General features: G+C 62.7%; 39 protein-coding genes and 1 riboswitch (1 of these 40 only partly in view). Of the genes, 11 read left to right on the forward strand and 28 right to left on the reverse strand.

Features of this window, described 5'->3' with window-relative positions:
- The 5 genes in view from C5P05_RS28150 to hemC are tightly spaced (at most 25 nt apart) and all read right to left on the reverse strand, a layout consistent with a single transcriptional unit that may run on beyond the window.
- Positions 1-877, reverse strand: the 5' portion of a protein-coding gene (locus C5P05_RS28150; protein ID WP_114973170.1) for a GGDEF domain-containing protein. Its footprint begins 197 nt before the window's first position; only the first 877 of its 1074 coding nucleotides appear in the window; its start codon is at positions 875-877; its stop codon lies beyond the left edge, outside the window.
- Between the two features lie 25 nt (positions 878-902).
- A complete protein-coding gene (locus C5P05_RS28155) occupies positions 903-2198 on the reverse strand; it encodes a heme biosynthesis HemY N-terminal domain-containing protein (protein ID WP_114973171.1) in 1296 nt (431 codons plus the stop codon).
- Between the two features lie 2 nt (positions 2199-2200).
- On the reverse strand, positions 2201-3292 hold the full coding sequence (locus tag C5P05_RS28160; RefSeq protein ID WP_114973172.1) for a uroporphyrinogen-III C-methyltransferase: 1092 nt from the start codon (positions 3290-3292) through the stop codon (positions 2201-2203).
- Positions 3289-4098: a uroporphyrinogen-III synthase gene (locus tag C5P05_RS28165; RefSeq protein ID WP_114973173.1), complete on the reverse strand. Its 810-nt coding sequence runs from the start codon at positions 4096-4098 to the stop codon at positions 3289-3291. Before C5P05_RS28165 ends, C5P05_RS28160 begins: the two co-directional genes overlap by 4 nt.
- A gap of 3 nt (positions 4099-4101) precedes the next feature.
- Entirely contained in the window at positions 4102-5055 is a 954-nt protein-coding gene (gene hemC, locus C5P05_RS28170; protein WP_114973174.1) for a hydroxymethylbilane synthase, read from the reverse strand.
- Positions 5056-5157: 102 nt separating this feature from the next.
- Between hemC and ppc the strand changes: the two genes are divergently transcribed.
- Positions 5158-8004 carry a phosphoenolpyruvate carboxylase gene (gene ppc / locus C5P05_RS28175; protein ID WP_114973175.1) on the forward strand — a complete coding sequence of 949 codons (2847 nt, stop codon included), beginning with the start codon at positions 5158-5160 and terminating at the stop codon, positions 8002-8004.
- On the opposite strand, the gene C5P05_RS28180 is transcribed toward ppc, so the two are convergent.
- Together C5P05_RS28180 and C5P05_RS28185 are read right to left on the reverse strand one after the other, a co-directional pair.
- Positions 7967-8737 (reverse strand): LytR/AlgR family response regulator transcription factor, encoded by a 771-nt coding sequence (locus C5P05_RS28180; RefSeq protein ID WP_114973176.1) that lies wholly within the window; start codon positions 8735-8737, stop codon positions 7967-7969. The genes ppc and C5P05_RS28180 overlap by 38 nt on opposite strands.
- Before the next feature lie 31 nt (positions 8738-8768).
- Entirely contained in the window at positions 8769-9818 is a 1050-nt protein-coding gene (locus tag C5P05_RS28185) for a sensor histidine kinase (RefSeq protein WP_114973177.1), read from the reverse strand.
- A gap of 112 nt (positions 9819-9930) precedes the next feature.
- On the opposite strand from C5P05_RS28185, the gene argH reads away from it, so the two are divergent.
- The 5 genes from argH to C5P05_RS28210 all read left to right on the forward strand — a co-directional run bounded on the left by argH (position 9931) and on the right by C5P05_RS28210 (position 14568).
- Positions 9931-11382, forward strand: coding sequence for an argininosuccinate lyase (gene argH, locus C5P05_RS28190; RefSeq protein ID WP_114973178.1), 1452 nt, complete (start codon positions 9931-9933; stop codon positions 11380-11382).
- Between the two features lie 142 nt (positions 11383-11524).
- A complete protein-coding gene (locus tag C5P05_RS28195; protein WP_114973179.1) occupies positions 11525-11998 on the forward strand; it encodes a GNAT family N-acetyltransferase in 474 nt (157 codons plus the stop codon).
- A 57-nt stretch (positions 11999-12055) separates the two neighbouring features.
- Positions 12056-12352, forward strand: a complete 297-nt coding sequence (locus tag C5P05_RS28200; protein WP_114973180.1) for a cupin domain-containing protein — start codon at positions 12056-12058, stop codon at positions 12350-12352.
- Complete coding sequence (locus C5P05_RS28205; RefSeq protein ID WP_114973181.1) at positions 12349-12894, forward strand: DUF1697 domain-containing protein; 546 nt, start codon at positions 12349-12351, stop codon at positions 12892-12894. Before C5P05_RS28200 ends, C5P05_RS28205 begins: the two co-directional genes overlap by 4 nt.
- A 21-nt stretch (positions 12895-12915) precedes the next feature.
- A complete protein-coding gene (locus C5P05_RS28210) occupies positions 12916-14568 on the forward strand; it encodes a hypothetical protein (RefSeq protein WP_114973182.1) in 1653 nt (550 codons plus the stop codon).
- Positions 14569-14614: 46 nt separating this feature from the next.
- Here C5P05_RS28210 and C5P05_RS28215 read toward each other — a convergent pair whose 3' ends face one another.
- Positions 14615-15292, reverse strand: coding sequence for a hypothetical protein (locus tag C5P05_RS28215; protein WP_114973221.1), 678 nt, complete (start codon positions 15290-15292; stop codon positions 14615-14617).
- 281 nt (positions 15293-15573) lie between these two features.
- Between C5P05_RS28215 and C5P05_RS28220 the strand changes: the two genes are divergently transcribed.
- Complete coding sequence (locus tag C5P05_RS28220; protein WP_114973183.1) at positions 15574-16119, forward strand: phasin family protein; 546 nt, start codon at positions 15574-15576, stop codon at positions 16117-16119.
- A 59-nt stretch (positions 16120-16178) separates the two neighbouring features.
- Here C5P05_RS28220 and C5P05_RS28225 read toward each other — a convergent pair whose 3' ends face one another.
- From C5P05_RS28225 to C5P05_RS28290, 14 genes are all read right to left on the reverse strand, one after another.
- On the reverse strand, positions 16179-17201 hold the full coding sequence (locus C5P05_RS28225) for an SPOR domain-containing protein (protein ID WP_198674892.1): 1023 nt from the start codon (positions 17199-17201) through the stop codon (positions 16179-16181).
- A 51-nt stretch (positions 17202-17252) separates the two neighbouring features.
- Complete coding sequence (thiC, locus tag C5P05_RS28230) at positions 17253-19130, reverse strand: phosphomethylpyrimidine synthase ThiC (protein WP_114973185.1); 1878 nt, start codon at positions 19128-19130, stop codon at positions 17253-17255.
- A 106-nt stretch (positions 19131-19236) separates the two neighbouring features.
- Positions 19237-19336, reverse strand: a riboswitch (TPP riboswitch).
- 29 nt (positions 19337-19365) lie between these two features.
- Positions 19366-19881: a hydrogenase maturation protease gene (locus tag C5P05_RS28235; protein WP_232834688.1), complete on the reverse strand. Its 516-nt coding sequence runs from the start codon at positions 19879-19881 to the stop codon at positions 19366-19368.
- A complete protein-coding gene (locus C5P05_RS28240; protein WP_114973186.1) occupies positions 19878-21395 on the reverse strand; it encodes a Ni/Fe hydrogenase subunit alpha in 1518 nt (505 codons plus the stop codon). The genes C5P05_RS28235 and C5P05_RS28240 overlap by 4 nt, the downstream gene beginning before the upstream one ends.
- Before the next feature lie 2 nt (positions 21396-21397).
- Positions 21398-21976 (reverse strand): NADP oxidoreductase, encoded by a 579-nt coding sequence (locus C5P05_RS28245; protein WP_232834689.1) that lies wholly within the window; start codon positions 21974-21976, stop codon positions 21398-21400.
- Positions 21973-22707 (reverse strand): 2Fe-2S iron-sulfur cluster-binding protein, encoded by a 735-nt coding sequence (locus tag C5P05_RS28250; protein WP_232834690.1) that lies wholly within the window; start codon positions 22705-22707, stop codon positions 21973-21975. The genes C5P05_RS28245 and C5P05_RS28250 overlap by 4 nt, the downstream gene beginning before the upstream one ends.
- Positions 22704-24494, reverse strand: coding sequence for an NAD(P)H-dependent oxidoreductase subunit E (locus C5P05_RS28255; RefSeq protein ID WP_114973225.1), 1791 nt, complete (start codon positions 24492-24494; stop codon positions 22704-22706). Before C5P05_RS28255 ends, C5P05_RS28250 begins: the two co-directional genes overlap by 4 nt.
- A 70-nt stretch (positions 24495-24564) precedes the next feature.
- Positions 24565-25815, reverse strand: a complete 1251-nt coding sequence (locus tag C5P05_RS28260; protein WP_114973187.1) for a HupE/UreJ family protein — start codon at positions 25813-25815, stop codon at positions 24565-24567.
- Complete coding sequence (locus tag C5P05_RS28265) at positions 25815-27002, reverse strand: hypothetical protein (protein ID WP_114973188.1); 1188 nt, start codon at positions 27000-27002, stop codon at positions 25815-25817. The genes C5P05_RS28260 and C5P05_RS28265 overlap by 1 nt, the downstream gene beginning before the upstream one ends.
- 3 nt (positions 27003-27005) lie before the next feature.
- Complete coding sequence (locus C5P05_RS28270; RefSeq protein ID WP_114973189.1) at positions 27006-27257, reverse strand: hypothetical protein; 252 nt, start codon at positions 27255-27257, stop codon at positions 27006-27008.
- 22 nt (positions 27258-27279) lie between these two features.
- On the reverse strand, positions 27280-28866 hold the full coding sequence (locus tag C5P05_RS28275) for a DUF4331 domain-containing protein (RefSeq protein WP_114973190.1): 1587 nt from the start codon (positions 28864-28866) through the stop codon (positions 27280-27282).
- A gap of 73 nt (positions 28867-28939) precedes the next feature.
- Entirely contained in the window at positions 28940-29488 is a 549-nt protein-coding gene (locus C5P05_RS28280; RefSeq protein ID WP_114973191.1) for a DUF3455 domain-containing protein, read from the reverse strand.
- A gap of 69 nt (positions 29489-29557) precedes the next feature.
- Positions 29558-29953 carry a c-type cytochrome gene (locus C5P05_RS28285; protein WP_157979471.1) on the reverse strand — a complete coding sequence of 132 codons (396 nt, stop codon included), beginning with the start codon at positions 29951-29953 and terminating at the stop codon, positions 29558-29560.
- Positions 29954-29982: 29 nt separating this feature from the next.
- Positions 29983-30579, reverse strand: coding sequence for a ferritin-like domain-containing protein (locus C5P05_RS28290; protein ID WP_114973193.1), 597 nt, complete (start codon positions 30577-30579; stop codon positions 29983-29985).
- A 195-nt stretch (positions 30580-30774) separates the two neighbouring features.
- Here C5P05_RS28290 and C5P05_RS28295 point away from each other — a divergent pair, with 195 nt between their 5' ends.
- Genes C5P05_RS28295 through C5P05_RS28305 form a run of 3 tightly spaced genes read left to right on the forward strand, consistent with a single transcriptional unit; the run spans position 30775 to position 33234 of the window.
- Complete coding sequence (locus C5P05_RS28295; protein WP_114973194.1) at positions 30775-31362, forward strand: RNA polymerase sigma factor; 588 nt, start codon at positions 30775-30777, stop codon at positions 31360-31362.
- A gap of 10 nt (positions 31363-31372) precedes the next feature.
- A complete protein-coding gene (locus tag C5P05_RS28300; RefSeq protein ID WP_114973195.1) occupies positions 31373-32170 on the forward strand; it encodes an anti-sigma factor in 798 nt (265 codons plus the stop codon).
- Positions 32167-33234: a DUF3616 domain-containing protein gene (locus C5P05_RS28305; protein WP_114973196.1), complete on the forward strand. Its 1068-nt coding sequence runs from the start codon at positions 32167-32169 to the stop codon at positions 33232-33234. The genes C5P05_RS28300 and C5P05_RS28305 overlap by 4 nt, the downstream gene beginning before the upstream one ends.
- Positions 33235-33250: 16 nt before the next feature.
- On the opposite strand, the gene C5P05_RS28310 is transcribed toward C5P05_RS28305, so the two are convergent.
- The 6 genes from C5P05_RS28310 to C5P05_RS28335 are packed head-to-tail and all read right to left on the reverse strand — an operon-like array spanning position 33251 to position 39651.
- The gene (locus tag C5P05_RS28310) at positions 33251-34006 is read right to left on the reverse strand and encodes an SDR family NAD(P)-dependent oxidoreductase (protein WP_114973197.1); all 756 of its coding nucleotides are present in this window, start codon (positions 34004-34006) and stop codon (positions 33251-33253) included.
- Between the two features lie 26 nt (positions 34007-34032).
- Positions 34033-34998 carry an SMP-30/gluconolactonase/LRE family protein gene (locus C5P05_RS28315; RefSeq protein ID WP_114973198.1) on the reverse strand — a complete coding sequence of 322 codons (966 nt, stop codon included), beginning with the start codon at positions 34996-34998 and terminating at the stop codon, positions 34033-34035.
- Between the two features lie 28 nt (positions 34999-35026).
- Positions 35027-35956 (reverse strand): ABC transporter permease, encoded by a 930-nt coding sequence (locus C5P05_RS28320; protein ID WP_232834691.1) that lies wholly within the window; start codon positions 35954-35956, stop codon positions 35027-35029.
- A gap of 50 nt (positions 35957-36006) precedes the next feature.
- A complete protein-coding gene (locus C5P05_RS28325; RefSeq protein ID WP_114973226.1) occupies positions 36007-36930 on the reverse strand; it encodes an ABC transporter permease in 924 nt (307 codons plus the stop codon).
- 59 nt (positions 36931-36989) lie between these two features.
- Positions 36990-38531, reverse strand: a complete 1542-nt coding sequence (locus tag C5P05_RS28330; RefSeq protein WP_198674893.1) for a sugar ABC transporter ATP-binding protein — start codon at positions 38529-38531, stop codon at positions 36990-36992.
- Position 38532: 1 nt separating this feature from the next.
- Positions 38533-39651: a sugar ABC transporter substrate-binding protein gene (locus C5P05_RS28335; protein ID WP_114973200.1), complete on the reverse strand. Its 1119-nt coding sequence runs from the start codon at positions 39649-39651 to the stop codon at positions 38533-38535.
- A 283-nt stretch (positions 39652-39934) separates the two neighbouring features.
- Between C5P05_RS28335 and C5P05_RS28340 the strand changes: the two genes are divergently transcribed.
- The gene (locus tag C5P05_RS28340; protein WP_114973228.1) at positions 39935-45961 is read left to right on the forward strand and encodes an alpha-2-macroglobulin family protein; all 6027 of its coding nucleotides are present in this window, start codon (positions 39935-39937) and stop codon (positions 45959-45961) included.
- Positions 45962-46221 lie beyond the last annotated feature (260 nt).

Consider the following 46221-nt stretch of genomic DNA (forward strand, 5'->3'; position numbering starts at 1 on the left):
CCTGCGGGAAATTGAACTTTTCGACATTGGTGCGAAAACGCTCGAACGCTGCCAGCACCAAGGCTTCATCGGGGCAGTGCATCAACACGCCAAAATGCTCCGCGCCGAAACGGTATATGCGGTCATAGGTACGAAAGGTGTTGTTCATCACGCGCGCCACCAGCAACAACACCTCTTCGGCAATCAGATGACCATGTTTGTCATTGATCAACCCAAAGTTGTCAATGGTCGCCGATCCCAGCCAGTAATTGGCCGGCACACGGTGGCGGCGTTCCGGATCCAGCCCTTTGGGTGATCCTGCCGTCTTTGGATCGCCGATGACCCCGTCGAGCTCTTCCAGAACCGCGCTGTAAAACGCGTCATCGAGTGACTTGCGGTTTAGCAAACCAGTCAGTGCGTCGCGGTCGCTGTACTCCAGCAGGGAGTACATATTGCGGTAAATACGGCGCAGCTGTTCTATCGTCAGAATCGCTTCCGGGGTCAGGGTGGCGCCCGAATGCACCTCGATCACGCCTTCGTCGTCCTTGCGCGAATCGGAAAACAAGGGCAGCATGTTGATTCGCGGTCCCTCTTCCCCGGCCCAGGCGATTTCAACTATTTCACGGCGCTGAAGACACTTGAGCCGATCCGGCGCATCGTCCAGGCGCGGCAAGGTCTCAAAATCCACCCGCATGGGATCGACGACCTTGCCACCACCCTTGGCATCCAGACGGGCCACTTCGAGCCATCGCTTTTCACCCTCAAAACTCATGACACGCGCAATGACGATGCGCTGGATGGGAAGCAGATCAATCAGCGCCTTGGACAGCGTGAGTTCCAGTAAATCCCGATCACGATGGTCGGTCAGCTTCAGAATGTGTTCGATCAGGGTAGTCATATATTTTGGATGATAGCCCTGAATTTCACACAAGTCGCGCGGTTGCCGCCTTTGCCGCGTTTTGCCAGGATCGCGTCGAAGCTTCGACATCACCCCGTCGCTCGGCCAATTCAGCCAGCGCGGCCCAGGCATTTCGCTCCAGTTCCGCGTCCTGCAACCTGGGCAATGACTGTTTAAGCAGTTGCTGCGCCTTGCCCCACAGCTGAAGTCGCATGCAGGTGATGCCTGCCAGGTATTGCAGGGCTGAGTCGGCTGGATTGGCCATCTGCGCCTTCTCGATTCGGGTCAACCATTCTGCTTCTGGTGTATCGGAGGCCGTGGCAAAGCTACGTTCCAAAACCTGAATGAGACTGATGCGCTGCGCCTCCGTCAAAGCACCCGGGTGCTCCACCATGCGCTCCCAGATGGGCAGCAACCAGGTGCGGGCCAGATCGACATTGCCTTCCAGTTTCAACATTCTTTGCGCCGCGGCGATGGCAACCTCCGGTGTCAGCCGCTCCGCCCCTTCCAGCTGATTCCAGACGGATTGCAGCTGCTCCGGGTCGTACGCCGTCAAAACCAGCTCCAGGGACAGGCCTCGCAAAATGCCCTGCGCAGCCACCTCGGAAAACGCACGGTGTTTGGCCAACAGGCGTGCAGTTTCCAGCGCCAGCGGCGTCTGACGCGCCATGCGCGCGGCCTTCAGACGTAGGCGCAGGGCAATGGTTCGCCGGGAGGCGCCTTGTGGAAGCTCATCCAGCCATTGCAGAGCGGCTTGGGCGTCCTGGTCTTCCAGCGCCCAGCGCGCTGCACGCAACTGCACTGCCTCGCGGGTGCCCTGCGCATCATGGTGCGATGCCTGGTCCAGCGCCAGACGAAAATGCTCCTCACGCGCAACTTTGTCTTGCAGGGACTGCGCACTTTCGGCGGCCAGCAGATGCGCCAGCGCACGCAGACGCCCCGAATAGACCAGTGTTTCGCCGCCGCGCGTCATGGCAGTCTCGCGCGCCAGCACCATCTCCGCGGCTTTCCTGGCCCGAATAAACCGACCGGCCAACATATGCGACAGCGCGTCCAGCAAAGCGACATGCATGCCACGCTCCTGATGCTGAATGCGCCAGGAACGCGCGTGGCCTGGCATGGCAAACAAGGCGGCCAGCGCGCGCGAGGCCACATGCAGGGTGAAGAACAGCAGCGCCAGCAACAGCACCACCAGATTAAGCGACAAGTCCACCCGGTACGGCGGCCAGAATACGGTGATCGTGCCCTGGTTATTGCCAGCAAAAAGCGCGATGGCAACCGCCATGCCAAACAACGCCAAAAACCATAAGGCGGCCCGCATGTTTACCTTCCAGCGGCCGCGGTCGCGAGGGCGGCAAGTGTTTCATCGACGCGCGGCAATTGCAGTGTTTTCATCTGGGCTTGCACCTGCTGCAGCAAGGTCGCGGCATTCTGGGTTTTTCGCGACGTCGCATCAAAGTACTTGTTGAGCGACATGGAGGCGGCCGCCAGATCTGCGCGCGACGACTCCAGTTGCCGGGCCAACAGGCCCAGGCGGGCGTTGAGCAGCTTGAGTTTGAAGTTCTCGCGCAGGAAAAAGGACTGCTCCGGCGACAGCAGGGCAGCTTCGGGCTGCTCGATGCGGCTGACCCGTACCAGACTGCGCGCCTCGTCAAACACCAGTTGCAAACTGCGTTGCCACCAAATGGGCAGGCTCTCAAGACTCTGGCGCTTGACCAAACCGCCTCCCGTCGCCGGGGCCACCGCATTGGCCAGCACCAGCTCATCCGCCAGATGCACCAGTTCATCGAGTTTCACCAGCAGGCCGGGCGTATCGCTGACGGCGGCCGATTTGATGCGGTCAATGTCCCGCGCAATCGCCCGTTGCAAAGGCGTCAGCCGGGGCTGCGCCGCGCGTACCACGCGTTGATCCGCACTTTTCAAAGCCGCCAACAGGGGTTCAACGCTGCCGGTGAGTTGCGCCTGCTGCTGCGCCAGACGCAGGGCCGATTCAATATCGACCACCAGGTTTTCGTCACGCGAACGCGACAGGCTTTGCATCAGTTCTTCCAGCTGTGTTCGTTGCAGGGTGGCCTCGCTCAAACGCGCATCAAAAACAGCCACCCGTGCCGCCGTCTCGCGCGCCAACTCTTGCGCCTGCTTGGCCGTGGCACGCGCCTCCACCGACTGGACGCCGGTATCGGCACTCTGGCGTGCCAGCAATTCCTGAATCGACGAGAGCTTTTGCCACAAAAGCCCACTGACCAGCAAGGCGGCCACCGCCACAGCGCCGAGGCTCAAGATGAGCCCGCGCGACACACTCTTTGGCGCGGCAGGTACGGCCTGGACGGACGCGGCCGCAGACAATGCGGGTTCCGCCAGAGGCGCATCCCCACCCGAGTGCTCAGGGGTTTCGGCGTTGAGATCGGCGTTCATGGTTGGATTCTAAAGTGTTGGGACAGAGAGGCCACCACATCCGGCAACGTGGGGCGTGACTCACAAACAACACCAAAACCGGCCTTGAGGGCGGCGGCCGCGATACGCGGATGGGTTGCCAGTGCGCGCGCCAAAGCCCAGCTTTGGGCCGGCAGCCAGGCCCTCAGATTGGCGACCGCCTCCGAACTGCTGAACAGCCACACCGCCCCATCGGTGGCCGCCTGACACGCCAGCTCACGTTCATGCGCGCTGAAATCCGGCGCGCGGCGTTGATAGACCTCGACAAAATCAGCCCGGCCACCGGCCTGGGCCACGCGCTGGGCGAACCATTCGCGCCCGGTGCCCTGCCTGCCACTCTCACTGCCCGCCGAATCACCGCCGCGCACGATCAGCACCCGACTCCCGGGCTGCACCTGCGCGCCCACCACCTGCCACAAGGCTTCAGAATCAAATTGACCGGCATCCAAGGCGGGCGCATCCAGACACGCCGATGCGACGCCCGCCTGCAGCAAGGCGCGGACCGTGCCGGGACCGGTCGCCCATGCTCTTGTTTTAATAGCTTCATGCGCACTGAATCCGGGGGCTAGGGGCGGTTTTGATGCATAAAAATGCTCAACGGCATTGCCGCTGACAAACATCACGCCCACATAGTCGGCCAGCTGCTGCCACGCCTGCGCCAGATCTGCAGGCTTGTCCACTGGTCCCACCTTGATCAGCGGCAAGGCCACGGCCTCCAGACCCAGCGCTGACAAATCACGCACCCACCGGTGTGCCTCGCGCTCAGGACGGGTAACGATGACCCGCATGACTCAGGATTTGCCCTGGGGTTCGCCTGGTGCCAGAACTGAGCCGCCTTTGGCCAGCACACCGGCGCGCAAATCGGTCGCGACCCGCGTACCCAAGGCCGTGGCGCTGGCCAGGTCGGTGACAGGCGCGCTCATGCGCACACACACCAGCGCCAGCACACCGTCGGGGTCACCCCAGGCCGCATCCAGGGTCAGCGTATCACCGGCCAGCGTGGCAAACGCCGCCAGGGGCATGGAGCAACTCCCGCCCATGGCCCGGCTCACCGCCCGCTCAGCGGCCACCGCCAGCCATGTGGTGTGGTGGGCCAATGGCGCCAGGGCGTCCATCAGATCCTGGCGATCGGTACGAATCTCAATGCCCAACGCGCCTTGCCCGGCGGCCGGCAGCATCACGCCCGGCTCGAAAATCTCACGAATCCGATCGCCCAGGCCCAGGCGCTTGAGACCCGCCGCCGCCAGAACAATGGCGTCGTACAGCCCGTCATCAAGCTTGCGCAATCGTGTATCCAGGTTGCCACGTAAGGGCTCGATTTTGAGATCCGGGCGCAAGGCGCGCAACAAGGCCATGCGGCGCAGGCTGGAGGTACCCACCACGGCCCCCTGCGGCAGGCTGGCCAGATTTGCATAGCGGTTGGAAACAAAGGCATCGCGCGGATCTTCGCGTTCCATCACACACGCCAGACTGAAGCCCTCGGGCAGTTCCATGGGCACGTCTTTGAGCGAATGCACGGCCAGGTCGGCCCGGCCATCTTCCAGCGCCACTTCCAGTTCTTTCACGAACAGGCCCTTGCCGCCGACTTTGCTCAGGGAACGGTCCAGAATCTGGTCGCCCAAGGTGGTCATGCCCAGCAGGCTGACCTGGTGCCCACGCTGCTCCAATAAGGCCTTGACATGCTCGGCCTGCCACAGGGCCAGGCGGCTTTCTCGGGTTGCTATGGTGATCGTCAAATTGCTCATACGCGGGGACTCAAGGCCGTAACCTATTTGTAATCATGGGGTAGCCGGGGATGCTAGCATGGCCGGCGTCGCAGCTGCTCGCAACCCCCTCATAAGAACGCCATGACCCAAGCTCCAAAATCCGCGCCGCCCGGGCGCACCAAAGACAACGAACGCCCGCTGGTGGAGGACATCCGTCTGCTGGGCCGCATTCTGGGCGATGTCATCCGCGAGCAGGAAGGCGTGGCGGCCTTCGAGTTGATCGAGCAAATCCGCAAGCTGTCGGTGGCGTTTCGCCGCGACGCGGACCACGAAGCTGACAAGGCGCTCAAAAAACTGCTCAAGGGCCTGAGCGGCGACCAGACGGTGAGCGTGATTCGCGCCTTCACCTATTTCAGCCACCTGGCCAATCTGGCCGAAGACCGCCATCACATCCGCCGCCGCGCCATCCACGAGCGCGCGGGCGACACCCAGGAAGGCAGCATTGAAGTGGCACTGGCGCGCTTGCGCTGGGCCGGCATTGCCCCCAAGACAATTTCAGACACGCTGGCCACCAGCTTTGTCTCACCCGTGCTCACGGCCCACCCGACCGAGGTGCAGCGCAAAAGCATCCTGGACGCCGAGCGCGACATCGCCCAATTGCTGACGGCCCGCGACGACATCAAGGTCAAGGCCGCCAGCGTGAATGCCAACAAGGACGCCCTGACCCCGCGCGAACTCAGCGCCAACGAAGGACAGATGCGCGCCCGCGTGCTGCAGCTCTGGCAAACCCGGCTCCTGCGCTTCACCAAACTCACGGTGGCCGACGAGGTCGAGAACGCCTTGAGCTATTACGAATCGACCTTTTTGCGCGAAATCCCCAAGCTCTATGCCGACCTGGAGCGCGAGCTGGGCCAGCACCCGGTGCACAGCTTTTTGCGCATGGGCCAGTGGATTGGCGGCGACCGCGACGGCAATCCCAACGTGAACGCGCAAACACTGATGCACGCGCTGCGCCGCCAGGCGGACGTGGCGCTGCGCCACTACCTGACCGAAGTGCACTACTTGGGCGGCGAACTCTCCCTCTCGGCCATGCTGGTGGACTGCCTGCCCGCCATGCAGGCGCTGGCCGACCGCTCGCCCGACACCAACGAGCACCGCAAGGACGAACCCTACCGGCGCGCCCTGATTGGCATCTATGCCCGACTGGCCGCCGTCCTCAAGGAACTGACCGGCGGCGACGCCGCACGCCATGCGGTTGCCCCCCAAAACCCCTACCAAACCGCCGAGGAATTCCTGGCCGATCTGCGCACCATCGAGGCCTCGCTGCTGGCGCAGCATGGTGCGGCGCTGGTGGCGCAACGGCTGCACCCGCTGATTCGGGCGGTCGAGGTGTTTGGCTTTCACCTGGCCACCGTGGACTTGCGCCAGAGTTCGGACAAACACGAAGCGGTCGTCGCCGAGTTGCTGGCCGTGGCGCGCCTGGAACCAGGCTACGCGCAGCTCGATGAACTGGCCAAACGCAGCCTGCTGGTCGGTCTGCTGAACGATGCCCGCCCCTTGCGCGTGATGGGCAATGTGTACTCAGAGCACACCCAGAGTGAACTCGCCATTTTCGAGACCGCCAAGGTCATGCGCGAGCGCTATGGGGCGCAAGCCATCCGCCATTACATCATCAGCCACACCGAGACCGTGAGCGACTTGCTTGAAGTTCTCTTGCTGCAAAAAGAAGTGGGCCTGATGCGCGGCACGCTGGATGCCCAAGCCACTTGCGACCTGATCGTGGTGCCGCTGTTCGAAACCATCGAAGACCTGCGCAACGCGGCGCCCATCATGCGCGAGTTCTACGCCCTGCCCGGCATCACGCAGCTGGTTCGGCGCAGTGGCGCCGAACAGGACATCATGCTGGGCTACTCCGACAGCAACAAGGACGGCGGCATCTTTACCAGCAACTGGGAGCTGTACCGGGCCGAGATTGCCCTGGTGGAGCTGTTTGACCAGCTCGCCCGGGACAGCCAGGGCGCCCGCGCCATTCAACTGCGCATGTTCCACGGCCGCGGCGGCACGGTCGGCCGGGGCGGCGGCCCGAGCTACCAGGCCATCCTGGCGCAACCTCCCGGCACGGTGCGCGGACAGATTCGCCTGACCGAACAGGGCGAAGTCATCGGCTCCAAATACGCCAACCCCGAGATCGGCCGGCGCAACCTGGAAACCCTGGTCGCCGCCACGCTGGAGGCCACGCTGCTGCAACCCACCAAATCGGCGACCAAGCCCTTCTTGCTGGCCGCCGCCGAGCTGTCGCAAAACAGCATGGCCGCCTACCGCAAGCTGGTGTACGAGACCCCCGGCTTCACCGAGTACTTTTTTGATTCAACGCCGATCCGCGAGATCGCCGAACTCAATATCGGCTCGCGTCCGGCCTCGCGCAAGCCATCGCAAAAAATTGAAGACCTGCGCGCCATTCCCTGGGGCTTCAGCTGGGGTCAGTGCCGCCTGACGCTGCCCGGCTGGTACGGCTTTGGTTCGGCGATAGAGCTGTTCCTGAGCCAGGACGGCGCCCCGTCAGCCAAAACTGCGCACAAGGACAAACTGGCCCTGCTGCAACAGATGTACAAGCAATGGCCTTTCTTCAAGACACTGCTCTCCAACATGGACATGGTGATGGCCAAAAGCGATCTGGCGCTGGCCTCGCGTTATTCTGAATTGGTGAGTGACGCCCGCCTGCGCAAAAAGATCTTCACGGCCATCGAGTTGGAGTGGCACCGCACCACCAGCGCCCTCGCCATGATCACCGGCGACAAGCAGCGGCTGGCCAACAACGCGGCCCTGCAACGCTCCATCCGCCACCGTTTTCCCTACATCGATCCCCTGCATCACCTGCAGGTGGAACTGGTGCGGCGCTACCGGGCCGGTCAGACGGATGAGCGCGTGCAGCGCGGCATCCACATCTCGATCAACGGGATTGCGGCAGGGCTACGGAATACGGGTTAGCCACCACCTCGCGCACCGCCGCCAGCTGCCGTCGCGACACGAAAAGCAATTCATCAATGCCATCGAGTCGCACGGCCCAGCCCTCGCCCTCCTCCGCGTCATAGTGCTTCTCCAGCGCGCGCACGGCGCGCCGGGCGATCAGGGCGTTGCGGTGAATGCGCATGAAGCGCGGCCTGAACTTCTCCTCCAGCTCACTCAAGGAGCCCTCCAGGATGTAGCTTTTGGTCTTCGTGCGCACGGTGATGTATTTCAGTTCGGCCTTGAGGTACAGGACTTGGGTCAGCGCCACCCGTTCGGTCCGGCCACGGTCCTGAATAATCAACACTTCTTCAGGCAGATTAACCTCTAGCCCCCGTGTTGATTGCGCTAGCCGCTCCACTTTTTGTAGCGCCGCCTGCAATCGCTCCAGCCGCACCGGTTTGGTCAGGTAATCCACCGCTTCCAATTCGAAGGCATGCACGGCATGTTCGGCATAGGCCGTCACAAACACCACGGCGGGCGGATGGGGCAGTGCGCGCAGGGTCCGGGCCAGGGTCAGGCCGTCCGCGCCGGGCATGTGAATATCGATCAGCGCCACATCCACCGCTTGTCGTTGCAGCCACTCCACGGCCTGCGTGGCATTGGCGGCCTCGGCCTCGACGCTGGCCGCAGGCGCCGTGCAGTCCCCCAGCAGGGTGCGCAGCCGCGCGCGCGCCAAGGCTTCATCGTCGACGATCAATACTTTCAAAGACATGGCGCACCTTCCATGATTATTTTTTCGATGTTCACGCCGGCACCTGGATGCGGACCTGAAAAACCCCGTCCTTGAGGCCACTCTGGAACTGGCCCTGCACATCGTGCAGCAGGTTCAGCCGGTCCCGCACGTTCATCAGCGCCAGCCCATTCCCGCGCTCGCCATGGCCCGCCGGCACGGTGTTGGTGACCTTGATGAGGACAGTCGATCCTCGCCGTTGCGTGGAGATCCTGATTTGCGCACCGTCAGCACTCGGCTCCACCCCATGCCGGACCGCGTTTTCCACCAGCGGCTGCAACAGCAGGGGCGGCAGTCTGGCCACCGCAGCATTCGGGTCCAACGCCCACTCCACCTGGATGCGATCGCCAAACCGCACCGCCTCAATCGCCAGATAGCGCTGCGCCAGGGCAATTTCCTCGGCCAGAGTGACAGACTCGCCCTGCTCCATCAGCGCATGGCGAAACAGATCACTCAAATCTTCCAGCAGCGCCTCGGCCTTGGCGGGCTCGGCGCGCACCAGGGCGATGGCGCTGTTGAGCGTGTTGAACAAAAAATGCGGGCGAATGCGCGCTTGCAGCTCACTCAGACGCGCCGCCGTGGCCGCCGGCGTTTTGCCCTTGGCCCGCAACACCAGCGCGGCGACCAGCGCTGCTGACAACAAGGCGCCACTGAAAGCACTGGCCAGCCAGGGCGACGGCTCCAACAAGCCCACCATGGACAACACGCCGCAGCCATACAGGCCCGCAACGGCGCCCAGGGCCACGCCCGCCGCCTGCTGGGCGACCGAGTTCAGCCGCGCCAACACCTTTTTGAGGCTGCAGGCCGAGATCAGCCACACCAGCGTGGCGGGCAGAGCGCCCCCGGTGAGCAGGGACAGGCGGGTCAACCAGTCAAAGAAGGTGGATGCGCCAAACATGGCACCGACCGCCACCACCAGTTCGACAAACAGCACCGCCCGCAACACCACGCCCACCTGGCAGGCGTCGAACACCAGCACGCGTGCGGGTGGCGCCGACACGGGTGAATCAGGCGGATTGGGCGCCAGTTCCTGGAAGCCCGATAAAATTTGGGAGTCTTTCATTCAACAGTGGGGCTCATATTCGACTTAGGTTCGATTCAGGCCCGATTATTGATGATCCGTTACCCCAACCCCCAACTCTTGGCCCGGCCTTCGTAAGCCGACACCTATTTCCATGCCACACAACCAATTCGACAAAAAATCAGAAGCCTGGTCTGCCCTCTTCTCCGAGCCCATGAGCGATCTGGTCAAGCGCTACACCTCCAGCGTGTTTTTTGACAAGCGGCTGTGGCAGGCCGACATCGCAGGCTCCCTGGCCCATGCCGAAATGCTGGCGGCGCAGAGAATCATCACGGGCGAGGACCACAGCGCAATACAGACCGGCATGGCCACGATTGCCGCCGAGATCGAATCCGGCGCCTTCGAGTGGAAGCTTGATCTGGAAGACGTGCACCTCAACATCGAAGCCCGCCTGACGCAGCTGGTCGGCATTGCCGGCAAACGCCTGCACACCGGCCGCTCGCGCAACGACCAGGTCGCCACCGACGTACGCCTGTGGCTGCGCGGCGAGATTGACCTGATCAGCGGTCTGCTGACCGACCTGCAAAAAGCACTGATCGAAGTGGCCGAGAAAAATGTCGAAGTCATCCTGCCCGGCTTTACCCATCTGCAGGTGGCGCAACCCATCAGCTTTGGCCACCACATGCTGGCCTATGTCGAAATGTTCAGCCGCGACGCCGAGCGCATGGGCGAGGTGCGCCGCCGCACCAACCGCCTGCCGCTGGGCGCCGCCGCGCTGGCAGGCACCAGCTACCCGCTGGACCGCGAACGGGTCGCCAAAACGCTGGGCATGGTCGATGACAAAGGCCATCCCCAGGTCTGCCAGAACTCGCTGGACGCGGTGAGCGACCGCGACTTCGCCATCGAATTCACCGCCGCCGCCTCGTTGTGCATGGTGCACATCAGCCGCTTCAGCGAAGAACTGATTTTGTGGATGAGCCAGAACTTCGGCTTCATCCAGATCGCCGACCGTTTCACCACCGGCAGTTCCATCATGCCGCAGAAGAAAAACCCCGACGTGCCCGAGCTGGCGCGCGGCAAGACCGGCCGCGTGGTCGGCCATCTGATGGGCCTGATCACCCTGATGAAGGGCCAGCCGCTGGCCTACAACAAGGACAACCAGGAAGACAAGGAGCCGCTGTTCGACACGGTGGACACGCTCAAGGACACCTTGCGCATCTTCGCCGAGATGGTCGGCGGCCAGCTCAACCCGGCCACCGGCGTCAAGGAAGGCGGCATCAACGTCAAACCCGAAGCCATGGAACGCGCCGCCCTCAAAGGCTACGCCACCGCCACCGATCTGGCGGACTACCTGGTGAAGAAAGGCCTGCCCTTCCGTGACGCGCACGAGACGGTGGCGCACGCCGTGAAAGCCGCCATCTCGCATCAGGTCGATCTGTCGGAATTGCCGCTGGCCGTGTTGCAGCAGTTCAACCCGAACATTGAAAAAGACGTGTACGAGGTGCTGTCCTTGCGCGGCTCGCTCAATGCACGCGACATCCTGGGCGGTACGGCGCCAAATCAGGTGCGCACGCAGATTGCGCGACATTTGAAGCGGCTGGGCTGAGGCGCTTGGCTGGAGCCATTGGAGAACACTTTAACTACTATTAATTAAATAGCTACTTGCGCAGAGAGCACGAGGGCTGGAGGCCAAAATAGCTTATAAACAGCCCTAACCCAGCCCGGATCGACATGACTTGAGCCGCCACATGACTACCCGTATCCGCATTGCCACGCCCGAAGACGCCGACGCCGCATGTGAGGTGGTTCACCGCTCCATCTCCGAATGTTGCGCCGCCGATCACCACAACGATCCGGCTTTGGTGCAAGCATGGCTCCACAACAAGACACCCGCGAATGTTCGAGCATGGCTCAACCAGCAAGACGCGTTTTCAGTGGTAGCTGAGGCCGAAGGCGTCGTTGTGGGGTTCGCAATGTCGTTACGTGACGAAGTCATGCTCTGCTACCTTATTCCTGAAGTTCGTTTCACGGGCGCCGGCAAGTCAATGCTTCACGCCATGGAGGCCCACGCAACACAGGCAGGTTTCACCAGCTTGCGGTTGGAAAGTACTCGCACCGCCCAAGCGTTCTATGGTCGCAATGGTTTTTCGTTGTCAGCACCCGCCATCGTCGCGTTCGGTATGGAAGGCCAACCCATGGCGAAAACGATAGCGGCTCACTGATGCCATAGCGCGAATGCAAAAATCAGCATAAAAACACATCCACTAAGTCGATAACCCATGAAAAGAACAAATCTTGGAGAACTGGCTGATCGACTTCCAGCGGCCTGGCAATCATCCATCGTCGGGAAGGCTGCGGGCGCAAACATCAAAGTGCTGCGCATGGATGGCGCGGTCTATCCAAACGAAGTCCATGAGTTCGACGAAGCGCTTCTTGTCATTGATGGACTGATGAACCTCGACTTTGCCGGTCAAGTCGTCAGCGTCAATGCCGGTGAACTCTTCCTTGTGCCGGCAGGCCAAGCCCATGCCGTCGCGAGTGGCAGCCACGGCACACTGGTCATCATTGATCAATGACCACCTACGTCGCACTCCTGCGCGGCATCAATGTCTCGGGGAAGAACCCCATCCGCATGCCAGCGTTGCGTGACAGCGTTTCACGCCTGGGCTTTCGGGACGTTCAAGCTTATTTGCAAAGCGGAAATCTCGTTTTCCGCACCGACCAGAGCGATGTGGCCACGCTGGCCGCCAAAATCAAAACAAACATCACGCAGGATTTCGGGCATGAGGTTCCGGTTCTTCTGCTCTCGGCCCAAGACCTGGTGCTCATCGCCCACTCGAATCCCTTGTGGCCGAAATCGGGCGGTGAAGAGACGCTGTTTCACTGCACCTTTCTGTTTGAGCCAGTTTCACCGGCTGCCTTCAAGGCGCTCAAGCTGCCCGCGGTCGAGGGTGAGCGTGCGGTCCTCGTTGAGAGTGCCATCCTGCTGCACTGTCCGCACGGGTACGGCAGGACAAAATTGAACAACAGCTTTTTCGAGCGCGCGCTCGGCGTCCCTGCCACCACCAGAAACTGGCGCACGGTGCTCGCGCTGCAAGCGCTTTGCACGGTACCGTGATCCAGATGAAAGGCCGCCCCAATGTCAGCTGAATCCAATTCCGCCAGCGTGCGGGAGTTTCGCCAGGTCTTGCTATGGCCCTTGCGCCTGATGCCGGTGCGGGGTTCCGAGGGCCAGCACGCCAAACCCTGGCAGCTGCTGGCGGACATGGGTGAGGCCTCACCCTGGCGCGAAGTGGTGGACGAATTCACCGGCGACAGCGGTCGTTTTCACGAACGCCACTACAACGAATTTGTGACTTTTTTGCCCTATGTGCAGCGCTTCCTGTACGGCGAAGGACGCAGTCAAAAAGGCGGCACTGCGGCGGGTTCGCCGATGCGGGTGTTCAGGCGCAGTGACGTCAGCGCCGTGCGGGCGGTGCTGCGTCCCGGCGCGCCGCCGATCACGCTCGACATCGTCCATGTGGACCTTTATTTTTTTCTCGATCTGGATCTGGTGCTGCTCAATGTCGAGGTCAGCGCCCGCGACCTGACGCTGGCCCAGGCGCAGGAACTGCTGTACCGCTTTGGCCGCGGCTATCCTGCCGGCTGGGATGCGGATGGCCATGCGCAGCACTGCCTGTACAGCGCCGAGTGGCTGGACGCGACCGGGCAGGTACTGGCCGAATCCGATGCCAACCAGCGTGACGTCTTCATGGCCCATGTCAGCAGCCGCCGCGCCCCGCGCATCGCCGCCCACTGGGCCTGGCTGCTGGAGCCTCTGGTGAGCGACCATTCCGAGCGGAGCGGGACCCTGCGCTATCGCCAGATCGAGTATTACCGCATGCCGCAACTGGCCTTTCTGGCGCTGGACAACCCGCGCGCGCTGAGCCGCAGCGACTTCATCCGCCTCGGTCTGGTGACCGGGGCGGCCGCGTCAAGCGACGAGGCCAGCCTGCCCTATGCCGAAGAGCACCTGGCCGACTTCGAAAAGCGCTATTGCTATGACCGTTTTTGGAGCAACAGTGGTGCCGCGCCCAACACGCGTTATTTGTGCAGCGGCCATTCGCTGCTGGTGCTCGGTGATGCAAACAGCCCGTTTTATGTCTGTCGTGACCGGGGGGTGCTGGCGCAGTTCCGGCACCAGCATTTCCTGCTGTTCCTGATTGCGCATTTCCAGAAAGCGGCACTGCTGATGTTCTCGGACCGGCTGGCCGAAGCCCTGAAAGATCTGGACATTGCCGACGCCGGCAGCGTGCGTCGATTCAAACGCACGATACGCGACAGCTTTGCCGGCTTTCTGCGCTTCACGCACCGCTACTGGTTCCATGAAGTGTCCGAACAGGCCCAGGTGCGCGCCCTGTTTCACATGTGCGCCAACCATCTCGGCCTGGACCCCTTGTACACGGAGGTCAAGGAGCGTATTGCCGAAATGAACCAGTATCTGGACGCTGACAGCCTGCGCCGTCAGGCCAACACCGTCGTGCGATTGACGGTGGTGACCATCTTTGGCCTGATCGGCACGGTGACCACGGGTTTCCTGGGCATGAATCTGCTGGCCGAGGCCGAGGCCCCGATGGGCCGCAAGCTGTGGATCTTCGTCATCGTGTTTGTGCTGACCACCACGCTGACCATTTACACCATGGTCAAGTCAAAACGCTTGTCGGACTTTCTGGACGTGCTCTCGGACGAACGCGCCAACGCCTGGCAGAAATTCAAGGCACTGGGACTGGTCTGGCGGCGCACGGGGGACTGAGGAATGCATGCAGTCCCAGGCAATTGCCTTGTCGCTGCCTTGTCGTTTACTTGTGCCCTCCGCCACCGCTATTTCCGCCGCCGTTTCCACCACCACCGCCACTATTTCCACCAGCACCACCTTTACCGCTGTTGGCGTGGGCCTGGCTGGCCTTTGCTGCGGCGTCAGCCTTGGCGACCCGCTCGGCCTTCGGACCCGCCTTGTCCGTTTTGGAGGCGCTCACCAGCGAACCCAGTTTGACGCCCATAGCGTTTGCGATCTGCCCCCAGCCCAGCCCGGCTTGCCGTTGCGCCAGAACGCCCGACATCGTCACCGGGCCTGTTGCAGTGGTCACCACACCACCGTTCAAAGCCGCAGCAAGTTGCGAGGGCGTGGGATCGGTGATGCCCTGCTTCGCCAAATCGGCCTTGGCCAGGGACAAGGCAATATTGATGTTGCCGTACGCGAGCTTGCCGGTCGCTGGCATGAATGAGGCCGAAGGCGTCGCGGCGCTACCGACCAGCGTGACCTCCGTGCCATCGCGCAGTCCGACGACCAGCGCGTCGGCATTGCTTGTCGACCCGGCCAGTGTGCTGTACTGAGCCGCCAGCTTGGTTGCCGGTGCACTGGATGTGCTGACGGTTGTCGTTGTGCCAATTTCTCCGGTCAGGGAGAAAGCCGGCATCCCGGTCAAAAGCAGCGCGCTGCCCGCAGCCAGAGCGAGAACAGTTTGTTTGAATGACATGAGGGAATACTCCTGCGAATAGGTAGCGAGGTAGCGGACATTCACTACGCTTTCATTCTAGGAACCCGGTGAACATCGGTCTGTCGGACAACAAGCCGCTGGCCCTATGCGTCCGTCTGGCTAGGCCAACACCTCTAATAATTGCTGCAATGCAACAAAAAAGCTTCCCTACCGCCGAGTTGTCCCTATAATTCACTACATGTTGCACTGCAGCATAAATAGCGGGACGCGGCTTTCTCTGAGCAGGCACCCGATTAGCCCCATCAATCAAGGAAACCGAAATGAACAACACCGCCGAACAATTCATCGCAACGAACAAAGCCAACCTGCAAGCCCTGGAAGGTTTCACGACCCAGGCTTTTGCTGGCGTCGAAAAGCTGGTCGAACTGAACATGGCTGCCTCCAAGGCTGCCTTGGGTGAGTCCTTCAGCCATGTCCAAGCCGTTCTGGCTGTCAAAGATGCTAAGGATCTGGTGGCTCTGCAGTCTGGCTTGGTCAAGCCTCTGACCGAAAAATCAGCAGCCTATGCTCAGCATGTCCAGACGATTGTTACCGACAGCAGCGCAGAATTCACCAAAGCCGTCGAAGCCAAGACAGCCGAAGCACAAAAAGCATTTGGCGGCGTGCTGGAAAACCTGACCAAGAACGCACCCGCTGGCAGCGAATCCGCTGTCGCCGCTTTCAAGAACGCATTGACCGCTGGTCAAAATGCATTTGAGTCCGCTCAAACGCAAGCCAAAAAGGCTCTGGAAACAGCGCAATCCAACTTCACCGCAACGGCCACGCAAGCCGCTGACGCAGTCAAGAAAGCTACCAAAGTAGCTTAATTGCCAACTGCCTCCGGGCAGTGACCCACAAACGGCACCTTCGGGTGCCGTTTGTGTTTCTATTGACTGAAAACGACGGCCTCAAGCCTGAGAGCGTGGATTTTCGCAGCCGCTGCATGGGCGTCTGACTTGGCCTCGAATGGGCCGACCCGAACCCGAATGCGCTTGCCTTGGCGGGTCTCCAGTTCTTGTGAGAAAGCGGCCAGACCCGCATCCTGCAATTTGGTGAACGCCTTGCGCGCATTCGATTCCTCAGAAAACAAACCTACGTTGACATAGAAATGTTTCGCCGTTGTGGGCACCGATGCTGAAACGGGTGGAAGCATTAATTGGGGTGTTGATGTCGGCAGCACCGGCGCCGCCAGGGGTGCGGAGGCTACAGGCACAGGCGCGGACGCAGAAACACTAATGGGAATGGACACGGGCACAGCTCCCGGTATCGGAGTGAGATCGGTGGCACGCCCCTGTGCAAAGTTTCGCACCTCGGCCACTGGGGGGCTAACAGGCGATGACTTCCCGCCGTCAAAAAAAGCAAAGTAGACCGCCACGGCAGCAGCCGCCAAAAGCACGTTAACCAGACCCAGCCGGACGAACTGGCGCCGCGAACTGGCCTGACGGTTCAGCATCGCAGCGGCCTGTGCCAGCGTAGGACTGGCGGACAGTGCGCGCGCCATTCTTTTACGGGCCTGTGCGTACAAAAACGCATTCCCGTAAACACCGGGGAGCACAAAGCTCAGGACACCCAACGCCAGCAGCAGGCTCAGCACCACCGTTTCCGACAACCGAAACAGCAAGCTACCCATAACAAACACCAGGATGGCCGTGCCGAGCATGGCGCTGGCATAGATCAGTGCGGCCCCCCACAGTTGTCGAAAAGCCATCCAGTTCAGGGTGTAGAGACTGGCAGCCCAATTCCAGCTCAGACTGGCCCGGTCAGCCGCTTCAAAGCGCGTGAAGACCGGCAGGTAATAGTCCGCGTTCACCGAACCCACAGCCGCGCGGTACAGGACGGTGATCGCACTCTCCTCCGAGCTATCGAGAGAAGTGGCGTCAGGCATTGCGGCAGCGGTGGGAACGGACATGCCTGATTTTGGCATGTGGCGGCGCTTGCTTTACACCGCCACCACCTGTCGTCAGACCGCCTTGTTGATGGGAATGTAGATTTCCCCGCCGGCCTTTTTGAACTCCTCCGACATGCTGTCCATGCCCGACTGAAGCGCCTGCTCGTCGCTCACGCCTTTGATCTTGGCGTACTCGCGCACCTCTTGCGAAATCTTCATCGAACAGAACTTGGGGCCGCACATGGAACAGAAATGCGCCACCTTCGACGAGTCCTTGGGCAGGGTCTCATCGTGGAAGTTGCGCGCCGTGTCCGGGTCAAGCGACAGGTTGAACTGGTCCATCCAGCGGAATTCGAAGCGCGCCTTGGACAAGGCGTCATCGCGCGCCCGCACGCCGGGATGACCCTTGGCCACGTCGGCCACATGGGCCGCGATCTTGTAGGTGATGATGCCGACTTTGACGTCGTCGCGGCCCGGCAAGCCCAGGTGTTCCTTCGGTGTCACGTAACACAGCATGGCGGTACCGAACCAGCCGATCATGGCGGCGCCAATGCCGCTGGTGATGTGGTCGTAGCCCGGCGCGATGTCTGTTGTCAATGGTCCCAGCGTATAGAACGGTGCCTCGTGGCAATGCTTGAGCTGCTCGGTCATGTTGGCCTGCACCATATGCATCGGCACATGGCCGGGGCCCTCGATCATCACCTGCACATCCTGTTGCCAGGCTTGCTGCGTGAGCTCCCCCAGCGTGCGCAGTTCGGCAAACTGCGCTTCGTCGTTGGCGTCGGCACCGGAGCCGGGGCGCAGGCCATCGCCCAGCGAATAACTGACGTCGTAGGCCTTCAGGATTTCGGTCATTTCATCGAAGTGGCTGTAGATGAAATTCTCTTTGTGGTGGGCGATGCACCACTTGGCCATGATCGAGCCGCCGCGCGACACGATGCCGGTCATCCGGTTGGCGGTCAGGTGGATGAAGGCCAGACGCACGCCCGCATGCACGGTGAAATAATCGACGCCCTGCTCGGCTTGCTCGACCAGCGTGTCGCGGAAGATTTCCCAGGTCAGGTCTTCGGCCACGCCGCCGACTTTTTCCAGCGCCTGGTAGATCGGCACGGTGCCAATCGGCACCGGCGAGTTGCGCAGAATCCAGTCGCGCGTGGTGTGGATGTTGCGGCCGGTGGACAGGTCCATCACGGTGTCGGCGCCCCAGCGCATCGACCACACCAGTTTCTCCACCTCTTCTTCAATGCTGGAAGTTACCGCCGAGTTACCAATGTTGGCGTTGATCTTGACCAGAAAGTTGCGGCCAATCGCCATCGGCTCCACTTCGGGGTGGTTGATGTTGGCCGGGATGATGGCGCGGCCACGGGCCACTTCGTCACGCACAAACTCGGGCGTCATGATCTTCGGGATGCTGGCACCAAAACTGTTGCCGGCCAGACGCGCTTCGCGCTCGGCGTTGCCCAGGTACTGCTCCATCCACGCCAGCTTCTGGTTTTCGCGGATCGCCACGTATTCCATCTCGGGGGTGATGATGCCTTTGCGGGCGTAGTGCATTTGCGAGACGTTAGCGCCCGCTTTCGCGCGGCGCGGCGTGCGTTGCAGATCTGCGGCCTGCGCGCGCAGGGAAGCCAGTGTCTCTGTCTCGCCATTTTTCAAGCCATCGTCGAGCGCAAACGGGGTACGGCCGGTGTAAGACTCGGTGTCGCCACGCGCCTCGATCCAGGGGCTGCGCACCGAAGGCAAACCCTGGCGCACATCAATCGTGGCGTTCGGATCGGTGTACGGACCGGAGGTGTCGTACACCACCACGGCCTCGCCGTTGCTCTGCATGATTTCACGCATCGGCACCTGAATGTTGGCTTGCGAGCCGGGCACATAGATCTTGCGCGAGGCCGGCAGGGGCTCGCGCGTGAGGCGCATGAGTTCAACAAATTTATCGGGGGCGTTCATCGCGGGGTCTCCTGAAGGTGTGGCAAGGTGCTCCGGAGAACAGTCAGTCAATCACGCGAACAGGGAGGACGGCACGAAACCCGGGTTGACCCGAAACGGGGCATGGGACTGCAAGTCTGGCTCTTCTTCCGCCGGTATGAACCGGATCAAGTTCGCGGGTTTGGTCGACCATCTCAGCGCATCCATAGCGCACCCCGGGCACGGCAGAGTTTACGCGATTCAGGCTAATCAGGGATTAGCAGGCTCCGGACCCGGCCGCGTTGACTTGGCTCAAAGGGAGAGCTGACGGTTCGTTCAGCCAGGCGTGTGCCCATTGCCGGGCGGCCGCCAGATGGATCAAAGCGCGGGGACTGGGTGGCTCGCCGAGCTCAAAGCGTTCGCCGCGAATTGCCAAGAGCGTGCAAGGCGGCGGCTCCTCGCCTTGCAGTTTGCGAAACACCTGCATCACCGCCTGGGGTGACATGGCATGCGTGGTGAAGCTCTCGTCCTGCCTGGCTTGCAACAGCGTCACCTCGAACGGGGCCTGACACGTCAGGCTGGCATCAATGAACAGCACACGCTGGCGGCCCACCAGGTCAAGCGCATGCTCAATCTGCAACTGGTAGTCCTCCAGGCACTCCACCGCCGCGCTGGATGCCATCGCCGTGCGCAAATACTCAACGCACAAAGGCCCGAGCGCGTCGTCGCCCCGACTCAGGTTGCCCCAGCCAAACACCAACAGGGGCGGCACACAAACGGGGCCTTGCGTCACAAACTTGTTGCCGAAGTCAGGTCGCGTTGCAGGTCACCGCTTTGGGATTTGATCACCCGGTCGATCAACTCGCCGTCCGGCCCGACCAGCGACACGTCCAGCGGCATTTGGCCCAGCGCATGCGTCGCGCAGGACAGGCAGGGATCGTAGGCACGAATCGCCACCTCGATGTGGTTGAGCAGGCCTTCGGTCAACTCGCGCCCATCCAGGTACTCGCGCGCCACCGAGCGCACCGACTCATTCATCGCCTGGTTGTTGTGGGTGGTCGAAACGATGAGATTGCACCGGGTAACCAGGTCATCGTCGCCGACCTCGTAGTGGTGAATCAGCGTGCCGCGCGGGGCTTCAATCACCCCCACACCGGAGTGCCGGCGCGGTCCGCTGGCCATCAGGTCGCCGGACAGAATGTCGGGGTCATCCAGCAAGTCCTTGATCACCTCAACGCTGTGCAGCATCTCGATCATGCGCGCCCAGTGGTAGGCCAGCGTCGCCCGGACCGGCTCGCCCTTACCCCAGGCGATGAACTCACGGCGCTCAGCTTCCGCCAGCGGGCTGGGGATGAAATCGCAGTTTTGCATCCGCGCCAGCGGCCCGACCCGGTACCAGCCCAACTCGGGTCCGAGGCTCTTGAGAAAGGGGAACTTCATGTAGGTCCAGGGCTTGACGGATTCTTCAATCAGGTCAAGGTAACTCTGGTCACTGGCGCCGTCCAGGATGATGTGGCCCGCCCCGTCGCGGGCCCGGATCACACCGTCGTACAAGTCCATCGCCCCGTCGGCGCGCACCAGCGAGAGCATGTTGGAACGAAAGCTGCCGAAGCTGTCGTACAGCGCCGGGTTTTGCGCGTGCAGTTGTTTGACGATGGTGAGGGCGTCTTGCGCCCAGAGCGTCATTTGTGCCACGTCGCGCTGCAGCATGGCGCGGTCTTCCTGACTCACATGCTTGTTGATGCCGCCGGGCACCGAGCCGGTGCCATGCACCCGCTTGCCGGCGGTGACGCGAATCACCTCCTGACCGAACTTGCGCAGCATCACCCCTTTGGTGGCGATCTCGGGGTGCGCCTGCACCACCCCCACGATGTTGCGCCGGTTCACCTCGGAGTCAAAGCCAAACAGCAGGTCGGGCGACGAGAGATGGAAAAAGTGCAAGGCGTGCGACTGCAGTATCTGCCCGTAGTGCATCAGCCGCCGTATCTTGTTGGCCGAGGGCGTCACGGGCGCGGCGCCCACGATCAGGTCCATCGCCTTGGAGGCCGCCAGATGGTGGGATACCGGGCAGATGCCGCACAGGCGCTGCACCATGACCGGCACTTCCCAGTAGGGGCGGCCTTCGATGAATTTCTCGAAGCCCCGGAACTCGACGATGTGCAGCCGGACCTGTTGCACGCGCCGCTGTGCGTCCAGCAGAATCGTGACCTTGCCATGGCCTTCAACCCGCGATACGGGGTCGATGACGACGCGGCGCAGGCCTTTGGCGACGGCGTCGGGGGCGGCGGTTTCAAGGGGTGTGTTCATGGCTAGTCGTACCGCATCAAGCCATGGCCGAGCTGCGGTGTGCGCCCGGCCATGAGGTCGTTCAGAAAGTGCCAGAAGGCGTCCGCCGAGGGGGGGCAGCCGGGCAGGAAATAGTCCACATGCACCACCTCGTGAATCGGGTGAACCTTGTTCAGAATCAGGGGCAGCTCGGGGTCGTTGGGGATGGCGCTTCCCGCGCTCATGCCGGGCCGGCTGCCGTACACACTGGCCAGCACCAGCCCGAGGTCGAGGTTGTTGCGCTGGGCCGGCAGACCGCCCGTGATGGCGCAGGCGCCCACCGCCACCAGCGTCTTGCAGTGGGCGCGAAACTCGCGCAGCACCTGCACGTTCTCAGTGTTGCACAGGCCGCCTTCGATCAGGCCGATATCGCAGCGGCCCACGGTCTTGATGTCGGTCAGCGGCGAGCGGTCAAATTCGACCAGCTCCAGCAGTTGCAGCAGGCGCTCGTCAATGTCCAGAAAGGACATGTGGCATCCAAAACAGCCGGCCAGCGAAACCGTGGCCAGCTTGAGCTTGCGCGGGCTGTGCCGGGGCGCCACGCCATTGTTGTTCGTCATCATGGCGCGCCTTCCTCCTCAAGCTGCTGCGACACCGGCTTGATGTCAAAGCGGCGCTGCCCGATGGGCGTGGCAAAGCCGACCCGCTTGTGCAATATGGCGCCTACCGGGCAGATATTGGCCGCGCGATCATGGGCCTGCAGGGTGCTGTCAGCCAGTTGGCCGCTCGGGCTGTTGACCACCAGATGGGTGTCAATGCCATGCCCGTTGACGGCAAAGACGTGTTTGCCGTCAACCTCATCGCTGGCGCGCACGCACAAGCTGCACAGAATGCAGCGATTGAGGTCGAGCAGCAGATCAGGGTGGCTGGCATCGACCCGCCGCGCGGGATAAAACTCTTCAAAGTACGGCCCTTCCATGCCCATCTCGTAGGCGGTGGCCTGGAGCAGGCAGTTGCCGCTTTTTTCGCACGAGGGGCAGAAGTGGTTGCCCTCGATGAACAGCATTTGCAGCAAGGTCTTGCGCTGGGCGTTGAGCTCGCTGGTGTTGCTTTCGACGTTCTGCCCCGCACTGGCCTGCACGGTGCACGCGGCACCGCTGCGCCCGTTGACCTTGACCGTGCACAGCCGGCACGACCCGTTGGCGGAAAAATCCGGATGCCAGCACAGGTGCGGAATATAGTGCCCGGCGCTGGTGGCGGCCTGCAGGATGGTGTCGCCGGGACCAAACTCGACCTCCTGGCCGTCGAGCGAAAAAGTGCCCGGGCTCAGGGCATCAATACGGTCAATACTCACGGCAGATTCTCCAGATGGGCGTGGACATCGTCGCGTCCGGTCGCCAGGCGTGCCTGCGAGACCTCCTCATCCAGGTCAAAACCGGGGACGAAATGCAGGGACGTCAAATGCCGCTCGTAGGCGGGGCGAAACTTGGCGATGGTGTCGCGCAACGGGTTGCAGGCGGCGGCGCCCAGGCCGCAGTGGGTGGTGCCGTGCATCAGCTTGTCCAGCTCAAACAGCACCTGCACGTCGTCGCTGGAGCCGTGGCCCCGATTGAGTTTGTCGAGACGGCGCACCACCAGCTCGGTGCCCACCCGGCACGGCGTGCAAAAACCGCAGCTCTCGTGGGCAAAAAAATGGGCAAAGTTGCGCGCCACCTCGAACATGTCACGCGACCGGTCAAACACCATGAAAGCGCCTGCGGTAGGCACGTCCTCGAAGCCGATGCGCCGACCAAACTCCGAGGCCGACAGGCACACCCCGGACGGCCCGCCCACCTGCACCGCCTGCGTGTCACGCGCGCCGCAGTCTTCCAGAATGCGCCCGATGCGGGTGCCAAACGGGTACTCATACAGGCCGGGGCGTTCGCAATCGCCCGAGACCGAGTGGATTTTGGTGCCGGTTGACTGGGCGGTGCCGATGCCGGCCCACCAAGCGGCCCCATGGACGGCAATGTGGGTGACGGCGCAAAAGGTTTCGACGTTGTTGACGGTCGTGGGCTGTCCCAGATAGCCGCTCTCCACTGGAAAAGGCGGGCGGATGCGTGGCGTGCCGCGTTTGCCCTCCAATGATTCGATCAGCGCCGACTCTTCGCCACACACGTAGGCACCGGCGCCGACATGAATCTCGACGTCAAAGTCAAAGCCCGGCTGACCCAGAATCGACGTGCCCAGCAGCCCCTGCTGGCGCCGCCGCTGCAGTACCGCTTGCAGGTGCCCCAGCAGGTAGCTGTATTCACCGCGCAGGTACATCAGCCCGCGCCGGGCGCCCACCACATAGGCGGCGATGGTCATGCCCTCCAGCACGGTGTCGGCATAGCTGCTGAGCAGCACGCGGTCCTTGAAGGTGCCGGGTTCGCCTTCGTCGGCATTGCAGACAACATAGTGTGTGTCACCGGTGGCGTTGCGGCACAGCTGCCATTTGGTGCCGGTGGCGTAACCTGCCCCGCCGCGGCCGCGCAATCTGGAATGCTTGATGTCGTCAAGCATGGCCAGCGGCCCGCGTGCCAGCGCCGCCGCCAACCCCTGGCCGGGCGCGGGCTGCGCCCCGAGCTTGACATCGGCCAGTCGAACAGAGTCATCCACGCGCGACCACTCGGCGGGCCATTGGGCTGGCGGCACCTGCTGTTCGATCAGCGCCGCCAGCTGTTCGATCCGCTCCGGCGTCAAACGGGTCACCACCTGCTGATGGTTGATGAGGGCGGCCGGACCCTGTTCACACAGCCCGGTGCAGGAGGTGGTTGAGACACTGACGCGACCGTCCGCACGCATCTGATGGGGCGTCACATGAAGCCGGTGGCACAGGTCTTGTAACAGCGCCTCGCTACCGCGCATGCGGTCGGTGATGTTGTCGCTGAACAGCACGCGGTAGCTGCCGACTGGTTGGGTGTGAAAAAAACGGTAGAAGCCGGCAACGCCTTCCACATGGGCCAGGGTCAGGTGCAGCTCATCGGCGATCACGCCCAACAGCTCACGGGGTAACCAGCCCTTCAGATTTTGCACCTCGCGCAGAATCTGCACCAGGCTATGCGGATCGCGACCGTAGCGGGAAAGTACGCTGTCCAAGGGATCTGGCTGGATCTTCATGTTCACCTTTTCGGTTAACAAAACACCTGCTTTGGAGGCCCATTATGAAACCAATATAAATTCGCGAGCATCACCCCACACGCTGCCAGAACCACCACACCGCCAGCAAGACCAGCAATACCGAGCCGCCGCGTACCACCACGCCGGGATACCAGCGTCGGCCGACCAGCGCTTGCGAAAGCAGCACCCAGCCACTGACGGCCAGCAGTTGCCCGGCTTCCACGCCCACATTAAATCCGGCCAGCGCCCAGGGCAGCAGGCCGGTGGGCGCGGCGGCCTCCAGCAGCAGGCCGGCAAAGCCGTAGCCATGTACCAGGCCAAACAACAGGGCCAGCACATCGGTGCGTAGCCACGGCAGCGGGCGCAAATTCAGCAGCGCGGTAACGGCAATCGACAAGGCGATCGCTGGCTCCACCCAGCGCGGTGACGCCTGCGTCCAGCCGAAAGTGGCCAGCATCAAGGTAATGGAGTGGCCGATCGTGAAGGCCGTCACCGTGCGCAGCAAAACCCACCAGACGCTGGCCGCCTGGCCGCGGGCAACAGCAGCGACAGCGGGCAAGGCGCGTGGTGCTGCAGCGAACAGGCCCAGGCGCAAGGGCAGCACCAGCGCCAGCAGAAACGCGAGGTGGTCATAACCCTCCAGCAAATGGTGCACACCCAGGCTGAAGTAGTCGCGCGACACGAACCAGCGACTGGAAGACGACGCCAGCGGCCGCGCCGCCGGGTCCGGCCCGCGATAAGCGCCCGGGCTCAGGAGCAATGGTGTGGCTTGTTGCGGCGAGGTGGTGGTCAGCAGATCCTGGCCGGCAATACGGCCGGCCACCAGCAGGCGATGGCTGGCATCCTGATTCCTGAACAGGCGGTAGTGAAAAGCCAGCGTTTGCGCGACCGGGCAGCGCGCGCTCGCCACCATGCGCAGATAAACGCCGTCACTGCGCCGGTCCACGCCGTCGAGTTGCCAGGTCAGGCGACACCCGGACGCGCCGTCCGGGTCAGCGGTTCGCAAGCCCGCAGGCAGTTCGGTATTCGCGGCCTCGTTGAGCAGCTCCTCCACCAAGGGCCGGGCAGCTTTTGTTTCGCCCCAGGTCACCTTGCCATCGGCATTGGCATCGATAGGCAACAGCAAGTCGAGGTCCTTGATCGCCACCGCCAGCAAAAACCGATAGTCGCGCAACGCGGCGCCGCCGCTCCCCACAGCCGGTCCCGCCGGGTTGACCTGCTGGACATCGAGATAAGCATCGCTGCCTTTGTGCGCCAGCGCCGATCCACTGCCCAGCGCCAGCAGGCAGGAAATAAACAGCAGGAATTTTCTCGCGCCCATCACTTGGCCCTCCTGGCGACGGGCGGCGAGCTCGCTGGCCGGGCTGGGGAGAGGCGAACATCCTGCAATCCAGCGGCGCGGATAGCGTGCTCGAACTCGGCCAGGGCCGCAAGGTCTTGGGCGCGGCGCGCGCTTTGCAGCGCCACCCACCAGTCCAGCGGCTCGCGCTGCAACAGCAGATTGTCCCGTGCCAGGGTCAGCGCGCGCGGCGCGTCATCGTCCAGCCACAGGGCGGCCAGGGCCAACTCACGGCCATGCAGGGCCGGGTCGTCGCCCCGACGTTCAAGCTCGGCAACGCGCGCCTGCAGCAGGGTACGCGCGCCGTTCCAGCGCGCGTCGCCCAGTCGGCGCCAGGCAGCAGCCCGGCGCAAGACCACGGCATCCGTCTCCGGCAAGGTCGCCAAAACCTGCAGGGCGTCGGACGCTTGGCCGCCGCGCAGCAGCAGATCGCTGTAGGCGATAGCGGTGTAGAGGTCGGCCTCCAGCGCGAGGCTGCGTAGGTACGTGTCTGCGGCGACACGGTCACGGCCCGCACGTTCCTGGCTTTCGGCCAGCAAGGACAACAACCAGCTGCGTCGGCTGGTGTCCGCGGTTTGCGCGATCAGCGCCTGCAGGCCCTGCACCGCAAGCCGGTGCTGCCCTTGCAATGACTGTGTTTCCAGCCGGCATGCTGCGGCATACAAGGCCTGCCCGGCGCGTGCCACAGCGTCGCAGGCCGCCAGGGCCTCGGCGTAACGCGCCGAGAGCCGCTCCAGCGCCGCCAGATTGAGCCAGCCTTGGGCGTGGCCGGGGGCACGCGCCAAGGCGGTGACAAGGACTTTGCGCGAGGCCTCAAATTCATGCCGCCCCTGCTGCACCGTGGCTTGCAGGACCGCCAAATCCACCGGCGCGTCCGGGCTATCCCACCAGCGCGCCAGCACCGCCTGTGCGCGCCCCCAATAACGCGTGTCGCCGGTCTGCCTGGCCACGGCGATGTCCTCGCGCGCCTGCCGCGCCAGCGTCGCAGGGTCTGCCCGCTGGGGGGCCGCCGCCGCCCGTGGCGGACGACTGCGCGTGACAGCCGGCAGCACCTCCAGCACCTCGTCATCCTGCATAGGCTGCAGCGCCGTCACCGCCAGCACGCTCGAATGCGCGAGGAGCGCCAGGACGGGGACCAGCCATTGGCAGAAGCGGGACACGCTTGACATGGTTCAAAGCGCCACGGGATCCGCCGTGTCATCGACCGCCAGTGTGATGGCGTCAAGGTCATGCGGGTCGCTGTTTTCGCTCTCGCTGGCAATCATGTTTTTGATGAAGTCGATCGACTGCAGGGTGCTGGGCCCGCTTGGCGCCGGCGGGTCAGCGGCCACGACGTCTGCCCCGTCTCCGCCGCCACCACAACCGGCGACGAATACGGCAGCCGCCACGGCGCTCAGCAGCAGTCTTGAATTGAGTTGTCTCATGATGTCTCCTTCGTTATGACGTTCAGTCGGAGCCGGAATTCGGCGTATTCAGGTACGGGAATGCAGGCAGGAAAGGAACTGTGGCCTGGTCCACGCCGTCGTGGATATTGGCCGCGCTCGCGCCCAGCGGCACGCTGGAGGGCTTGCAGGCCGAGGTGAGGCTCGGAACGCCTGGCACGCTGTTGAGCTTCAGCGCGTCGGTGTCGCCATTGATCACGCACAAGCCGCCAAGCATGGCCACCAGCGCGATATCCACGACGTCATCCTTGGGCCGGCGCCCGTTCGGAAAGCCGGCATTGTCGGTGCCGCCCGCCAGCGCGTTGCCGGCCACACCGAGCCGGTTCTGGCTGGCGAATGGCACGGGCGCAATCGCCGTGTTCAAACGCAGCATCTCGGACGGCTTGGGGTTTGTCGCCGGCTTGTTGACCCCGGTGATGCCCGTCAGGAAGACGGTCGCCAGATCGGTACGGGGCAGATTGGTGGGGGCCACGGTAGCGCCCAGCACCAGGCCCAGCAGGGCCGGCAGAGTCGGGTTGGTGACATAACTCAAAAACTGCGCGTCGTCCTTCGGGCTGGAGGCGTTGAATTTGTCTTTGTCGGGCAGACCTATCACCACCTCGTTGACCAACGGGTTGCCCAGGCGCGAGACTTGCACCCAGGCTCCACCGACTTTTTCAGCCTTGTCGTTGCCGGAGCCCGGTTTGCCATCAAGCAAACGCCCCTGGCGCAAACTGCCGGTGGTCCAGCCACCGATGACCGGCTCAGCACCGGCAGTCAGGCAGTCTTTGTGCACTTCCAGCGCCAGCGTGGTGACGTTGGTTTTTTGCACCTCGTGCTGGCCGCCCCGGCCGACCGCATCTTTGTTGGCCGGGTCGAGCAGGAAGGCTGCGGGCGCGTTGACCAGGTCAAAAATAGTGCCCAGGTTGACGGCAAAACCTTCCTGGCGCTGCCCCACAAACACCCGGCCCTGGTCTTTGCCGGCCGGACAGCCGGGTATCGTGACCGTGTGAATATGCTTGGCGGCATAACTGGGGTAGTCCGCAATCGTCTTCGATCCGATGTTGTCAACCGGCTTTTCAAAGGTCGCGCCGCCACCGGTCTTCATGACCGCACCTGAAGAGCCTCGGCGCCGGTCACTGCGCATGACGTTGACGGTATAGGTTTCGTTGACATTCAGGTTGGCATCATTGAGGGTGCTGACCGCGCCGGCCTGGATCAGCGGAATCGGAACACTGGCCGAACCAATGCCCAGGGGGATGGACTTGAGCGCATTCTTGAAGCGGAACTGGAAGCTGATGTCTTCCTTGGCGTCGCCGTTGTTGTCGATATGGATTTCGTACAAGGCGTTGGGGTCCAGCGAGAAATAATTGGGCCCGCCATAAGCGTTCTGCAGCGGCTGGTAGTTGGCCAGCAAGGTGACGTAGTCGGCGCGCCCGCCAGTGCCGTTGGCCGCGATGCCTTCATAACTTCGGAACATGTAGAAATCCGTGCCATCGACCTTGGGGCTGGTGGTGATGAACGGTGCTTCGCGGTGGCTGGACGCCATGGCGCTGCCCGCCGCGACGACCAAGAGGCAAGCCTTGGTCATGTGAGTCAGTTTCATTGTCATGATGATTCTCCAGGTTAGGTTGCAGCGCTTGCTGCTTGCGTAATACGCGGTCGGTTTTGAAATGGATTCAAAATCACAACGCACGCCAGAAGATGTAGTCGGCCGTGTATTTCACGGTCTGTTTCTGATCCAGCGTGGCGACGTCGCAAGGTGATGCGGGGGCCACGCCGCCTTGTGTATTGACGCGCTGGATGTAGCTCACGCCTTGCATCGCGCCCATGCCCATGGCCGGATTGGCCTTGACCAGTTGCAGGGGAATGCGGCCCGCGCCTGCGGGTGCCACCGCCACTTGCGCGCCGCTAACCCGGGAGCCGTCCAGGCTCTCCCAGGTGGCGGGTGGTCCGTAATATTTGCCCACGCGTTTGCCACGGCGGTCATTCAGGCCGGCGTCAGGCCCGACAAACACCCATTCAAACTGGCCGGCCATGTCTTTTTTGACCCGGCACTGGTAGGTGATGTCACCGCTGGCCATGGTCTGCATGGCCACGTTGTGGCCCGCCGGAACCTGGACGGCATCCGGCAGACCGGCTTGTGAAAACGGCGCCATGCTTGAGCCGCCTTGTGTCGCGCAAGCCGACAGGCCGGCAACGGCGATCAGCGCCAAAATGCTGCGATTTTTCATGATCAGTAACTCCTTGATAAACAGTAAAAATTCAAATCAGACTTGCACTGTGAAGAGGCCCGAGCCCGCTCATTTCGCGGCCTCTTTCTTTGCCCGGGCGCCCAGATAAGCAACCACATCCAGCCGGTCATCGAGCGTCTCGACGCGGTAGCCCATGGCCTGGCCGGGCACAAGCGATTCCGGGTTCTCAAGCCAGGCCAGCAACTTGTCGCGGTCCCATACATGCGAGGCCGCGCCCAGCGCTTTTGAATAACTGAAGTCCGCTGCCTTGCCCGCCACCCGGCCCAACACGCTGCCCAGGGCCGGGCCCACACGGTTGGCGTCCAGGCTGTGGCAGGCGGCGCAGCGCGATTCAAAAATCACCTGGCCCTTGGCCACCGATCCGCTCTGCGCGTGCGCCGGCATCAGCAACACGAGTGACAGTCCCCAGGCCGCTGCCAGGGCCTGGCGCGGGAGCCGCCCCATATACCCGGTCCGGTGTGGGCGCCCGTTCATCAGGCACCAAAAGTCAATGCGCCAGCGGGCAAGGGGCGCCCCAGCGCGCTGGTCAACACGGTGAAGTGCATGGTCTCGTCGGCGGCCAGGCGCGCCGCCACTTTGCTCAAGTCCTTGCTGCCAAAAGCCGGAATCACGCCCAGATAGGCATTGGTGGCGCCCAGCTCCAGGCGGGCGGCCAGGTCCAGCACATCGGCCTGGTTGCGCAGCATGTCGGCCTTCAAGGCCATGGCGTAGTCGTCCAGCTTTTTCTCGGCCACCGGCATGCCCCCCATTTTCTGGATGGTGGCGATCAAGGCGTCGCGATGGCCTTTGTGGTGGCCCTGGAACTGCAGGGCAATGTCGAGCACCGGTTTTTGCAGCAGGCCGCTGCCGGCGCCGAGCTGGTAGGCATTGATGGCTTCATGCTCCAGGCCGAGCGCCACATTGAGAATGCCGACGTCCTTGGAGATGTCGCCACCCATGCCTTGCGCCAGCACATCTTTACCCGCCAGCAAGGCCACGGCCACGGCAGACAGCGTGCCGGTGCGGCCCATGAAGACACGGCGTGATGAAACGATGCTGGGAGCGCAGAGAGTTTGAACAACAGATTTCATGGTGATTTCCTTCGAGTTGGGTTAAGGGCGGGTTGCCGCTATCGGAAGAAATACTCATCCGACGCGCTGAATACGCAGGCCGGGTGCGAACTGGATTCAAACTATCCATAAAAATTAATTGGGTATTCGCAAGGTTGAATCCGATTGACCCTGAAGACCGTATTCACCGCATAACGAATCTCCGACAATCACGCCATGACCCCTGCAACTCCCGATGCCGCTCCCGATGCCGAGCTGATCAGACTCCTTGACCGTGTGGCCGAGCACGACCCGGCGGCGCTCAAGGCTTTGTATGAGCGCTGCTCGTCGAAACTTTTCGGCCTGGCCATTCGCGTGGTCAGCAACCGGGAGTGGGCCGAAGACGTGTTGCAGGAATCGTTTCTCAACATCTGGCGCTCCGCCGGTGACTACCGGGCCTCCCTGAGTCCGCCGATGGCCTGGCTGGGTCTGATCGTGCGCAGCCGCGGGCTGGATTTTTTGCGCCGCCGCGCCGCCGAGCGCAGTCACCTGACCCAAGAACTTGACGAGGTCATGGCGGACACCCTGGCCGGGGATTCACCCTGCCCCATGGACACCGCCCAGGCCAGCGAGCAGGCCTGGGCCTTGCACCGGTGTTTGGAGCAGCTTGAGAACCGCCAGCGCGAAGTGCTCAGCCTGGCCTATGTGCGCGACCTCAGCCACGGTGAACTGGCCCGGCAACTTAAGCTGCCGCTGGGCACCGTCAAGACCTGGATCCGGCGCGGGCTGGAGCAGCTGCGCATGTGTATGGCCCGATTTGCGTGAGGACCCACTTTTGAACCTGATCAACAAGCCCGAGTTGCTGGACCGCCTGGCCAGCAGCTATGCACTGGGCACCTTGCGGGGTGGCGCACGGCGCCGGTTTGAGGCACTGGCGCGCGAGCAAGCCCCGCTGCGGGCGGCCGCGCTGGTGTGGCAAACCCGCCTGGCCAGCATGAATGAACTCCAGCCGCAATCAGCGCCCAGCCCGGCGGTGTGGACGCGCATCGACAACCTGCTGCGAGGCCAGCTGGATGCGCAAACCATGCAGGCCGCACGGCAGGCTTCCACGCGGGAAACGACCAGCGCCCGTGCCGGCCCGGGCGGCTGGCTGCGCAGCCTCAGCTTGTGGCGCGGTGTGGCGGCCGCAGGCGCGCTGGCGACCGTGCTGGCCGTGGTGACTGGCCTGAATCTGCGTGAGCAGCTGGGTGGCGAGATTCAGCAGCTGCAAGCCAGGCTGCAAAGCACACCGCAAATTGACTACGTTGCCGTGCTGGCCGACGACAAGTCCGCCGCGTCCATGCTGGTCACGTTCGACCCGAAAAACAACAAGCTCACCCTGCAGCGCGTGGGCAGCTTCCAGGAGCCAGTCGACCGGTCTCTGCAGCTGTGGGCCTTGCCGCCGACAGGCGGACCCAAATCGCTGGGTGTGTTGGGTAGCGACAAGGTATTGCGCCTGACCGCCGCTGAAGGCGATGTGCGTGAAGTGCCCACGCTGGCCATCAGCCTGGAGCCCAAGGGCGGCGTGCCCAGTGCGGGCGGCCCCACCGGGCCGGTGCTATTCAAGGGCGCGCTGATTCAAACCGTGCTATGAGGTATGCAGCCATTGGCATCGCGCTGGCACTGGTGGCTGTTCAGGCCTTTGCGCAACTCTCGCCGCCCTTGGTCAAACCCACTGCCGGGCCGTGGGACAGTGGCGCTGGTTTTCAATTTGACCTGAAAAAGAAAAAGGCACACAAGACCCGCCAGTCCCTGAGCGGTTTGGCCTGCACGCGGGACGCAAAGCAGCAGCGCATTTGCCTCATGGTGTTTGACGAAGGTGCGCAGGCACGCTACGCCCATGTCGGTGAAAATTCGCTGGTGATCGATCCCGAGCCGCTGCTGTTTTCCGCGATCGGGGGCGAACTGGATGCCGAAGCTGCGGCCACGGATGGGCATTATTTTTATGTCACCGGCTCACACTCTGCCAAACGCTCCGACTGCAGTAGCAACCCCGACAGTCGCCACGTCATTCGCTTTCGGCTGGACCCCGCCACGGGTCGTGCCTTGCGCTCGCCACCAGGCGCTGCGCAGGCTGCGCTGGTGGACTATGCCGACAGCGGGCGCTTGTGGCAGATCATGCAGTCGCAGCCTGAGCTCCAGGCGCATGTGGGGGAACGCCAGTGCCTGGGTTCCGGGCAACAAGGCGTCAACATAGAAGGTTTGGCCATCCAGGCGGGCCGCCTGTATTTTGGTTTTCGTGGCCCGGCCATCCAGGGTGCCGCAAATGTGCTGGCGGTGGATGCCGACGCATTTTTTGATAGCGGCGCACCCCAGGCGACAGTAACCCGGATTGCTCTGGGCGAACGGCGTGGCATCCGCGACATGGTTGCCGTCAAGACCGGGGTCTTGCTGCTGGCGGGCCCGGATGATGACGCGGCCAGTCAAGGCGTGGGTTGGACCGTCTCGCTATGGGACGGCAAATACAGCCCGAATGTGGTTCAGCCCAAGCTGTTGGCCACGCTTGACATCAGCGGCGTCAAACTGCGCAAATGCGATGTGCAGACCAAACCCGAAGCGCTCACCGTGTTGGAGGAAACGCCACAGGCCTACAAGCTGTTGGTGTTATCGGACGGCATGTGCGACGGCGGACCCTTGGTCTTCACGATTCCCCGATGAACAAGGGCCGTGCCGATCAAGGCATGTACTGTCCGCCATTGATCTCGATGATCTGCCCGGTGACGTAGCTGGACAGGGAATTGGACGCGAGGTAGAGGAAAGCGCCGACGCATTCGTCGGCCGTGCCGAGACGACCCATAGGAATCGTCAGGCGCATGGCGTCGAGTTGTTCTGCCGTCGAATACTTGTCATGAAAAGGCGTTGTGATCACACCAGGCGCCACTGCATTGACCCGAATCTGCCGGCCCGCCAGTTCCTTGGCAAGGCTCTTGGTCACCGTGCTGACAAAGCCCTTGGAGCCTGCATACAGGCCGGCGCCCGGCCCACCGCCGTTGCGCGCGGCGATACTGGTCAGATTGATGATGGCGCTGCCTGTTGCCATATGAGGCACGGCGTATTTTGTGCACATCAGCATGGAGCGCACGTTCAGGCCCACGATATCGTCGAATATCTCATCGCTAATATCCGTGATGGGTACACGCTTCACCAAAGCACCGGCGTTGTTGATCAACACATCTATCCGGTTGAAGCGTTTGACCGTTTCCGTCACCACACGTTCGCAATCGATGGTGTGACGAAGATCGGCCTGGACCAGCAGCGCCTCGCCGCCGGCATTTTCGATCACCGTGCCCACCTCCGTTGCGCTGGCCTGGGACCTGTTGAAATGCACCACCACTTTGCAGCCGCGCGCGCCGAAGGCTTTGGCACAGGCGGCACCGATGCCGGTGGAAGCACCGGTCACCAGAACGACTTTGCCTTTCAGATCATCCATTTTGAAATCCTTTCAAGCTTTGCACCTTACACAAGCGGCTCACCTCGCAGGATCGGCGCGCCGTAGTGCCCGCGCGGCGCGGCACGGGTGTTCAGGAAAACCGAATACAAAGACGTGGTGCCGCAGATAAACAAGCGATTGAGCTTGGCCCCCCCGAAACACACGTTGGCCACCGTTTCGGGAATCAGTATCTTGCCCAGCAGCGTGCCGTCGCTTGAATGGCAGTGCACGCCGTCACCCGCCGACAGCCACAGGTTGCCATCGACATCGACGCGCAAGCCATCGTACAGGCCCACAGGACAGGTGGCAAACACCTCACCGCCAGAGATCGCCGCACTGTCCCCCGAGACCTTGAAACAGCGCACATGGTGCGGCCCGTTCGTCTGATGGGTGGCGCCGGTGTCGGCGATGTACAGCAGCGACTCGTCGGGGGAGAACGCCAGCCCGTTGGGCTGCACAAAGTCGCTGGCAACGATGGCGACCCGCCCGCTCACCGGGTCGAGGCGGTACACGTTGCAAGCCCCGATCTCGCTCGGTGCCGCCGCACCTTCGTAGTCGGAATCAATGCCGTAGCTCGGGTCCGTGAACCAGATACTGCCGTCGGACTTGACGACCACGTCGTTGGGCGAATTGAAGCGCTTGCCCTCGTAGCGCTCGGCCAGCACAATGCGTCGACCGTCATGCTCGATCCGCGACACGCACCGTCCGAGGTGCTCGCACGACACCAACCGGCCTTGGAGGTCCACTGTGTTGCCATTGGTGTTCATCGCCGGCTGCTGGAATACCGATACCGAACCGTCGGTCCCGTCCCAGCGCAGGGTTCGGTCGTTCGGTATGTCGGACCACAGCAGATAACGGCCTGCCGCAAACCAGGCGGGCCCCTCGGCCCAGCGGCAGCCTGTGTACAGCTTCTCGACCTGCACGTTCGAAAAGGCCAAAGCCCTGAAGCGCGGGTCGATCAGCTCGAAGCTATTGCTCAGCCATGCACCCATACCGTTCTCCTCCCATTGTGCTCAGTCTTCACTCGGACACGCGCCGCCCGCGGCCATAAATCAGCAGCATGCCGATGATGATCGTGCCATAAATAATCTGTCGAACCATGTCGGGGATCTGGATCACCGACAGGATGGACTGCAGCAGTGTGATCAACACGACGCCGACCACCGTACCCAGATACGAACCTCGACCGCCGAGGATGTTGGTGCCGCCCAGCACGACCGCCGTAATCGCCGGCAACAGATAGGCTTCGCCCATCGCCTGGTAGGCCTTGGTCGAGTAACCTGTCAGCAGCACGCCGACCGCCGCCGAGCATGCGCCGGCAATCACGAAGCAAAGCAGCGTGACGCGCCGCGTATCGACACCTGACAGGTAGGCCACGCGCTCACCGTTGCCCACGGCGTAAATGGCGCGGCCCATCGTCGTGCGATGCAACAGAAAAACCGTTGCGGCGCCGATCACGATCCACACCAGCAAGGCATTGGGTAGGCCCAGAAACGAGCGACCGGTGGCGATCAAATGCATCGCCGGCGTCGCGCGGTCCTGCGGCGCAAAGCCACCAGTGCGCACGACAACCAGGCCCTGCGCCACCGCGTTGACGCCGAGCGTGAAGATCATCGACGGCACCCTCAGATAAGCCACGCCAATGCCGTTGACCAGGCCGCACAGCGCACCGCAGGCAATACCGAACGGGATGGCAATGTTCGCCCCGGCGCCGCCCCACCAACCGGCCGCTGCCGCCGACATCACCCCGCCGACGGTGACAACCCAGGGCACCGAGAGGTCGATACCCCCGAGCAGGATGACGAGCATCGCGCCGGTGGCAACAACACCGAGAAAAGAGGCGATTTGCAGCTGCAACAGCAGGTAGCCGGCCGACAGGAAGTTACTCGAATAAAGGCTGCCCAGCAACACCAGCACCAGCGAGCTCAGGGCCGCGGCCACCACGGGCATGTGCCCTGATTTTCGGAGCCAAAAAAGAAGCTCTGTCATAGGCCGCCCACTCACTTGAAGAGATCGAGTCGGTTGCGCAGTTTCAGCAACTGCAAAGAACCCAGGCTGACCGCAAACAGCAGGATAACCCCCTGGAAGAGCGGTTGCCACAGCGGGTCAAGATCGAACACGAACAGAAGGTCGCCGATCGTACGCAATACGAAAGCGCCAAAGATGGAGCCAATGGCACTGCCTGCACCACCGGCCAGAGAGGTGCCGCCGATCACCACGGCCGCGATTGAGTTCAGCGTATAGGTACCGCCAAGCGACACCGAGGCTTCGCCCGAATAGGTGATGAAGGTCAATAACAGGCCACCGATCGCCGCCAGCAGCCCCGAGAGCGTGTAAGCGGTGATCTTCGCCCGGCCGATCGGCACGCCGGACATATAGGCGGCACCCTCAGCCGAGCCGATGGCCAACGCCGAGCGGCCGATCACCGAGCTTCGGTAGGGCACCCAGATGACGGCGACCACCAATGCCAACAGCAACAGCGACGACGGAACACCACCCAGCTGCGCGCCGGTCAAGGCCTCGGCGAGAGCCTCCTGCACATTGCCGCCAGGCACCGGCCGCAGGGCCAGCGCAAGACCGAAATAGACGGTGCCGGTGGCGATCGTGGTGATGATGGGCTGCAGGCGCCCATAGACAATGATGACGCCATTGATCAGCCCGCACAGGGCGCCCATAGCCATGACGACCAGCACACCCAGCGTCGCCTGCGCCGGCGTGCCAACCACCAGATGGGAGGCCAGGCAATTGGCCAGCACGAATACCATGCCCACCGACAAATCGATTCCGGCGGTCAGCACCGGCAGGGTCTGCGCCATCGCCACGATGGCCAACAACACGCCTTTGTTGGCCGCCGTCGTAATCACCGGCACCGTCCAGCCCGTCTGGTACTTGGCGATGTACAGCGCAAAGATCAGGACAAACATGGCAGCCGCCGCAAACGCGCCACGATGCTCACGAAAGTGAAAACGAAATTCCTGCCGATTCAAACCGTAACACCGAGGTTGAGCGCGCTGGCGACCAGCGCGTGTTCGGTCATATCGTCGCCTTGCAGCCAGCACACCACGCGGCCGTCAAAGAACACGGCCACGCGGTCGCAACATCCAATCAGCTCGGCGTAGTCGGTGGAATACAAAAGCACCGCCACCCCGTCGTCCGCCAGTTTTCGCAACAGCCGGTAGATATCCTGCTTGGTGCCGACATCAATGCCGCGCGTCGGGTCGTTGAGCAACATCACACGCGGCGCATTGAGCAACCACTTGCCAATCACCACCTTCTGCTGGTTGCCCCCAGATAGCGTGCTGACGGCATCGGCGGTGTCCGGCACCTTGATGGACAGCCGGTTAACCATCTCCGCAGTCGCCCGGGCCTCGTCGGCAAAGCGGATCACACCGGCAAGGCTCAAGCGCTCCAGCGCGGCGAAGGTCAGGTTGTCGCGCACACTCATGGGCAGCATCAGGCCGTCGGTCTTGCGGTCCTCTGGCACCAGCGCGATGCCGATGTCGGCCTGCTTGGCGGCCCGGGGGCTATCGACCGTGATCGTCCTGCCGTCGATCTGAATCTGGCCGCTGACGCCGCGCAGCACACCAAACAGCGCAAAGAAGAATTCGCGTTGCCCCTGCCCGTCCAGGCCACCCAGACCGACGATCTCGCCGGCGCGCACCGACAGGTCAATGTCGTGCAGGCGCCCGCCCCAGTTCAGGTGTTTCACATCCAGTGTCGGCGGCTTGCCGTCATCCACCTTTTGCGCAGAGCCATCGGCCGCGCCGCGCGATGCGGGCTTGGGTGGAAACGCATGGCTCACCTCGCGCCCAATCATCATTTCCACGATCTCATCGGAGGTCTTGGTACCCGCCGTGAAGGAGGCGACATGTCGCCCATTGCGATAGACAGAGCAATCATCGGCGAGTTCGTCGATCTCCGACATGCGGTGCGAGATGTAGACAATGGCGAGCCCCTCGTCGCGCAGCTGCTTGAGCAGCGCGAACACGCGCTGCACGTCCGCCGCCGTGAGTGCCGAAGTAGCCTCGTCCAGGATCATGAGCTTCGGCTTGCGCCCGACGGCCTTGGCAATTTCGACCATCTGACGGCGAGACAACGGCAAGTCGCGAACCAGGGCCAAAGGATGGACGTCCTCACAACCGACCCGTGCCAAGGCCTGTTCCGCGAGGCGACGCTGCGCGCGCTGGTCGATAAAACCGAACCTCCGCGGGGGATTGGTAATGCCGATGTTGTCCGCGACACTTAAGTCCGGCATGAGCGACAGTTCCTGGAACACACTGACGATCCCCGCCCGGCTCGCCGACGCCGGGCCATCGAGCACGATGGGCTGGCCGTCGAACTCGATGCGGCCGGCATCGGGGATGACAACGCCGGACATCACCTTGATAAGGGTCGACTTGCCAGCGCCGTTCTCACCCAGAACGGCGTGAATTCGCCCCCGCCCGCACTCAAGACCTGCGTTCTCAAGCGCCCGAACCCCGCTGTAGCGCTTGGACACACCCTGCATGCGCAGCAACGGACTCATGCTACTGATTGGTTTCCGTCTTACCCATGATTTCTTGCGCCGTAAAGCCAATCTTGCAGGCGTCAAATGAATTCCCGACGAAGAAGTTGTCGGCCAGATCCGGATAGAAATCCACCCCCTTCTTCAAATTGGGGTATTCGACCAGGGACATGGGCAAGGCGATGGCCTGCGGTATTTTTTCGCCTTGAAGCGCCGATATGGCCGCCTTGATGGTCACTGCGACCTGGGCCGGGCCGGTTCCCGCCGAAGAACAATGCAGACCTTGCGCGGCGTACTTGTCGCACAGCTTTCGGAAGCCATTTTCAGTCTCCCCAGCGACCGGGACCATCGGATGTTTGGCATCCAGCATCGCCTGGACCGCGCCGGCCGAGCCACCCTGGGTGTAGACGCCGGCAAAGGTCTTGTGAATGGCGATCGCGTCGGCGGCGGCCTTCTGGCCGGTGCCATCGTCCCATTTGCCAATCACTTCCACCACTTCGAAGTTCTTGCCTGACTTCTTCAGGACGTCATGGAAGCCGTCGTGACGATCTCGGTCAACCGAGTTGCCGGACACACCGCGAACCTCAAGAATCTTGCCGCTATCGGCCTTGATTTCCTTGAGCAGCCAGCGGGCCGCGACGCGGCCAAGATCGACTTGATCCACGTTCACGATCACATTGTCGGGCGACTCAATCACGTTGTCGAAGGACAGCAAGATGACACCAGCCGCCTTGGCCTTTCTGGCCACCGGGGCAAACGCGGCCGGATTGAGCGCGTTGACGATGACCGCGTCGTAGCCCGCGTCAATGAAGTTGTTCGCGGCGGCGATCTGCGCAGGCAGGTCTTCTCCGGTCGAGACGACCTTGAATTCTTTCAAGTTGGCCTTGACGCCGGGTTGCTCGGCGTACGCCTTGGCCGTCTTGATCATCTGGATTCGCCAGGTGTTGCCGACGAAGCCGTTGGCCAAGGCAATGCGGTAAGGCCCCTTCTTGGCGGGCCACTGGAAGAACTGAGTCTTGGCGTCCCAAGGCTTGTAGCAAGCCGGGTCAGAACTGGGGCCGGGAACAATATTGGGCGCGGCCAGCGAAAAGCCGGCGGCCAGCAGGCCCACGGCTGCGGCGATACGAGTGCGGTACAGCATGCTATCTCCTTTGCTCGTTTAGAAACTCGACTGCCATTCAGGCGACAAGGAACTCGACAGAACCCAAGAATTGGCCGAATAAGTTTACGAATTACGGGCGCCAATACAAGCCTCCTGGCCCGTGAATTGTTAGGGCTACCCCCTGAAATATCAAAGAACGATGCGTTTTTTTCTCGGCGAAAGTTCAATACCAACCAGCCCGCCGACCGCTGACCATTGAATAATCGAGTGATCGAATCAAGGGAATTGTGTGAAAACCAAAAATTTCTTCATCGCTTGCTGTATGGCAGCCACAGCCTGCGCCGCCCATGCCTTCCAGATCACCAGCCTCTCGCCCCAGGGCGAAGTGGCACGGGTGCGCCAGGTGGTGGTCAAGTTTGATGAAAGCGCCGTCAACTTCGGCGACCCCAAGGCCCCGGCGCCCTTGAGTCTCAGTTGCAGTGACGCCCAAGCCACCCAGGGCTCCGGGCGCTGGATCAATGACCGCCAATGGGCTTTTGATTTCGAGCGCGACCTGCCGCCCGGTATCGCCTGCTCGCTGCAGGCTCGTTCAGGCATCAAATCGGCCTCTGGCGCCCATCTGACGGGCGCTACCAGCTATAAATTCAATAGTGGAGGACCGTTTGTGCAGCAGATTCGCCCGTATGAGGGCAGCCGCATTGACGAAGAGCAATTCTTCATCCTGCAGCTCAACGGTGACGCCACGCCGGCCAGCGTGCAGGCCCATGTGTGGTGTGCCGTCGACGGCCTGGGCGAGCGCGTGGCGGTGCGTCTCATCGAGGGCAAGGACCGCGCGGCGCTGCTGAAGTCGCAAAACTTGGAGCGGGCCGCCGAGAAAGCGCCCTTGAGCATCGTGACCCTGGCCTGTAACCGGCGCCTGAGCGCTGAAGCCAAGGTGCAGCTGGTGTACGGCATTGGCGTCGCCACCCCCGCCGCCGGTGGCACACCCAACGGCGTAGTCAATTCGGTTGAAAAGCGCTTCAACTTTCAGGTGCGCGAGCCTTTTACCGCCAGCTTCAGCTGTGAACGCGAAAACGCCCAATCAGCCTGCCTGCCGATCCGGCCCATGAGCCTGAACTTCAACGCGCCGGTGCCGCGAAAACTGGCCGAGGGCATCCGCCTGAAATCCGACAAGGACACCTTCAAACCCACGTTCGACAAGGAAGACAGCGACGGTGACAACGTGGTGAACAGCGTGTCGTTCAACCTCATTTTTCCGGAACAGACAAAGTTCACGCTGGAGTTGCCCAGGGACTTCAAAGACGCCTCCAACCGCCCGCTACGCAATGCCGACGGTTTCCCCCTCAAGCTCGCCACCGGCGCCATGCCGCCACTGGCCAAGTTTGCGGCGGCGCCGTTTGGCATTGTGGAGCGCTTTGCCGAGCCCAATGCCAAGATCGACACCCCTGCCCTGCTGCCGGTGACCCTGCGCAATGTGGAAGCTGCGCTGCAGGTCAAAGGGCTGAACCCCACGTCAGCGCAAGCGGCGCAGAGCCGGGCCGCGGCTGGTGGCAAGGTCAGCGATTTCAAGCCGGGCACGGACGCCGACATCATTGCCTGGTTCCACAAAGTGCAGCGCTATGACGACTACACCGTGTCGCGCCGCCAGGCCGCCGTCGACGTGAAAGGCTCGCTGCCCAAGGTACTGGAAGCGCGCGACATGAACGAGGTGCAAAGCCGCATGGTGTCTTTGCTGCAAGGCCAAACCGGCGTCAAGACACTGGATTTACCCAAGCCCGCCAACAACGACCCGCGCCCTTTTGAGGTGGTGGGCATCCCGCTGTCACCGGGCTTTCATGTGGTGGAGATCGCCTCGCAAAAGCTGGGCACCTCGCTGCTGGACGAACGCCACGGCGAGTCGCGAACCATGTACGTGCGCACCTCGGCGCTGGTAACCAACCTGGGCGTGCATTTCAAGCTCGGGCGCGAGAACGCGCTGGCCTGGGTCACCACGCTGGACAAAGGGCAGCCGGTGGCCAATGCGAAGGTGCGGGTATCGGATTGCCACGGCCGCGAGGTGGCCACCGCCACCACCAATGCCCAGGGCATCGCCAGCCTGACCGGCATCGCGCCCGTCGCACCCACTTGCTCAGGTGACGGCAGCTATAGCCAGGCCTACTTTGTCAGCGCCCGCGCCTTGCAGCGCGGCAGCGACAGCGGCAAGAGCAAAGACAGCGTGGAGGACATGAGCTTCACCTGGAGCGACTGGCACCGCGGCATCGAGCCGTGGCGCTTCAACGTGCCCACCAGCCGCGAGGTCCGTCCCGACGAACGGGCGCACACGATCTTTGACCGTACCCTGTTACGGGCCGGCGAAACCGTGTCCATGAAGCACATCCTGCGCACCGAGACTTCTCAGGGCTTTGGCTTGGCCGGGACGCAACCCGTCACGCTGGTCGTCACCCATGTCGGCAGCGGTCAGCAGTACACCCAAGCCCTGGCCTGGCGCAAGACCGCCACCGGCGGCCAAAGCGCCGAGAGCACGTTTGCGATACCGCCTGCCGCCAAGCTTGGTGTGTACGAGGTGACGCTGCGCGCGGACGAACGTGGGGAGCATCAGCGCAGCTTCAGCACCGGCCAGTTCCGTGTTGAAGAATTCCGCCTGCCGGTGTTCGAAGGCCGCGTCACACCCACCGAGAAGAAAGCGCTGGTCAATGTGAAGTCGGCCCCGCTCGATGTGCAGATCAACTACGTCGCCGGGGGCGGCGCGGTGAATCTACCCGTGCGCGTGTCAGCACTGGTGCGCGGCAAATACTTGAGTTACAGCGACTTTGACGCCTTCAGCTTCTCGCCGCCACGCGGCCAGCGTGAGACAAGCACCGAGGGCGAAGAGGAAGTCAACGCCAGCCAAGACGCCCGCGTGATTGCCGACAAGCTGCCGCTGACCTTGGACAAGAACGGCGCCGGCAAGCTCAACCTCGACCAGGTTCCCACGGCGCGGCAACCGCAGGAGCTGCTGCTGGAAGCCACTTACGCCGACCCGAATGGCGAAGTGCAAACCATCCGCAGCGTCAACACCTTGTGGCCGGCCGGTGTGGTCGCCGGCATCAAGACCGAGGGCTGGGTATCGAGCAGCCAGAAGATCAAATTCCAGGCGCTGGCGCTGGACCTGAGCGGCAAAGTGCTGGCCGGCGTGCCGCTGGAAGTCAAAGCCACGGCGCGCATCGTCACCACCAGCCGCAAGCGCATGGTCGGCGGTTTTTACACCTACGACAACAAAACCACGCTCAAAGAGCTGGGCTCGGTCTGCAGTGGCAAGAGCGATTCGCGCGGCCTGCTCCTGTGCGGAACCAGTTTGGGTGAGCCGGGCGAGATAGAGCTGGTGGTCACGGCCAAAGATGCAGCCGGCAACAGCATTCAGGCCGCCAGTTCTGTCTATGTCACCAAACAGGGCGAGCTGTGGTTCGGCGGCGAAAACCATGACCGCATGGACGTGCTGCCGGAGAAGAAAAGCTACCAGCCCGGCGAGACCGCCCGCTTCCAGGTGCGCATGCCCTTCCGTTTTGCTACCGCCCTGGTGGCGGTGGAGCGCGAGGGCATTGTGGAAACGCAGGTGGTGCAGCTCAACGGGCAAGACCCGACGATTCAACTGAAGATCAAGGAAGGTTGGGGGCCGAATGTGTACGTGAGCGTACTGGCCCTGCGCGGGCGCTTGCGCGAGGTGCCCTGGTACAGCTTTTTCACCTGGGGTTTCAAGGCGCCGCGTGAGTGGTGGACCTCGTTCTGGTACGAGGGTCGCGAGTACGTGGCGCCTACCGCCCTGGTCGATTTGAGCAAGCCCGCCTTCCGCCTCGGTCTGGCTGAAATCCGGGTCGGCACCAAGGCACACCAGCTGGATGTCAGCGTGAAGGCCGACAAGGAAAGCTACGCCGTGCGCACCCAGGCCAAAGTCACTATTCAAGTCAAACTGCCGAACGGCCAACCCGCCGCGAATGCCGAAGTGGCGCTGGCCGCCGTTGATCAGGCGCTGCTGGAGCTGATGCCCAACACCAGCTGGAGTCTGCTGGACGCCATGCTGCAACGCCGTGCCTGGGGCGTGGAAACGTCGACGGCGCAAATGGAAATCATTGGCCGCCGCCACTATGGGCGCAAGGCCGTGGCGGCCGGCGGCGGTGGCGGCCGCAGCGGCACGCGCGAGCTGCTGGACACGCTGCTGCTGTGGAACCCAAAAGTGCAACTGGACGCCAAGGGCCAGGCCGTGGTGACCGTGCCCCTGAACGACGCCCTCACCACCTTCAAAATTGTGGCGGTGGCTGATGCGTCTACCGGCCTGTTTGGCACCGGGCAAACCTCGATCCGCGCCACGCAGGATTTGCAGATCATCAGCGGACTGCCGCCGCTGGTGCGCGAGGATGACCAGTTCCGCGCGCAGATCACTGTGCGAAACACCACCAAGCAGGCGATGAAAGTGGAGGTGACACCGCGCGCCACGCTGCTGGATTTGAAACCACAAACGGTGGACATTCCGGCCGAGGATGCACGCGAAGTGGCCTGGATGGTGACGGCACCGGCGCAACTGGCGCAAATTCGCTCCGAGGCCATCCTGTGGGAGATCGAAGCAAAAGACACGGTGACCGGTGCCCGCGATGCCTTGAAGGCCCGCCAGCGCATCATCCCTGCCGTGCCGCTCACGGTGCAGCAGGCCACGTTGGTGCAAATCGACGGCCCGTTTTCGCTGGACGTGAACCCGCCGGCCGATGCCTTGCCCGGCCGTGGTGGCCTGAAGCTGGCACTGCAACCCAAGCTGGCCGAGGGCATGCCGGGCGTGCGCGACTGGTTTGCCAATTACCCCTTTGCCTGCCTGGAGCAAAAAACCAGCAAGTCGGTGGGCCTGCGCTCAGGAGTGCTGTGGCAAACCGTGCTCAATCAAATCCCCAGCTACCTCGACAGCGACGGCCTGGCCAGCTACTTTCCGCCACGCGATGGCGAAGCCAGCCGGGGCAGCGACACGCTCACCGCTTATCTGCTCGCCAGCACACATGAGGCCGCTACATTGGCCCCCGCCTTTGCCCTGAGCGACGAAGTGCGCGCGCCGATGGAGCGCGGCCTGATCGCGTTTGTGGAGGGACGCATCCAGCGCGAGTTCTGGAGCCCGCGCAAGGATCTGGACGTGCGCAAACTCGCCGCGCTGGAAGCCCTGTCGCGCTACGGCAAGGCGCAGGGCCGCATGCTGGCGAGCATCACCCTGGCGCCGAATCAGTGGCCGACCCACGCGGTGATTGACTGGCTCAACATCCTCAAGCGTGTGCAAGATGTACCGGACCGCGACAAGCGCATGGCTGAGGCGAATCAGATCCTGCGTTCGCGCATCAGCTACCAGGGCACGAAGATGATCTTCTCCACCGAGAAAGACGATTACTGGTGGTGGCTGATGCAAAACGGCGACGTCAACACCGCGCGCCTGATGCTGGCCGTGATGGACGACCCGGCCTGGAAAGACGACATGGGGCGTCTCGCCAACGGCTTCATCGGCCGCCAGCAGCATGGCGCCTGGCACACCACCACGGCCAACCTGTGGGGCGGGCTGGCGCTGGAGAAGTTTTCAGCCAAATTTGAAGCGGTGGCGGTAGCGGGCACGACCAAGGCCAGCATGACGAACGCGGCAAGCGCCAGCAGCGCAGGCACCGCCAGCGTGGACTGGAGCAAAGTCGACCGCATCAAAACCACCGACGCCTCCGGCGCCCCGCACCAGACCACCTGGTTCGGCGCACCCGCCGCACCCGGCAATCTGCGCAACAACACCATGTTCCTGCCCTGGGGCAAGACGGCGGCGAAGGACACCCTGAGCGTCACCCACCAAGGCTCCGGCAAGCCCTGGCTGACGCTGCAGTCGGTGGCGGCCATCCAGTTGAAGGAGGCGTTCAACGCCGGCTACCAGATCAAGAAAACCATCACACCCGTCGAGCAGGCCAACAAGGCGCTGCCTGCAGGTAGCTACACCCGCGGCGACGTGCTGCGCATCACGCTGGAGGTGAACGCCTCGGCCGACATGACCTGGGCCGTGATCACCGACCCGGTACCGGGCGGCGCCACCATCCTGGGCAGCGGCCTGGGGCGCGATTCGGCGATTGCCACGCAAGGCGAGAAGCGAACGGGCGCGGGCTGGCCGGCATTTGAAGAGCGCAGTTTCGAGTCATTCCGCAGCTATTACGAATACCTGCCCAAGGGGGTCGTGAAAATGGAATACACCATCCGGTTGAACAACGTGGGCGAGTTCTCGCTGCCGCCGTCACGCGTCGAGGCCATGTATGCGCCGGAGATGTTTGGGGAGGCGCCGAATGCCAAGGTTAAGGTCGAGGCGGCGAAGTGAGGGGGCGGTTACGACCAAACTGGACATTCGGCTGTGTGAATTCACCGCCGAAAAGCTGAGATTCAGAAACGCAAATCTCGAGGTGTGGATGTCCGCAATGCGGCGACTCGATTTGACGGACGAACTTCACTTCAAGTTAAGGTTTGTAGGATGCCCGCCCGTGCAGGCGTTCAACATTGCTTTGCCTACTGACGCGGGTGGGCGTCGTATAAACCTCGATGGAGGAAACCGCGGCTGTGACCAATCTTGGCAGACCCAGC

The organism is Rhodoferax ferrireducens (assembly GCF_003347515.1).
Lineage (GTDB): Bacteria > Pseudomonadota > Gammaproteobacteria > Burkholderiales > Burkholderiaceae_C > Rhodoferax.

Excerpts from the sequence above, each read along its gene's own strand:
- hemC (WP_114973174.1), bottom strand. The coding sequence starts at position 5,055 with ATGAGCAATTTGACGATCACCATAGCAACCCGAGAAAGCCGCCTGGCC.
- thiC (WP_114973185.1), bottom strand. The coding sequence starts at position 19,130 with ATGAACGCCCCCGATAAATTTGTTGAACTCATGCGCCTCACGCGCGAG.
- C5P05_RS28280 (WP_114973191.1), bottom strand. The coding sequence starts at position 29,488 with ATGAAAAATCGCAGCATTTTGGCGCTGATCGCCGTTGCCGGCCTGTCG.
- C5P05_RS28180 (WP_114973176.1), bottom strand. The coding sequence starts at position 8,737 with ATGTCTTTGAAAGTATTGATCGTCGACGATGAAGCCTTGGCGCGCGCG.
- C5P05_RS28200 (WP_114973180.1), top strand. The coding sequence starts at position 12,056 with ATGAAAAGAACAAATCTTGGAGAACTGGCTGATCGACTTCCAGCGGCC.
- C5P05_RS28330 (WP_198674893.1), bottom strand. The coding sequence starts at position 38,531 with ATGAGTCCGTTGCTGCGCATGCAGGGTGTGTCCAAGCGCTACAGCGGG.
- C5P05_RS28295 (WP_114973194.1), top strand. The coding sequence starts at position 30,775 with ATGACCCCTGCAACTCCCGATGCCGCTCCCGATGCCGAGCTGATCAGA.
- C5P05_RS28310 (WP_114973197.1), bottom strand. The coding sequence starts at position 34,006 with ATGGATGATCTGAAAGGCAAAGTCGTTCTGGTGACCGGTGCTTCCACC.
- C5P05_RS28245 (WP_232834689.1), bottom strand. The coding sequence starts at position 21,976 with ATGATGACGAACAACAATGGCGTGGCGCCCCGGCACAGCCCGCGCAAG.
- C5P05_RS28285 (WP_157979471.1), bottom strand. The coding sequence starts at position 29,953 with ATGGGGCGGCTCCCGCGCCAGGCCCTGGCAGCGGCCTGGGGACTGTCA.
- ppc (WP_114973175.1), top strand. The coding sequence starts at position 5,158 with ATGACCCAAGCTCCAAAATCCGCGCCGCCCGGGCGCACCAAAGACAAC.
- C5P05_RS28155 (WP_114973171.1), bottom strand. The coding sequence starts at position 2,198 with ATGCGGGCCGCCTTATGGTTTTTGGCGTTGTTTGGCATGGCGGTTGCC.
- argH (WP_114973178.1), top strand. The coding sequence starts at position 9,931 with ATGCCACACAACCAATTCGACAAAAAATCAGAAGCCTGGTCTGCCCTC.
- C5P05_RS28160 (WP_114973172.1), bottom strand. The coding sequence starts at position 3,292 with ATGAACGCCGATCTCAACGCCGAAACCCCTGAGCACTCGGGTGGGGAT.
- C5P05_RS28165 (WP_114973173.1), bottom strand. The coding sequence starts at position 4,098 with ATGCGGGTCATCGTTACCCGTCCTGAGCGCGAGGCACACCGGTGGGTG.
- C5P05_RS28340 (WP_114973228.1), top strand. The coding sequence starts at position 39,935 with ATGGCAGCCACAGCCTGCGCCGCCCATGCCTTCCAGATCACCAGCCTC.
- C5P05_RS28215 (WP_114973221.1), bottom strand. The coding sequence starts at position 15,292 with ATGTCATTCAAACAAACTGTTCTCGCTCTGGCTGCGGGCAGCGCGCTG.
- C5P05_RS28225 (WP_198674892.1), bottom strand. The coding sequence starts at position 17,201 with ATGTCCGTTCCCACCGCTGCCGCAATGCCTGACGCCACTTCTCTCGAT.
- C5P05_RS28290 (WP_114973193.1), bottom strand. The coding sequence starts at position 30,579 with ATGAAATCTGTTGTTCAAACTCTCTGCGCTCCCAGCATCGTTTCATCA.
- C5P05_RS28270 (WP_114973189.1), bottom strand. The coding sequence starts at position 27,257 with ATGAGACAACTCAATTCAAGACTGCTGCTGAGCGCCGTGGCGGCTGCC.
- C5P05_RS28240 (WP_114973186.1), bottom strand. The coding sequence starts at position 21,395 with ATGAACACACCCCTTGAAACCGCCGCCCCCGACGCCGTCGCCAAAGGC.
- C5P05_RS28305 (WP_114973196.1), top strand. The coding sequence starts at position 32,167 with ATGAGGTATGCAGCCATTGGCATCGCGCTGGCACTGGTGGCTGTTCAG.
- C5P05_RS28195 (WP_114973179.1), top strand. The coding sequence starts at position 11,525 with ATGACTACCCGTATCCGCATTGCCACGCCCGAAGACGCCGACGCCGCA.
- C5P05_RS28185 (WP_114973177.1), bottom strand. The coding sequence starts at position 9,818 with ATGAAAGACTCCCAAATTTTATCGGGCTTCCAGGAACTGGCGCCCAAT.
- C5P05_RS28220 (WP_114973183.1), top strand. The coding sequence starts at position 15,574 with ATGAACAACACCGCCGAACAATTCATCGCAACGAACAAAGCCAACCTG.
- C5P05_RS28210 (WP_114973182.1), top strand. The coding sequence starts at position 12,916 with ATGTCAGCTGAATCCAATTCCGCCAGCGTGCGGGAGTTTCGCCAGGTC.
- C5P05_RS28265 (WP_114973188.1), bottom strand. The coding sequence starts at position 27,002 with ATGTCAAGCGTGTCCCGCTTCTGCCAATGGCTGGTCCCCGTCCTGGCG.
- C5P05_RS28325 (WP_114973226.1), bottom strand. The coding sequence starts at position 36,930 with ATGTTTGTCCTGATCTTTGCGCTGTACATCGCCAAGTACCAGACGGGC.
- C5P05_RS28315 (WP_114973198.1), bottom strand. The coding sequence starts at position 34,998 with ATGGGTGCATGGCTGAGCAATAGCTTCGAGCTGATCGACCCGCGCTTC.
- C5P05_RS28320 (WP_232834691.1), bottom strand. The coding sequence starts at position 35,956 with ATGCCCGTGGTGGCCGCGGCCCTGAGCTCGCTGGTGCTGGTGTTGCTG.
- C5P05_RS28255 (WP_114973225.1), bottom strand. The coding sequence starts at position 24,494 with ATGAAGATCCAGCCAGATCCCTTGGACAGCGTACTTTCCCGCTACGGT.
- C5P05_RS28335 (WP_114973200.1), bottom strand. The coding sequence starts at position 39,651 with ATGCTGTACCGCACTCGTATCGCCGCAGCCGTGGGCCTGCTGGCCGCC.
- C5P05_RS28275 (WP_114973190.1), bottom strand. The coding sequence starts at position 28,866 with ATGACAATGAAACTGACTCACATGACCAAGGCTTGCCTCTTGGTCGTC.
- C5P05_RS28205 (WP_114973181.1), top strand. The coding sequence starts at position 12,349 with ATGACCACCTACGTCGCACTCCTGCGCGGCATCAATGTCTCGGGGAAG.
- C5P05_RS28260 (WP_114973187.1), bottom strand. The coding sequence starts at position 25,815 with ATGGGCGCGAGAAAATTCCTGCTGTTTATTTCCTGCCTGCTGGCGCTG.